This window comes from Streptomyces aureoversilis (genome assembly GCF_042657885.1).
In the GTDB taxonomy this organism is placed as follows: Bacteria; Actinomycetota; Actinomycetes; order Streptomycetales; family Streptomycetaceae; genus Streptomyces; species Streptomyces aureoversilis.
Genome location: NZ_JBHSKJ010000018.1, coordinates 56,494 through 114,164 on the forward strand (window position 1 = coordinate 56,494; position 57,671 = coordinate 114,164).

The 57,671-nt window shown below is 73.4% G+C and carries 37 protein-coding genes, 1 tRNA gene and 2 pseudogenes (2 of these 40 only partly in view); 29 read left to right on the plus strand and 11 right to left on the minus strand.

Going from position 1 to position 57,671, the window contains the following annotated elements; genetic code table 11:
• The 10 genes from ACFPP6_RS27370 to ACFPP6_RS27415 all read left to right on the plus strand — a co-directional run.
• Positions 1-238, plus strand: partial view of a sedoheptulose 7-phosphate cyclase gene (locus ACFPP6_RS27370; protein WP_382047664.1) — the final stretch only. 935 nt of this gene lie to the left of the window's left edge; 238 of the gene's 1,173 nt are visible here — the last part of the coding sequence; the start codon falls outside the window, past its left edge; the stop codon is at positions 236-238.
• Between the two features lie 42 nt (positions 239-280).
• Positions 281-1,471 carry a DegT/DnrJ/EryC1/StrS family aminotransferase gene (locus ACFPP6_RS27375; protein ID WP_382047667.1) on the plus strand — a complete coding sequence of 397 codons (1,191 nt, stop codon included), beginning with the start codon at positions 281-283 and terminating at the stop codon, positions 1,469-1,471.
• Between the two features lie 47 nt (positions 1,472-1,518).
• The gene (locus tag ACFPP6_RS27380) at positions 1,519-2,445 is read left to right on the plus strand and encodes a VOC family protein (protein ID WP_382047670.1); all 927 of its coding nucleotides are present in this window, start codon (positions 1,519-1,521) and stop codon (positions 2,443-2,445) included.
• Between the two features lie 84 nt (positions 2,446-2,529).
• On the plus strand, positions 2,530-3,750 hold the full coding sequence (locus tag ACFPP6_RS27385) for an acyltransferase family protein (RefSeq protein WP_382047673.1): 1,221 nt from the start codon (positions 2,530-2,532) through the stop codon (positions 3,748-3,750).
• A 55-nt stretch (positions 3,751-3,805) separates the two neighbouring features.
• Complete coding sequence (locus ACFPP6_RS27390) at positions 3,806-4,648, plus strand: methyltransferase domain-containing protein (protein WP_382047675.1); 843 nt, start codon at positions 3,806-3,808, stop codon at positions 4,646-4,648.
• Between the two features lie 49 nt (positions 4,649-4,697).
• Positions 4,698-5,390 (plus strand): FadR/GntR family transcriptional regulator, encoded by a 693-nt coding sequence (locus tag ACFPP6_RS27395; RefSeq protein ID WP_382047678.1) that lies wholly within the window; start codon positions 4,698-4,700, stop codon positions 5,388-5,390.
• Positions 5,387-6,676, plus strand: a complete 1,290-nt coding sequence (locus ACFPP6_RS27400) for an MFS transporter (RefSeq protein ID WP_382047680.1) — start codon at positions 5,387-5,389, stop codon at positions 6,674-6,676. The genes ACFPP6_RS27395 and ACFPP6_RS27400 overlap by 4 nt, the downstream gene beginning before the upstream one ends.
• On the plus strand, positions 6,673-7,806 hold the full coding sequence (locus ACFPP6_RS27405) for a GDSL-type esterase/lipase family protein (protein WP_382047683.1): 1,134 nt from the start codon (positions 6,673-6,675) through the stop codon (positions 7,804-7,806). The genes ACFPP6_RS27400 and ACFPP6_RS27405 overlap by 4 nt, the downstream gene beginning before the upstream one ends.
• Before the next feature lie 200 nt (positions 7,807-8,006).
• The gene (locus ACFPP6_RS27410) at positions 8,007-8,732 is read left to right on the plus strand and encodes a hypothetical protein (protein WP_382047685.1); all 726 of its coding nucleotides are present in this window, start codon (positions 8,007-8,009) and stop codon (positions 8,730-8,732) included.
• On the plus strand, positions 8,729-10,024 hold the full coding sequence (locus tag ACFPP6_RS27415) for a nucleotidyl transferase AbiEii/AbiGii toxin family protein (RefSeq protein WP_382047687.1): 1,296 nt from the start codon (positions 8,729-8,731) through the stop codon (positions 10,022-10,024). Before ACFPP6_RS27410 ends, ACFPP6_RS27415 begins: the two co-directional genes overlap by 4 nt.
• Before the next feature lie 433 nt (positions 10,025-10,457).
• Here the strand turns inward: ACFPP6_RS27415 and ACFPP6_RS27420 are convergent, their stop codons facing one another.
• Positions 10,458-11,696 carry a hypothetical protein gene (locus tag ACFPP6_RS27420; protein ID WP_382047690.1) on the minus strand — a complete coding sequence of 413 codons (1,239 nt, stop codon included), beginning with the start codon at positions 11,694-11,696 and terminating at the stop codon, positions 10,458-10,460.
• Positions 11,697-11,956: 260 nt separating this feature from the next.
• Between ACFPP6_RS27420 and ACFPP6_RS27425 the strand changes: the two genes are divergently transcribed.
• Positions 11,957-13,117, plus strand: coding sequence for a NucA/NucB deoxyribonuclease domain-containing protein (locus ACFPP6_RS27425; RefSeq protein ID WP_382047693.1), 1,161 nt, complete (start codon positions 11,957-11,959; stop codon positions 13,115-13,117).
• Positions 13,118-13,184: 67 nt separating this feature from the next.
• Here the strand turns inward: ACFPP6_RS27425 and ACFPP6_RS27430 are convergent.
• Positions 13,185-13,724: pseudogene (locus tag ACFPP6_RS27430) on the minus strand (IS5 family transposase); the annotation flags it as partial.
• 423 nt (positions 13,725-14,147) lie between these two features.
• Between ACFPP6_RS27430 and ACFPP6_RS27435 the strand changes: the two are divergent.
• Both ACFPP6_RS27435 and ACFPP6_RS27440 read left to right on the plus strand, forming a co-directional pair.
• The gene (locus ACFPP6_RS27435; protein ID WP_382047836.1) at positions 14,148-15,461 is read left to right on the plus strand and encodes a glycosyltransferase; all 1,314 of its coding nucleotides are present in this window, start codon (positions 14,148-14,150) and stop codon (positions 15,459-15,461) included.
• Positions 15,462-16,025: 564 nt separating this feature from the next.
• Positions 16,026-16,099, plus strand: a tRNA-Met gene (locus ACFPP6_RS27440).
• A 73-nt stretch (positions 16,100-16,172) separates the two neighbouring features.
• On the opposite strand, the gene ACFPP6_RS27445 is transcribed toward ACFPP6_RS27440, so the two are convergent.
• The 3 genes from ACFPP6_RS27445 to ACFPP6_RS27455 form a co-directional block, all read right to left on the minus strand.
• Positions 16,173-16,460 (minus strand): hypothetical protein, encoded by a 288-nt coding sequence (locus ACFPP6_RS27445; protein ID WP_382047696.1) that lies wholly within the window; start codon positions 16,458-16,460, stop codon positions 16,173-16,175.
• Positions 16,461-16,607: 147 nt separating this feature from the next.
• Entirely contained in the window at positions 16,608-16,955 is a 348-nt protein-coding gene (locus ACFPP6_RS27450) for a hypothetical protein (protein WP_382047699.1), read from the minus strand.
• Positions 16,956-17,153: 198 nt separating this feature from the next.
• Positions 17,154-18,182: a 3-oxoacyl-ACP synthase III family protein gene (locus ACFPP6_RS27455; protein WP_382047702.1), complete on the minus strand. Its 1,029-nt coding sequence runs from the start codon at positions 18,180-18,182 to the stop codon at positions 17,154-17,156.
• A 154-nt stretch (positions 18,183-18,336) separates the two neighbouring features.
• On the opposite strand from ACFPP6_RS27455, the gene ACFPP6_RS27460 reads away from it, so the two are divergent.
• Positions 18,337-25,686, plus strand: coding sequence for an SDR family NAD(P)-dependent oxidoreductase (locus ACFPP6_RS27460; protein WP_382047705.1), 7,350 nt, complete (start codon positions 18,337-18,339; stop codon positions 25,684-25,686).
• 240 nt (positions 25,687-25,926) lie between these two features.
• On the opposite strand, the pseudogene ACFPP6_RS27465 reads toward ACFPP6_RS27460, so the two are convergent.
• Positions 25,927-26,397 (minus strand): annotated as a pseudogene (locus ACFPP6_RS27465) (AfsR/SARP family transcriptional regulator); the annotation flags it as partial.
• Here ACFPP6_RS27465 and ACFPP6_RS27470 point away from each other — a divergent pair.
• The 3 genes from ACFPP6_RS27470 to dhaK all read left to right on the plus strand — a co-directional run bounded on the left by ACFPP6_RS27470 (position 26,396) and on the right by dhaK (position 28,657).
• A complete protein-coding gene (locus ACFPP6_RS27470; RefSeq protein ID WP_382047707.1) occupies positions 26,396-26,524 on the plus strand; it encodes a hypothetical protein in 129 nt (42 codons plus the stop codon). The pseudogene ACFPP6_RS27465 and the gene ACFPP6_RS27470 sit on opposite strands and share 2 nt — an antisense overlap.
• Before the next feature lie 511 nt (positions 26,525-27,035).
• Positions 27,036-27,179, plus strand: coding sequence for a hypothetical protein (locus ACFPP6_RS27475; protein WP_382047709.1), 144 nt, complete (start codon positions 27,036-27,038; stop codon positions 27,177-27,179).
• 485 nt (positions 27,180-27,664) lie between these two features.
• The gene (dhaK, locus tag ACFPP6_RS27480) at positions 27,665-28,657 is read left to right on the plus strand and encodes a dihydroxyacetone kinase subunit DhaK (RefSeq protein WP_336004755.1); all 993 of its coding nucleotides are present in this window, start codon (positions 27,665-27,667) and stop codon (positions 28,655-28,657) included.
• Positions 28,658-28,691: 34 nt separating this feature from the next.
• Here dhaK and ACFPP6_RS27485 read toward each other — a convergent pair whose 3' ends face one another.
• The 4 genes from ACFPP6_RS27485 to ACFPP6_RS27500 form a co-directional block, all read right to left on the minus strand.
• Positions 28,692-30,815, minus strand: a complete 2,124-nt coding sequence (locus ACFPP6_RS27485) for a nuclease-related domain-containing DEAD/DEAH box helicase (RefSeq protein WP_382047712.1) — start codon at positions 30,813-30,815, stop codon at positions 28,692-28,694.
• A gap of 100 nt (positions 30,816-30,915) precedes the next feature.
• Positions 30,916-31,998 carry a M4 family metallopeptidase gene (locus ACFPP6_RS27490; protein ID WP_382047714.1) on the minus strand — a complete coding sequence of 361 codons (1,083 nt, stop codon included), beginning with the start codon at positions 31,996-31,998 and terminating at the stop codon, positions 30,916-30,918.
• Positions 31,999-32,116: 118 nt separating this feature from the next.
• Entirely contained in the window at positions 32,117-32,809 is a 693-nt protein-coding gene (locus ACFPP6_RS27495) for a response regulator (protein WP_382047717.1), read from the minus strand.
• Positions 32,802-34,658: a sensor histidine kinase gene (locus ACFPP6_RS27500; RefSeq protein ID WP_382047720.1), complete on the minus strand. Its 1,857-nt coding sequence runs from the start codon at positions 34,656-34,658 to the stop codon at positions 32,802-32,804. Before ACFPP6_RS27500 ends, ACFPP6_RS27495 begins: the two co-directional genes overlap by 8 nt.
• Positions 34,659-35,264: 606 nt before the next feature.
• Between ACFPP6_RS27500 and ACFPP6_RS27505 the strand changes: the two genes are divergently transcribed.
• The 10 genes from ACFPP6_RS27505 (at position 35,265) to ACFPP6_RS27550 (ending at position 48,060) form a co-directional block, all read left to right on the plus strand.
• On the plus strand, positions 35,265-36,302 hold the full coding sequence (locus tag ACFPP6_RS27505; protein ID WP_382047723.1) for a radical SAM protein: 1,038 nt from the start codon (positions 35,265-35,267) through the stop codon (positions 36,300-36,302).
• Positions 36,303-36,439: 137 nt separating this feature from the next.
• Entirely contained in the window at positions 36,440-39,130 is a 2,691-nt protein-coding gene (gene lanKC, locus ACFPP6_RS27510; protein ID WP_382047725.1) for a class III lanthionine synthetase LanKC, read from the plus strand.
• Positions 39,131-39,572: 442 nt separating this feature from the next.
• The gene (gene lanKC, locus ACFPP6_RS27515) at positions 39,573-42,284 is read left to right on the plus strand and encodes a class III lanthionine synthetase LanKC (RefSeq protein ID WP_382047728.1); all 2,712 of its coding nucleotides are present in this window, start codon (positions 39,573-39,575) and stop codon (positions 42,282-42,284) included.
• Positions 42,281-43,564: an MFS transporter gene (locus tag ACFPP6_RS27520; protein ID WP_382047731.1), complete on the plus strand. Its 1,284-nt coding sequence runs from the start codon at positions 42,281-42,283 to the stop codon at positions 43,562-43,564. Before lanKC (ACFPP6_RS27515) ends, ACFPP6_RS27520 begins: the two co-directional genes overlap by 4 nt.
• Positions 43,551-43,745: a Fe-S cluster assembly protein IscX gene (gene iscX / locus ACFPP6_RS27525; protein WP_382047734.1), complete on the plus strand. Its 195-nt coding sequence runs from the start codon at positions 43,551-43,553 to the stop codon at positions 43,743-43,745. The genes ACFPP6_RS27520 and iscX overlap by 14 nt, the downstream gene beginning before the upstream one ends.
• Positions 43,746-44,066: 321 nt before the next feature.
• Positions 44,067-45,680 (plus strand): M4 family metallopeptidase, encoded by a 1,614-nt coding sequence (locus ACFPP6_RS27530; RefSeq protein ID WP_382047737.1) that lies wholly within the window; start codon positions 44,067-44,069, stop codon positions 45,678-45,680.
• Between the two features lie 215 nt (positions 45,681-45,895).
• The gene (locus tag ACFPP6_RS27535; protein WP_168092065.1) at positions 45,896-46,279 is read left to right on the plus strand and encodes a hypothetical protein; all 384 of its coding nucleotides are present in this window, start codon (positions 45,896-45,898) and stop codon (positions 46,277-46,279) included.
• A complete protein-coding gene (locus tag ACFPP6_RS27540) occupies positions 46,276-47,136 on the plus strand; it encodes a transcriptional regulator (RefSeq protein WP_382047740.1) in 861 nt (286 codons plus the stop codon). Before ACFPP6_RS27535 ends, ACFPP6_RS27540 begins: the two co-directional genes overlap by 4 nt.
• A gap of 76 nt (positions 47,137-47,212) precedes the next feature.
• On the plus strand, positions 47,213-47,689 hold the full coding sequence (locus tag ACFPP6_RS27545) for a roadblock/LC7 domain-containing protein (protein ID WP_382047743.1): 477 nt from the start codon (positions 47,213-47,215) through the stop codon (positions 47,687-47,689).
• Entirely contained in the window at positions 47,686-48,060 is a 375-nt protein-coding gene (locus ACFPP6_RS27550; RefSeq protein ID WP_382047746.1) for a hypothetical protein, read from the plus strand. The genes ACFPP6_RS27545 and ACFPP6_RS27550 overlap by 4 nt, the downstream gene beginning before the upstream one ends.
• 8 nt (positions 48,061-48,068) lie before the next feature.
• On the opposite strand, the gene ACFPP6_RS27555 is transcribed toward ACFPP6_RS27550, so the two are convergent.
• Positions 48,069-48,464: a rodlin gene (locus ACFPP6_RS27555; RefSeq protein WP_382047749.1), complete on the minus strand. Its 396-nt coding sequence runs from the start codon at positions 48,462-48,464 to the stop codon at positions 48,069-48,071.
• A gap of 206 nt (positions 48,465-48,670) precedes the next feature.
• Between ACFPP6_RS27555 and ACFPP6_RS27560 the strand changes: the two genes are divergently transcribed.
• A complete protein-coding gene (locus tag ACFPP6_RS27560; RefSeq protein ID WP_382047752.1) occupies positions 48,671-56,263 on the plus strand; it encodes an SDR family NAD(P)-dependent oxidoreductase in 7,593 nt (2,530 codons plus the stop codon).
• Positions 56,257-57,671 carry the 5' portion of an MMPL family transporter gene (locus ACFPP6_RS27565; RefSeq protein WP_382047755.1) on the plus strand. 910 nt of this gene lie beyond the right edge of the window, so the window shows 1,415 of its 2,325 coding nt (coding positions 1-1,415); it begins with the start codon at positions 56,257-56,259; its stop codon lies beyond the right edge, outside the window. Before ACFPP6_RS27560 ends, ACFPP6_RS27565 begins: the two co-directional genes overlap by 7 nt.

Genomic DNA, 57,671 nt, shown 5'->3' on the forward strand with positions numbered 1-57,671 from the left:
CGTCGGACTCCCCCTCGACCACCCGCTGTTCTACGACATCGACATGCTCGAGCGCGCCATGGAGGAAGCGCGTCTGCACCGCGACGGCAGCCTCAACCTGCCCGTCGTCCAGGAGATCGGCTCCTGCACCTTCACCCAGGAAGTGACCCGGGACGAGCTGCACCAGGTCACCGCCCTGCTCAAGGCCGTGGCGCAGTCCGCCGGCGAGGACCTGCCCGCCCTCGCCCTGCAGCACTGAGCACCGCACCCCCCTACGCACCACCACACCAGGAGGAGACCCGTGCCGGGTCCAGGATTTGAATTCCTCGGCGACGAGGAGCGACGCAACATCGACCAGGTGCTCGAGAACTGGAGCCTCACTCGGTACCTGTTCGACGATCCGGAGAAGCACTCCTTCGTCCGCCGGCTGGAGCGCGACGTGGAGACCCTCTTCCGCGGCGGCCCCTCGATCGCGGTCAACAGCGGGACCTCGGCCCTCGCCACGGTCCTCGCGGGGCTGGGGATCGGCCCCGGCGACGAGGTCATCGTCCCCGGCTACACCTACGTCGCCTCCATCGGCTCGATCGGCCACTTCGGCGCGACGCCGGTCCTCGCCGAGGTCGACCGGTCCCTGACCCTCGACCCCGAGGACGTCGAACGCAGGATCACGCCCAGGACGCGTGCCGTCATGGCCGTGCACATGCTGGGCGCGCCGTGCGACATGGAACGGCTGCGGGAGATCACCGACCGTCACGGCATCCTGCTCATCGAGGACGCCGCACAGGCCTGCGGCGGAAGCTACCGGGGCTCCCGGCTGGGGACGATCGGCGACGCGGGAGCCTATTCGTTCAACCCCTTCAAGGTGATCACCTGTGGCGAGGGCGGCATGGCCGTCTTCCGCGACCGCACGGCCTACGCCCGCGGATTCGCCTACCAGGACCAGGGCTGGCCGCCCCTGCGCGACAACAACGGGGCCGGCTCGGGCGAGGCCACGTTCGGCCTGAACCTGCGCATGCCCGAACTGAGCGCGGCCGTGGCCTGCGCCCAGCTGCAGCGGGTCGACACCGTGCTCGCCGCGACCCGCGGCATCAGGAACCGGCTGGTCGAGCTCATCGAGCCGCACGAGGGCATGCGGCAGCGCGACCTCAACGACGCCGAGGGCGACTGCGCCAACGTCGTCGTCCACACCTTCGACAGCGCGGACCGCGCCCGCGAGGTGGCCGCGAAGCTGTCCACCAAGCCGCTCGTCGACTCCGGCCGCCACTACTACGGCAACATGCCCCAGCTGAGCGGGAACACGTCGATCCGCTACGCGCAGGGCGACCTCCCCCGCACCGACGACCTGCTGTCCCGTTCCGTCGCCATCTCCGTCGGCGTCTCGGACGCGCACCTCGGTTCCGGCTTCGGCGTGGGCGTGCGCAGCACCGAGGAGGAGATCGCCCGCGCCGCCGAGGCGTTCAACTCCGCCGTCCGGTCCGCGGTGCTCGCGTGACCGCCCCCACCCCTCTTCCTCTCACGCCACATGGATCGGAGCATTCGGTGAAGAACAGCCTGGACGGTTTCTCCATGGCGGTTCCGGACGTGGAGGCCGCTGCGCACCTGTTCCGGACCGTCTTCGGCGCCGAGGTGCTGCCGGCCGCGCCCGGACAGCAGACGGTGGACGGCCCGGGAGCGGTCGCCGTGGACGACCACGGTGCGCCCGCCCGCAGCGCCCTGCTGCAGCTCGACCCGCAGACCCGGCTCCGCCTCTTCTCGTACGAGGCGACCGCCGGGACGGCGTTCGACGCCTCGGTCGTGGACATCGGCACCGCGCACTTCTGCTTCCGCACCGGGAACATCGAGCAGGCCGCGCAATTCCTCGCGCAGTGCCCGGGGATCAGGATCCTCGGCGACGTCATGGAGATCCCCGAGGGGCCGCTGCGCCACCACAAGTGGGTGTACTTCCGCTTCCCCTGGGGTGCGTACGGCGAGCTCCAGGAGTGGCCCGAGTCCCCGTCGGCGGAGGCCTCGGAGCTGTTCCACGGCCAGGTGCCGCAGGAGGCGTCCCCGGTCCCCACCCTGATGGGGATCGACCACGTGGGCTACAGCGTCCGGAACCTGGAGGCCGCGGTCGACCTGCTGACGAGCTGCTTCGACGGGCGGCGCGTCCTGGGGTCCGTCATCTCCTCCGACCGGGACCTGATGGGCCGCCAGTTCGAGACCCCCGTCGCAGCGCTGTCGAAGATGGCCATGGTGCGCATCGGGGAGCACACCAACATCGAGCTGTTCGAGCACGTGGTGGACGAGGGCCGGCGGACGGTCGACCGGCTCGCCGTCGGAGCGTCCCGCATGACCTTCGGCTCGGACGACCCGGCCGGATCGGCCGCGGAGCTGACCCGCCGCTTCGGCTTCTCCGCGACCGGGACGGCCGGGGCCGGGGCCCTGCTCACCGCGGGCTCGGGCCTGGACGTCGAGTTCACCGCCTGACGGACACGGATACGGGTGCCGCGCCCGGCCCGGCCGGGCGCGGCACCGTCTGCACGACCAGAAGCAAGAATTCATGGGGGAAACATGAGAAATGAACGGACACTCGCCGATTCACGGCTCCCGTCCCTGACCGGCCTGAGGTTCGTGGCGGCCCTGCTGGTCTTCTTCTTCCACCTGAGCGTGGAAAAGCTGTACGACGACAGCACGAACCCGGTGTTGTCGAAGATCTTCAATCCGGCCGGCGGCGTCGGCGTCTCGTTCTTCTTCATCCTCAGCGGATTCGTCCTCGCCTGGTCGGCGAAACCGAACCGGCCCGCCCGTGAATTCCTGCGCCGCCGCCTCGCGAAGATCTACCCGAACCACCTCCTGCTCTGGGTGCTCACCCTGCCCCTCCTGCTCCTGTTCGGGGAGCAGGTCGCCGCGGGATCCGCCACGGCGAACCTTGCCCTGGTGCAGACGTGGGTCCCGCGCCTCGACTTCTTCTTCAGCGTGAACCGGCCGAGCTGGTCGCTGTGCTGCGAGCTGTTCTTCTACCTCATGTTCCCGCTGCTGGCGCGGTTCGTCGGACGGCTCGGCCGCACCGGCACCTGGGCGCTCGTCGCGGCGACCGTCGCGGGCGTCTGGCTGCTGCCCGTGGCCGCCGGCCTCCTGCACGGCGGGCCCGGCATGCCGCTCGACGTCTCGCACCCCGAGCTGGACAGCGGTGTGTCCGTGCGCCAGTACTGGCTCGTCTACGCCTTCCCGGTGTCGCGCTGCCTGGAATTCCTCCTGGGCATCGCCGTGGCGAAGCTGGTCAAGGACGGCGCCTGGCCCCGGATTCCCGTGGCGGTGGCCACGGGCCTGCTGGCGATCGGCTACGCCGCCGCGGTCCAGGCGCCCGTCCTCTACGGTCTCTCCGCCATCACCGTGATCCCCCTGACGCTCTTCATCCCGGCCGTCACGATGGCCGACCTGGAGGGCCGCAAGTCCCCCTTGAGGAGCCGGTCCATGGTGTGGCTGGGCGAGGTGTCCTTCGCCTTCTACCTCGTGCACCAGACCGTCCTGCGGATCGGGCACGACCTGCTCGGCCACGACAGGTCCTGGAATGCCTGGGCGGCGTCCGCGCTCGCCGCGGCCTTCGCGGCGGTCACCCTTCTGATCGCCTGGGCCGTCTACCGGTGGTGGGAGATGCCCGCCATGCGCCTGCTGACGACGCGGCGTTCCCGTCCGAAGAGCGTTCCCGTGGCGGCCGGCGGCCCGCTCGTACGACCCGGGACGGAGCTCGCGGCGCGGCACCCCGCCGAGGCGGCCGCGGACAAGAGCTGAAGCCGGCCGCACGCCTCGCCCTCACCCGACCAGCACACCCTTAAGGAACATCGACATGCTGACCCTGGACCGCGTCACCGAGCCGGAACACACCGCTCCCACCCTGGTCCACGCCCGCCCCGCCACGTGCCTCCAGTCGTACCAGTCCGCGCTGGAGCAGGTGGGGATCGGCTCCGGATGGCACGTACTCGACGCGGGCTGCGGCAGTGGCGACTTCCTGCCCTGGCTCGCCGAGCTGGTCGGCCCCGAAGGGCGCGTGTCGGCGGTGGACCGGATCGCGCGGAACACGGCGATCGCCGAAGAGCGCATGCGTCAGTACGATCCCGGGCGCGCCGTGGACGTGCGCCGGGCGAGCGTGCTCGACCTCCCTCACGCCGACGGCTCCTTCGACGCCGTGTGGTGCGCCGACGTCCTGCAGCACCTGGACGACGGCATGCTCGGCCGGGCCCTGCGGGAGCTGCGCCGGGTCGTGCGGCCGGGCGGGCTGGTGGCCGTTCAGGTGCCGGACGTCACGGCGCTCGCGGTGCGGCCCGGCGATCCGTTCCTCCTCACCGACTTCTTCCGCGCGGCGGCCCCGTCCTGCCCGTACGCCCGGCAGTTGCTGCGCAGCCGTGAACTCCACCGGTGGCTGCGCGAGGCCGGCCTGGCCTCGGTGCGCCAGCACACGACGGTGATCGAGCACATCGCTCCGCTGGAGCCCGAGACCCTGCGGTTCTGGACCCGCATCTGCGCCCTCGTCGCCCGGCAGGCGCGCGGCATGGGCAGCGGCTGGGACCACCGGATGGTGCCGTTCGCCGATGCCGGCGCGGAGGACCATCCGCTGCGTTCCCGGCACGGGTACGTCAGCGAGGGCACCACCGTCGCCGTCGGCACGGTGCCTGCTCCCACCATGGGTTAGGGTGACCTAACTAAGGGATGATGATATGTTCTATGAGGAGGTGAGCGGAGTGCGCGCAGTACCGCGTTCGGCACTGATCGAAGGCACCATCGACCGGCTGAAGTCCGAGATCGTCAGCGGCAGGTGGCCGATGGGCAGCAAGATCCCCATCGAGGACGAGCTCGTGGAAGAACTCCAGGTCAGCCGCAGCACGCTGCGCCAGGCCGTGCAGGCCCTGGTGTACGTGGGCCTGCTGGAGACCGCGCAGGGCCGGGGGACGTTCGTGCGCGGCACCCACGAGGTCGACGCCGTCCTGACCCGCTACCTGGCCGACGCCGAGCTCCGCTACGTCCTCGAGACCCGGCGCGGCCTGGAGGTGGAGGCGGCCGGACTCGCCGCCGAACGCCGCAGCCGGGCCGACCTGGACCGTCTCGCGGCGGTGCACGAGCGCCAGACGGCCGCCCACCGGGACGGCAGGGCCGGCGAGTTCAACCGGGCGGCGGTCGAGTTCCACACGGCCGTCGTCGAGGCCGCGGGCAACCCCGTGCTGACCCGTCTGTACGGCAGCATGCTCGGCTCCGTCCGGGACTCGGTCCGGGTCGGCGGCGTGCGCCGCCCCGACGAGCACTACGGGGACCCGGGGCACGCCCGCATCCTGGAGGCGATCGACGGTGGCGACCCGCAGGCCGCCCGCGAGGCGGCGGCCGAGCACGTGGCCGCCTTCCTGACCGCGCTCGCGCCGGCCGGCGAGGAGGCGCAGTGACGGCCCGGGGCGGCTCGCCCTCTCCCCAGGGCGAGCAGGAGCCGCTGTTCACCCGCACCGCCGTGGTGGCGTCCTGCTTAGGCATGGTCATCATCGGCGCGCTGATCGCCCTGTACGGACCGGTGGTCCCCGCCCTGCGCGACCGGTTCGGCCTGTCGGAGCCGACGGCCGGGATGGCCCTGGCCGCCCAGTCCCTCGGCGCGGTGGTGGGCGTCCTCGGCTTCAACGCCGTCCACCACCGCATCGGCAACCGGGCCCTGCTCACCTCGTCCTACCTGACCATGCTGGCGGGCACCGTCACCTTCGGTCTCTCCGGGACCTGGCCCCTGATGCTGGCGGCCGCGGTCGTCACGGGACTCGGCCTCGGCGGCGTCGACTTCGCCATCAGCCGGCTGTTCCTCATCGGGCTCGGCTCCCGCGGACCGGCCCTGCTCAACGTGGCCCACGGCTGCTTCGGTCTCGGCACGGTCCTGGCGCCGGCCGTCATCGCCGTCACCGGCCCCGACCGCTACGGCGCCACGTTCATCGCGATCGGCTTCCTGACCCTGATCCCCCTGGCGTGCGTCCGCGGGATCCGTGCCCGCCCGACGCCGTCCGAACTCGCCGGGGCCTCCCCCGCCCCCGCCCGCCGCTCCGGCGGACGCGGTACGGCCGTCGTGCTCGCCGGGTTCGTGGCCGTGTACATGCTGCACTTCGCGGTGCAGAGCGGCATCGGCAACTGGGAGCCCACCCACCTGCACGCGCTCGGCCAGAGCATGACCGGTGCGACGGTCGCGACGTCGGCGTACTGGCTGGCCATGACCGTCGGCCGCTTCCTGGTCGCCCCGCTCGCCCGCCGCTGGTCGCCCGCCGCGATCGTGACCGGCGCCTGCGCCCTGATGACGCTCAGCGTCCTGCTGGTACCGGTGCCGGGCCTCGCCCCCTGGGCGTACGCGGCCGCCGGGCTGTGCATCGGCCCCATCTTCCCCAACGGCCTGAACTGGCTGAACCGCTCCGCGCCCGCCGCGGGCAACGCCATGGCCTACGTCATCGCCGCGGCCATGCTCGGTTCCGTCGCCTTCCCGCCCACGCTGGGCGCGGTCATCGAGGAGTACGACGTCGGCGCCCTGCCCCTCGTGCTGTCCGTCCTCTGCCTGGTCACGCTGGCCATCAGCGCGGCCCTCGCGCGGCGGCTGCGCGGCACCCGGACGGAGACGGTGGCGGCCCGGGCCGTGCTCCCCCGCGAGACGACACTCACCAAATCGACCGTACGAACGACAGGCACCCGAGAGAAAGGCGCGTCATGACCCAGGAGTGGGTGGCGGGATTCCGCAGCGCGGTGATCAGCCCGTACGAGAAGATCCGGCTCACCGAGCCCCGCGGCTTCGACGACCAGACGGTCCGTCAGGTCCTGTACATGGCCGGCGGCGGCGAGCGGATACGCGTGCGGCTCTCCAACCGCTACGGCCGCGCCCCGCTGACCGTCGCCGACGCCCGGGTGGCCGAGCGCAAGACGGCCGACGAGATCGTCGCCGAGACCGACACCGGCGTGCGGTTCGACGGCTCGGCGCAGGTGACGGTCCCGGCGGGCGGCGAGGTGGTCAGCGACCCGGTCGACCTGTCCGTCCGGGCGGGCGCCGACCTCGTGCTCAGCCTCTACCTGCCGGCGCAGACCGGCCCGGCCACCTACTCGCACATGCCCGTCGAGACGGCCTACGTCACCGGCGGGAACCGGGCCGGGGCCGCGGCCCTCCCCGGAGCCGAACAGGTGCAGGCCAGGTTCTACGTGACCGGGATCGACGTGCTCGCGGCCGAAGGCACGGCGGTCGCCGTCGCGTTCGGCGACTCCTGGTTCGAGGGCGTCGGCACCACCCTCGGCGCCAACCGGCGCTCCGTCGACGCGCTCAACCGGCGGCTGGAGCGCGGCTGGACCGTCAACCAGGGCATCGCCGGGAACCGGCTGCTGACCGACGAGATCGGCGAGCACGCCCTGGCACGCTTCGAGCAGGACGTGCTGTCCGTGCCCGGCGCCGCCCACGTCCTGGTGAACTTCGGCATCAACGACCTGGGCCTGCCCGGAATGGTCGGCCTGCCCCCCGCCACGGCCGGCGAGCTGACGGCCGGGTTCACCGAGCTGGCCCGCCGTGCGCACGACGCCGGGCTGACGATCCACGCGGCGACCATCGGCCCGTTCGCCGGCGCGGTCTACCCGGGCCACAACACCCCCGAGGGCCTCGCCGCACGGCGCGAGGTCAACGAGTGGATCCGCACCGGCGGCGCCTTCGACTCGGTCTTCGACGTCGCCCGCGCCGTGGAGGACCCCGCCCGGCCGGACCACATCCGGCCCGAGTTCGACAGCGGGGACGGCATGCACCTCAACGACGCCGGAGCCCTGGCCATGGCCGCCGCGGTCGACCTCGGCGCCCTCGCCCTCTGACGCCACCGGCGTCCCCCGAGCCCACCCCGCACGGCGCACTCCTCGTGCACCCCCGGCCGTGCGGGGTGCCCCCGCTCCACCGCCCGCTCCCCGGGCAGGCCGCTCGCCGCACCACCTGCCACACCACCTGCCGGATCGCCGCTCACGGGCGGCGGTGAAATTCCGGGAGCCCGGCCCCGCCCACCTGCGATCATGTGCCGGTGATACCGAGCACCACCGCACCCGCGCCCGCCCCGATACCGGCATTCGCCGGTGACTTCGAGGCCCATCTGACCGTCCGTCCCACCGCGACCGCCGGGGACGACCAGGCCCTCCAGCGGTACGCGGCGGCCCACGGGATGAAGTTCACCGACATCCTGCTGGACCGCGGCCGTACCCCCAGCCAGCCGATGCTCACCCTGCGCCGGTCCGGCGCGCTGCCGGAAGTGCGCGGGGCGGTGGAGCGCGCGGCGCGGGGGCTGGACGGGGCCGGGTTCGCGGTCGTACGGACGAAGATCGAGGCGGCCCCGTGGGCCGACGGGGTGCCGGAGACCGACGCGGAGGCCGCGGCCCTGGGGTCGCGCTACTACTTCGAGCACCACCTCAAGCTGCTGCTCACCCCCGGCACGGACCTCGTGGCGCTGGCCGGCCTCGCCGCCGCCCACCGCGCGCACCTGTCGCGCAACGCCCGCCGGGTGCGCGCCGACGGCCGCGCCGAGCGGTTCGTCACCCAGCGCTGCCGCACGGTCGGGCGCCGGACGGCCGGGGCCCGGCTGGACGCCCTGGTGGCGGCCGTGCGGGCCGGCGGGTACACCGTCGTCTCCGAGGAGCGGGAGTTCGTCGTCCACGACAGCGACGAGTCGCTCGATGCGGGCTGGATCGACGAGGCGGACGGCACCGGCTGCATCGGTGGCACCGGCAAGGGCGGAGAGGGGACGGGCGCATGACGACGACACCGTGGGAGCGGTTCCGGTACGGGCCGTGGGACGCCGAAGTGGTCGTCCCCCAGCTGCCGCCGGACGAGGAGACCCGGGCGGAGCGGGACCTTCCTCGCACACTGCTCCCTGTGCCGGGCGAAGGGGTGGTCCAGCACCCGGTGTACGACCCGGCGGCCAACCACCACGCGCTGGGCATGCGGCTGAGCGAGCCCGAGTTCGCCGACCCGGGAACGGGCGGCGCCTGGTACGCCGCCCGGCGCCGCGCCCTCGACCTCGCCCTCGCGGCGGTCGCGGGCTCCCCGTGGGCGGAGCACCTGGTGCTGCGCGGGAGCGTGCTGCTCAAGGCCTGGTTCGGGGACGCCGCCCGGGAGCCGGGCGACCTGGACTTCGTCGTCGTGCCCGACACCTGGCAGCTCGGCGACGCCCGCACCGACACGATGCTGGAGGAGATCGCCCGGGCCGCCGGGGAACGCTCACGGGAGGCCGGCAGCCCGGTGCGGTTCGACGCGGCGGGCGCGGTGAGCGACGAGATCTGGACGTACGACCGGGTGCCGGGCCGACGCCTCGTCCTGCCCTGGACGGCCGTGGCGGACGGTGTGCCGCCCGGCACGGTCCAGCTCGACTTCGTCTTCAACGAGACCCTGCCCGCCCCGCCCGTACGGACCGAGGTGCTCCCCGGGGTGCCGATGCCGGCGGCGAGTCCGGAGCTCTCGCTCGTGTGGAAGCTCCTGTGGCTGGTGACGGACATGCACCCCGAGGCCAAGGACCTCTACGACGCCGTGCTGCTCGCGGAGCACGTCCGTGTCCCGTACCCGCTCCTGGAGCGGGTGCTGGCGGAGGCGGACGAGCCCGCGAGCCTCAGCTACATCCTCTACCACGCGACCGAGGCCGACTGGGACGAGTTCGCCAAGGACCACGCGGCCCTCGCCGAGGACGGGGAGGGGTGGCTGACGCGCCTGATCGTCGCCCTCGCCCCGGGGTTCCACCCGGAGGAGGACGGCACCTACGCGCAACTGGCCGCGGCCTTCGGCCACACCACGGGCCTCCTGCGGGGCGAGCACGAGGCGGGCGGCATGGCGGCCGTGGAGGAGTGGCTCGCCGCGCGCTCGCTGCACTGCATCGAGGCGCTCGTAGCCGTCCGTGAACTCCTCGGCCGCGAGGAGCACACCCTCGAAGAGGCCGCGGAGGTGCTGGCGTCCTTCCGCGAGACGCGCCACGACGGTCCGCGTCACCCCTACCGGAACGGCTGGCGCGGCGACGCCTTCCGGACCGCCGCCCGCCTGGGGGCCGCTTGCGCCTGATGAACGCCATGCGACCGGGCCGAGGGGCGGCAGCGTCACAATGACGTGCCGTCAGTAAGTCAGCACGACACCATCGCTGAAGGAGCCTCCCGTGAAAATGTTGATCAACGTCTTGAAACTCAGCATTCCCGCAGGTCAGAGGGCTAATTAGAGTCAGCAGGTCAGAAAAGGGCCGGCAAGGCCCCCTGCGGCAGCCACGAACCGGTCCCACGACGCCGAGTTCGCCGGGGGCCGACCGTAACTCACCGTTACCGCCGACCGGTGGCCGCTGGAGCGCGAACCACCTTGGCATGGGTTCGCCGCATGCAACAGGGGACGTTCGGCTACGGGCACCGGTCCCCAAGGCCGGGCTCGGGGTAGAGACGCGGAGGGCCCCGCACGGAACCGGGAGGCCGGGGGTTCACGTGCCGGGCCGCTCACGGGGTGGGGGCCGTCAGACTGCGGTCAGGGTGTACGTACCCGTTCCGTCCTGCCTGCCGCTGGAATACTGGCGGATGAGCTCCCCGTCCGCGTATCGGTCGTGGCCCAGCATGGAGCCGGTGTACTTGTTCTGCAGACCGATCTTCGTGCTGCCGGGTACGTCGCGGTAGATGTAGAACCGCTGGAGGTCGTCCTCCACGCAGTTGGCCGTTGTCAGGTAGGCCTGCTCCCGGTTGGCGATGTCCGCCGGGATGGTCGCGCATCCGCCGTTGCCCCAGTTCCACAGGGACGCCTCGATGATGCCGTTGCGCTCCGTCACGTTGCACAGCCGCCAGTTGTCCAGGTGGGCACTGGTCCAATTGGATTGGCGCAGGCGGATGCCGTCGTTGGCCAGGAGCGGTGCGCTCCAGTTCAGGGGCTTGCCGGGGACGTCGATCTTGTAGACGGCGGATTGGCAGGTCAGGGCGGCCTGCGTGGCGGGAGCCGGGCCCCCGGTGGCCTTCACGCTCTTCTCAGCCTTGGCGGCCTTCTCGGCTTCGTGCCCGGCCTTGGCGGCCTCGGCCTTCGCCGAGGGGACCGGCCCGGCCGGGTGCTTCGCGGTGGCGGTGGCGGAGCCGCAGTCGAGGAGGTTCTGCGCCTTGCGCATGATGCTGTTGGCGGGGACCGTGTCCTCGCAGCGCACCGCGCCTTCTTCGAGGGTGGTGTAGGTGGTGTAGCTGCCGGTGTCGGCCCCTTCGATCCACTTCAGCGCCCAACTGCCGTCGTTCTGTTGGACGCGGTTGCAGTTGAGGCTGCCGTACGTACCGGTGACCTTCTTCGTGCCCTTGTAGAGGCCGTAGTAGCCGGGATTGCGGAAGTTCCACGTGACGGACGTCGACGTGCTGCTGGTGGAGGTGTAGTTCACCTGCACGTTCAGGCCCAGGCTCGCGCCGACTTTGCCGAGGGTCTCGACGGCGAAGCTGCCTTCGACGTTGCCGTTGAGGCCGACGGACACCGAGATGGTCGTCTGGACGCTGGTGGTGACGGACTGGGTACCGGTCGAGCCGGCGGTGACGTACCAGCCTTTGAAGTGGGTGATCGTCGGGGTCACTTCGGAGGTCTTGATGAACGGGTGCCGCGTGCCGAGGTCGGCCGCCGTGCAGGCGCCGCCGGGTTCGGCCTGCGTGGTGGTCGTGGTGGCGGTGGGTGCGGCGGCGGCCGGTGAGACGGCAAGTCCCACGGTGGCTACAGCGGCCGAGGCGGCACAGGCCATGAGTGTTCTGCTTATGCGACTGACGGGTCTTGTGGGGCGCATCGTTGCCCTTTCCCCTGGTTGTTTGTGTTCAGCCAACGGGTGAACGTAGCGGCCACGGGAGTGGCGGTGTGAGCCCGCAACGGGTCAAAAACGATCGCGGAGGGGCTTATTCCGCCCCTGTGCGCGCGGGCGCCGGACCGGTTCGATCCCTGTGGCCCCGTACACCACCGATCGAGGGGAACCACCCTGTGAAACGCCTCAGACACCTGCTCGCCACCGTGGCCGCACTCGCCCTCACCGCGACCCTCCTCGCCCTGGGCACCTCACCGGCCGCCGCCGCACCCACCAAGGTCGCCCCCAAGGGCTACGGCGCCTGCAAGGCCACCGCCGCGGGCTGGACTTGTACCAAGGCGGTGCCCATGGCCGCGCCTGCCGCTATGACCGCGCCCAGCGTGTGGGAGGCCTCGGATGGTCCGTGCAAGAACGGCCGGGACTCCGACCGGCACAACTACTGCTGGGGCGAGAAGATCACGACCTGGGGCTTCGACAGCAAAGGCGAGAAGACAGGCCGCGCCGTCATCCAGGCCTTGAGTTTCGCCCGCCTGAGCTCTTCCAAAGCGGAGTGGACGGAGAACATCGCCGTCAAGGCCACCGAGATGGAGGGTGAGGCGAAGACCGTGACGATGGATCTGTCCGCCACCTGCAGCGGCCTGTGCACCGTGACCTCACCGGCCTGGGGCGGCGCGCCCGTCGAGCTGAAGCTGGGCGATGAGGAGATCGGGCACCTGTCCTTCACCTCCGCTGTCGCCAAGGACACTCATACGCTCATCACCCCCACCTACACATCGTTCGGGGAGATCCTTGAGCTACCCGGCGTCGCGAACCCGGTGACCTGGCACAACAACCGCGAGCTGCGCTGTGATGCGGAGGTCGGCGGCTATCCCGGCTGCATCGTGATGGGACACCTGGCCAACGTGACCATCCGCGAATCCGCCTATGGGGCTGCCGCCATCGCCTACGCGTGGGCGCAGAGCAACCTCAGCGGCAACAACTTCGGTACCCCGACGAGGCCGTTGCAACGCAATGCCGGCGGGGACAAGGAGGCGAACAAGAAGCGCCGGCAGTCGTGCACGGCGGCCCCGCTACCGTTCAAGAAGGACCCCAGTGTCACGGACGACTCCTGTGACGAGTTTCCCTTCGCCAGAGCTGTGCAGGGCGGCACGAACGGCTCCGAGTGCACGGAGATCATTCCCAGGAAGACCGACGGGGTGTGGCGCGTGGAGGTCGTACGGGAAAGCCCCCATGGTAAGAACGCGCCGTGTATCCGGGCCCATGTGCCCCTGAAAGACAACACGGGAGCGGGCGGTGAACTCGGCCGGGCCGTCGTTTCGGACCGCATACTCGAGTTCGAGTGGTACGAGGTGATCATCGCACCCTAAGGCGGCGGGGCCCCTCCCCGGGCACCCGGGGGGCAGGCCCGGGTCCGGCTAGATTCCGTCTGACGGGTCAGGCACGAAGCCACAGGCGTATGGCCGCAACGGTCACGGTGCCGTAGAAGACATAGGCCCGCTTGTCGAACCTCGTGGCAACCGCCCGGTTGATCTTCAACTTCCCGATCAGCCGCTCCACTTCGTTCCTGCGAACGTAGCGGGCCTTCTCGAAGCTGGTGGGCCGGCCGCCTCGGCTCCCACGGCGCAAGCGATCGGCCTGCTGATTCCTCGGCTCAGGGATGGCGTGCTTGATCTGTCGGCGCCGCAGGTAGCGGCGGTTGCGCCGAGAGCTGTAGGCACGATCGCCGCTGAGGTGGTCCGGGCGGGTGCGCGGGTGCCCGCCCTTCGGCCGCGGGACGCGGATCCGCTCCAGGACCGGAATCATCTGAGGCGCGTCGCCCCATTGTCCGGGTGTGATCAGTAGGGCCAGGGGCCGCAGGCCGCCCTCACCCACCACGTGGATCTTTGTGGTCAGGCCGCCGCGGGAGCGGCCAAGACCTTCATCGTCCCGGTGGTGGGCCGGCCGGGCTCGTCCGCCCGGTACCGTCGGGGCCCTCGTCTCGGTTCGTCACCGACCCGTCAGACAGGCCTAGTCATTGGCCGGTGCTTGGTCAAGCCCGTCATGGGGCGGATATGTGCGCGGTTGTGCACTCCGTGCTGATGAATCACGGTGCGGGACAGGATGCCGGCCGGGGGTTCGGCTCATGATGCGAGTGATCTAGTTCCGCTTCTGCGAGGAGGCGCCGGCTGGTGAAACCAAGCCCTTGTCCCTGTGACGGTCACCGTTGGCCAGAGGGCGGTTGCCGGTACCGAAATCCAGCTCCCGGCTGTTGCAGCCGTGGCCATCGCTTCGCCCGGGCGCGGGCCCTGGCCGTCGTGGCCCACAGGGTCAGGGCCGGGTGAGCTGGTGGCCGGGCCGACGCAGGTACTCATGGTGTTCATCGGCGTCATGCACCCCATCGCACTGCTGTTGAGCATTGTGTTCATCACCTATGTCGCGTTGATCTCGGTGCCCTACGTCCGGCACGTGTCGCGGCCGCCGGGTGACGCGAGGGACTTCGCCTGGCACCTGTTCGTGCCCTGCCGTGACGAGGAAGCGGTCATCGGCGCCACGACCGCTCATCTTCGGGCCGGCTTTCCCCAAGCCCATGTCTGGGTCATCGACGACGCCAGTGTGGACGGCACGGCACGGAAGGTCCGCTCGGTGGCGGAGTCCGACAGCCGGGTGCATCTGGTGTCCCGGCGGCTGCCCGAGGCGCGGACCGGCAAGGGAGAGGCACTCAACGCCGCCTACCGGGCGCTGGACCGGTGGCTGCCGGCGGACACCGACCGGTCCCGGGTGATCGTCGGGGTCATCGACGCCGACGGCCAACCAGCCGCGAACTGCCTGGACATGTGCGCCGCCGACCACCTCTTCGGCGACCCGGAGGTGAGCTCGGTCCAGGTCATCGTGCGCATGGTCAACCGGGACAACCCCCGCCCGTTCCCGCGCCGTGGCCGGCTGGTCAACGCTCTCGGCCAGGCGCTGGTGCGTATGCAGGACCTCGAATTCCGGGTGCCGATCTCCGCGATCCAGCTGACCCGCCGGCACACCAGGACAGTGGCCCTGGGCGGCAACGGGCAGTTCACCCGGCTCCACGCCCTGGACACCGTGCGGCGGCAGTACGGGCGGCCGTGGGGCGGCTCCCTGCTGGAGGACTACGAACTGAGCGTCCACCTCCTCCTCACCGGACACCGCACCGCGTACACGCCCGACACCTACGTCGATCAGGAAGGGCTGCCCAGCCTGCGGCGGCTGATCACCCAGCGCACCCGGTGGGGACAGGGCACCATGCAGTGCTGCCGCTACCTCCCCCGGCTGTGGAGCTGCCGCCACCTGCCCAGAACCGGGAAGCTCGAAGTCGGTTACTTCCTGCTGGCGCCTTGGACCCAGCTCTTCGGAACCTTCGCGTTTCTGGCTCCCTTGGGAATCCTCGCCTGCGACGCCGCCATCCCCGGCGCCTCCCCGGCGGCTGTTTCCGCCTGGCCGACCGGCGGAGGCCTGGTGCTGTACCTGCTGCTCGGGATAACACCGCCGGCGACCTGGGGGCCGCTCTACGTCTGGCGCTGCGAGCCGGCCACCGGCCTGTGTGGAGCGATCGGATACGGCTTGGCCTACGCCGTCTACATCGTTCTGCTCTTCTACGTCACCTCATGGCGGGCGTTCTTCCGCATCCTCCTGGGCCGCAGCACATGGTCAAAGACCCGCCGCAACGCAGAGGCGCACCAGGGCACGGCCGCCGTGGAAACGTAGGGTCTGACTGAGAACCGGCACATGTGCGGCCCCTGCGCAGAGACCCCCTCCGCAGTACCGGCGCCGCACCCGGTGCCGGCACACCGGACCAGCCCGACTGCCCCTGACTGCCGGTCAGGCCCGATTCGACTGCCCCGCCGACCGTGTCGGAGGGGCAGTCGCCGTTGCCCCCGATGCCTGGCGGCACCCGCTCGTCGGCTGAGGCGGCGCCGGGTTCCTCCTTCAGGAGGGCCAGGGCACGGGCCGGGCCACACCTATCCAGCACAGCGTCCGAGGCCACGCCACCCTCACCACCACCGTCACGAAAGACCCCGCCAGGACCACGATCAGCGTGGAAGGACGTCGCCTCCGGCTCCACCCGCGCCACCAAACCCTTCGGGAAAGGCTGGCAGGTACGAGATCAATCGTGCCTGCCAGAGGGGGAACCCTGCATGACCCAGCCGTTCGCACTCGTCGGCACCGTCTGTGACGCCGTGTGGGGCTCCGCCCGAGTCGGGCGGTGCGAGGGTGCCGGTGGGCTGATTCGCCCTCACCTGCTTGATGCCGTACTGTTCACCGTACCGACGCGGGGTGGAGCAGCTCGGTAGCTCGCTGGGCTCATAACCCAGAGGTCGCAGGTTCAAATCCTGTCCCCGCTACTCACTGGCGAAGGCCCGGCATTCTGCCGGGCCTTTGCTGTTTCCCACCTCGTTGAGGGGCACCGAAGCGCCCTTAAATACGGACGCTGTGTCCCGAGCTGGCCGCGAAGGTCCCGTCGGGCGGGACGGACTGGCCGGGGCCGGTGCAGTCCGGGGAGGTGTGGACGAATGCGACGGCGCCGGTGCGGTTCTGGACGGACAGTGGCGCGTTCAGGTTGCGGTGGCAACCGGAAGGATTGGTGAAGACGCGACCGTTGAGGACGAGCCTGCCGGACGCGGCGGAGGCCGATCCGGGAACGACGAGGGAGAGCGTCAGCGCGGCGGCCGGCGCACTGAGGGATTTCGGGATGCGGTGCCGCATAGAACACCCTTCCGTCTCAGCTGGGCGATAACGCCGCATGATTTCCCTGGTGCGGGCGACGCCATGCACCGACCGCTCGCATGGATGACGCCGTATGGGCGTGACGGCCGACCACCTCTCTGCGGCACTGGGCTGACTCGGCTCACATCACGGCGAGTTCTTCGTCACCCGCCCCCTACGGCCAGGCCGCGAGGATGTCGAGCACCGCGTCCGCCGCCGAGCCGCCGCCGAGCCGCCGCCGCTGCCGCCTTCCGACCGCTTGCCGCCCGTGCCGAGACCCACTGCCAACGCGTAGCCGAGGGCCGCCTCGGCGGGCAGGACCTGGGAGGAGCTGCGCCATGCGGCCGGGGTGACGTGCCCGCCTCCGGGCGAGACACGCAGTTCGCCGAGGAGGACCTTGTCCCGCATGAGGCAGCTGCGCGTCTCGTCGTGGGGGACGGGACGGTACGTCCGGCTGTCGTCGGGGAACCGCACCATGTACGTGCGACGGTTCACGTAACCCCCGCTCAGGGCCGGTGGCTCAGCCTCGCCGTCAAGGGTGAGGGTCAGCGCGTCGGGGTCGCTGGTGCCTATGGGAGGCCATGACGTGGGGGCTGTGCCGGGACCGCGGCGCAGTGTCGTCCGGGGCGGCCACCCACCACGGACCTCGACGGAGCCTTCTGCACGCGCCGGGAGCCGCAGCGCCCGTCCATGTCACAGCCGCACCTGGACGACGCCGAAGCAGGCCCCGCTGGCCAGGCCGATCAGTCCCACCAGGTCCCCGGGCTCCACTCGGTCGGACTCCTGGGCCGCGACCAGTTGCAGGGGCAGGGAGGCGGCGCCGCAATTGCCGTGCTCGGCCACGGTGGCCAGACATCGGTCGGCGGGCAGGCAGAGTTTGGCCGACGTGTCGAGGAACTGGGGCATCGATATCTGGTGGAAGGCGATGAACGTGCTCGCGCGGACCGCCTCCATCTCGCGGTGCGCGAAGACCTCCAGCGCGAGGGGCAGGACGTCGAGCGCGTCGTGCAGCAGGCTGCCGTTGAGCCGGAGGGTGGTGTGCTCGTCGTCGGTGGAGCGGCCGTGCAGCGAGCCGCCCCCGGCCACGGTGCAGGCTTCCCAGGCCGTGGGGTCGCCCCCGAAGACCAGGGAGAGCACGCCGGGGTCGTGCTCCCCCGCGGGGCCGGCGGTCAGGACGAGGGCGGCGCCGGCGTCGGAGACGGTGTAGCCGGGCATGGCGCGCAGGAGTGCCTCGTGGTCGGGCAGGCGCCAGCGGGTGGTTTCCGTGAGCGTCTCGCCACAGGCGATCAGCACGGTGCGGTACCGGCCCACGGCGATGAAGGCGCATGCCGTCTCCACCGCGTTGAGCACGCTGTTGCAGGCGTTCTTGATGTCGAACACCGGGCAGACGAGGCCGAGTTTCGCGGCCACGATGTGCGCGGTCGCCGGTTCGAGGAGGTCGTGGCTGGTGGCGGCGAACAGCAGCAGGTCGACCTCGCCGATGCCGGCACCCGCCGCTTCCAGCGCCTTGGTGGCGGCCGCCACCGCGAGGTCGGACGCCTGGACGCCCTCGTCGCGCACGTGGACCCCGCGCACTCCGGTGAGGTCTTCCAGGAGTCCGGCCGGGGGGACGTAGGCCCCGCCCGAGGCCGCGATCCGCTCCCGGATGGCGCCCATGGTGCGGTAGCGGGACGGCAGGTGGACCGCTGTCGCCGCCAGACGGGCACGCCGGGTGTCAGGCACGGCATCACCATAGCCACGTCAAAGGTCAATTCAAGTACCTCAAAGGCTAGTTCACCATATAGAGCTATAATGCGCTTGATCCACATAGATCTTGGGCATTTCTCCCGTGCCACATCAGAGCAGTTCGGTTCCTGCGGGGGAAATGGTGCATGGCATGGGACAGCGCGACCGTGCAGTGGCCGTGGTGGGGGCGGGCCTGCGGCTGCCCGGCGGGATCACGGACCTGGCCGGGCTGTGGACAGCCCTGGCCGAGGGCCGTGACCTGGTGGGCGAGATCCCCGCGGACCGCTTCGACAAGACCCGCTTCGTGGACCCCGGGGCCGTGCGCGCCGGGAGGAGCTGCACCGCCGCCGGCGGGTTCCTCGACGACGTGGCCGGCTTCGACGCGGGCTACTTCGGCATCGCCCCCAAAGAGGCCCCGTTCGTCGACCCGCAGCAGCGGCTGCTGCTGGAGATGGCGGCCGAGGCCCTGGACGACGCCGGGATCCCCGCCGAGTCGCTCGCCGGCTCGGACGCCTGCGTCTACATCGGCGTCTCCGACCCGGCCTACGGCCAGTTCGTCATGACCCAGGAGAACCACACCAGCCCCTACGCCATGAGCGGCAGCACCCTGTCGATCGCCGCGAACCGCCTGTCGTACTGCTTCGACCTGCGCGGGCCGAGCATGGCGGTCGACACCGCCTGTTCCTCGGCCCTGGTGGCCCTCGACCGGGCCTGCCGGACGCTGCTGGACGGCACCAGCCGCACCGCCCTGGCCGGCGGGATCAACGTGCTGATCGGCCCCTACGCCTTCGCCGGCTTCTCGCATGCGGGCATGCTGTCGCGGCGCGGCCGGTGCGCGGCCTTCTCCGCCGATGCCGACGGCTTCGTTCGCTCCGAGGGCGGGGGTGTCGTCGTCCTCAAGCGGCTGGCGGACGCACTGTCCGACGGCGACCGGATCCACGCGGTGATCGCCGGTACGGGCACGAACTGCGACGGCCGCACCCAGGGCATGGCCCTGCCCAGTTCCCACGCCCAGGAGGCGCTGCTGCGCGCGGTGTACGAGCGGGCGGGGGTGGAGCCGGACGACCTGGTGTACTTCGAGGCGCACGGCACCGGCACCCCGGCCGGTGACCCGGCGGAGGCGGCCGCCATCGGCCGGGCCCTGGGGCGGCGCCGAACGCGGGGGCCGCTGCCGATCGGCTCGGTCAAGTCCAACGTGGGCCACCTGGAACCGGCTGCCGGGATGCCGAGCCTGCTCAAGGCGCTGCTGGTGCTGCGGCACGGCACGGCCCCGGCGACCCTGCACGCCCACCCGCTCAACCCTGCCATCGACTTCGCGGGCCTGGGCCTGGCCCCCACCGTCGAGCCCGTCGGGCTGGGCCTGGGCGAGCGGGCCGCGGTGGGCGTCAACTCCTTCGGCTTCGGCGGGGCCAACGCCCATGCGGTGCTCACTCCGCCTCCCGCCCCGCCGGACCGCCCGTCGCACGCCGGGGGCGTCCCCTTGCCCGTGGTGGTCTCGGCCCGTTCGGCCGCGGCGCTGCGGGAGCTGGCCGGGCGGGTCTCGGCCCGGCTGCGCGAGGCCGCCCCCGAGGAGTTCTACGACCTGGCCCGCACCACCACACTGCGCCGCAGCGCGCACCCGCACCGCGCAGCCGTCCTCGCCGACGGGCCGGAGCGTGCGGCGGAGGAGCTCGACCGGCTCCTCGCCGGGACGCCCGCCACCGGGGCGCTGGCCCGTACGGCCGACCGGCGCACGGTGGCGTACGCCTTCTCCGGCAACGCCTCGCAGTGGCCGGGCATGGCCGCGGACCTGCTGGCCGCCGACGCCGCCTTCCGGGCGGCCGTCGAGGAGGCGGACGCAGCCCTGGTCCCGCACCTGGGCTGGTCGGTGGCGCGGGAGCTGGCCGGGCCCGATGCGGCGGCCTGGCGGCGTACCGAGATCGCCCAGCCCGTCCTGTTCGCCGTGCAGATCGGCTTGGCCGCGCTGCTCGCCGCGCGGGGCGTGCGTCCCTCGGCAGTGACCGGGCACAGCGTCGGTGAGGTGGCCGCCGCCCACGTGGCCGGAGCGCTGCCCCTGGACGAGGCGGCCCGGGTGATCGCCGGACGCAGCCGCGCCCAGGGGGTGACGGCGGGTTCCGGCCGGATGGCGGCCGTCGGGCTGTCCGAGGCGGATGCTCTCGGTGCACTGACCCGCTACGAGGGTGCACTGGAGCTGGCCGGGATCAACAGCGACCGGGACGTCACGGTCGCGGGCGATCCGCAGGCCCTGGCGGACCTGGGCGCCGAACTGGGCGCCCGGGACGTCTTCTTCCGCGAGCTGGACCTCGACTACGCCTTCCACAGCCGGGCCATGGACCCGATCGCGGACCCTCTGCGGGCCGCGCTGGCCGGGCTGGCCCCGGCCGCGACCCAGGTGCCGTTCGTCTCCGCGGTCACCGGCACCCCCCTGCCGGGGGAAGCGCTGACCGCCGACTACTGGTGGCGCAACGTACGCGAACCGGTCCGCTTCGCCGCGGCCGTCGCCCATGTCGTCGCGGACCACGCGGGCATCCTCGTGGAGATCGGCCCGCACCCGGTGCTCCGGCCCTATCTGCGTCGCACCGACGCCGCCTACGTCCCCACCCTGCGCCGTGACGGCGACGGGCCGCGCGAAGCGGCCGCGGCCGTCGCCGAGCTGATCGCCACGGGTGCGGCCGTGGACTGGCCGACGCACTTCCCCGTCCCCGGCCGGGTGGCCGACCTGCCGGCCTACCCGTGGCAGCGCGAGCGGTACTGGCACGGAGCCCCGCAGGACGTGGTCGTGCGCACCAGCGGCACCGGCCTGCTCGACCATCCGCTGCTGGGCGAGCGGCTCCCGGCGCCCCACGCGCTGTGGGAGGGCACCGTCGAGCCGCAGCTGGCGCCCTGGCTGGGGGATCACCGGATCGCGCGGACGGTGCTGATGCCGGCCGCCGGGTACCTGGAGATGGCCCTGTCGGCCGGGCAGCTGGCTCTGGGCCGGCCGGCAGAGGTGCGGCACCTGCAGATCTTCCGGCCGCTGGCCCTGGGCTGGCCCGACCCGGAGGGCGTGCGCCTCCAGACGGCCGTGACCCCGGCCGACGGCGCGCTGACCATCAGCAGCAGCCAGGGCCGCGGCGGCCCGTGCGAGCCGGTTGTGCGTGCCGAGGTCCGCACCCTGCTCGGGGCGGCCCCCGCCCCGCTGGACCCGGCGGCGCTGCGCGCGCGGTGCCCCCGTACGGTCGCCGCCGCGGACTTCTACCGCACCTGCCACCGCGTCGGCCTCGGTGTCGGGCCGGCCTTCCAGCTGCTGGGCGAGGTGCACGTGGGCGAGGGCGAGCTGCTGGCCTCCTACCGGCACGAGGAGCCCGGCGCCCCGTACACGGTCCACCCCGTGGTGCTGGACGGCCCGCTCCAGGCCACCGTCGCCCTGGTCGAGGAGTGGATGGACAGCGGCCGGGCCTACCTGCCCTCGGTGTTCGGCGCGGTACGGGTCTGGCGCACCCCCGCGCCCACGGGGTTCGTGCACCTGCGCCAACGCGCCCGCACCGAGAACGAGTTCTGCTGGGACATCGCCTACGCCGACGAGGACGGCACCGTCACGGCACAGATCGAGGGGTGCCGCACCCGCCGGATGGACAACACCGACCACACGCCGGTGACCGTCCAGCGCACCGTCCTGCGCGCCGCACCGCTCCCCCTGTCCCCCGCCGCCCCCTCCCCGCTGCCGCCGCCCGCCGATCTGCTGGCGGCCGTCGAGGACCGCGTTTCCGCAGCGCGTGCGGCGCTGCGCGAGAGCGGCCACGACCGCTGCGCCGCAGCTTCGGAGGAGGCCGGAGCACACTGCTGGGCAGCCACCCTCGCCGGGCTGCTCACCGACTCGGCCGCCGTCTTCACTCCGGGCGACCTCGTGGCCGGGGGCCTGCGGCCCCAGCACCGCCGCCTGGTCCGGCTGATGCTCCCGCTCGTGGCACGCCACGGACTGGCCGAGCCCATGGACGACGGCCGGTGGCGGCTCACCCGCACCGTGCCGCGTCCGGGCGAGCTGCTGCGGAAGCTGGTGGAGGAGCATCCCGCCTGCGCCGCCGAAACCGTCCTGATCAACCGGCAGTTGCGCCACCTGCCCGACGTCCTGCGCGGCACCGCCGAGGCGACTGCGCTCCTGCCGCCCGGCGACTCCATGCTGGAGCAGCTCCACGCGACCGCGCCCGCCCGCCGCTTCGCCCACCGCGTCGTCATGGCACTCGTCGCCGAGGCCGTCCGGCGGTGGCCCGGGGACCGCCCGCTGCGCGTGCTGGAGGCCGGCGCCGGCACCCATGCGCTCACCGCAGCGCTGCTGCCCCTGCTCCCGGCCGACCGTACCCGTTTCACCTGCACCGACGCCACGGCGACCGGCTTCGCCCGGGCCGAACACCGCTTCGCCGACCACGACTTCGTGGAGTACCGCCTCCTCGCCCTGGACCGTGACCCGCTCTCCCAGGGCTTCCCCGACGGCGGCTTCGACCTGGTCGTCGCCGGAGACGCGCTGCACAACGCCACCGACCTGACGGCCGCGCTGGGACACGTCCGCACCCTCCTCTCCCCCGGCGGCCTGCTGCTCGCCACGGAGCCGCACGACACCTGGCGTGCGGCCTTCCTTCTCGGGGCGACCGAGGCGTTCTGGCAGCGTGGCGACCACGCGCTGCGCCCGGAGACCCGGCTGTTCGCCCGGGAGGAGTGGCTGTCGCTGCTGGCCGCGTGCGGCTTCACGGGTGCTGTCCGCACGGGCATCGAGGACCGCTCCGTCCTGCTGGCGTCCGCCGACCGCCTGCCCGTGGACGCGCCCGCACCGCCCACGCCGGAGCCGGGCGCCGCCTGGCTCGTCGCGACCGAGGCCCCCGACGAGATGCCCCTCGCCCGAGCACTGTCCGGGCTGCTCGGCCGGGCCCCCGTCGTCGCCGCCCCCGAGGACCCGGCCGCCTGGGACGCCGCCCTCCCCTCCGGGGATGCCGCGCCCGGCGTCGTCCTGCTGCTCTCCTCGGAAGCCTCCGCGGAGGTGGTCGCCCTGACGACCCGGCGCGCCGCCGGCCTGCGCGCGCTGAGTGCCGCCCGCTCCGGGGCGATCGGCGGGGTGTGGCTCGTCACCCGCCCCAGCGGGCTGTTCCCCGCGCCCGAGCGCCCCGCCCACCCGGCCGACGCCGCGGTGTGGGCAGCCGCCCGCGTCCTGGCCAACGAGCACCCCGGCCTGCCCCTGCGCCGGATCTCCCTGGACCGCTCCGACGCCCCGGCCGCGGACGCCCGCCGACTGGCCCACGAGCTGCTCGCGCCCGGCGACGAGGACGAGATCGTCCTCACCCGGGGCGGGCGCTTCGTCCCCCGCCAGCTCCAGCGTCCGGCCGACCGCCCCGACGCCGTCCCCGGTCACACCCCGTACGTCCTGGAGGTCCGCGACCCCGGGCTCTCCCGCCGGCTCGTCTGGCGCCGGACCGAAACGCCGCGTCCGGGCCCCGGCGAGATCCTCGTCGAGGTCCGGGCCGTCGGTCTCAACTACCGCGACCCGATGCGGGCCAACGGGCTGCTGCCCCCCGAGGCCGTCGAAGGCAGCCCCCTCAGCCGCGGGCTCGGCACCGACTGCGCGGGCATCGTCCGCGCCACGGGCCCCGGGGTCACCGCGTTCACACCGGGCGACCGGGTGTTCGGGCCGATGCCCGCGTCGCTGGCCTCGCACACCGTCACGCCGGCCGCCACGTCACTGCGCGTCCCGGACGGAATGAGCTTCGCCGAGGCCGCAACCTTCCCGGTGGCGTTCCTGACCGTCCACCACACCCTCGCCGAGCAGGCCCGGCCCTTCCCCGGCGAGACGGTCCTGGTGCACGGCAGCGCCGGTGCGGTCGGCCTGGCCGTCCTCCAGAGCGCCCGGCACCTGGGTCTCGGCGTCATCGCCACCGCGGGCACCGAGGCCAAACGCGATCTGCTGCACACCCTCGGCGCGGCCCACGTCCTGGACTCGCGCAGCCTGGACTTCGTCCCGCGGGTACGGGAACTGACCGGTGGCCGGGGGGTCGACATCGTCGTCAACTCCCTCAGCGGAGAGGCCATCGCCCACGGACTCGGCCTGCTGCGCCCCAACGGCCGCTTCATCGAACTCGGCAAACGCGACATCTTCCTCAACAACCCACTCCTGCTACGCCCCTTCCACCACAGCCTCACCTTCCTCGGCTTCAACCTCGACAGCGTCATGTTCGACCCGCAGCGGTGCCTGCCCCTGCTGCGGGAAGTCGCGGAACGGATCGTCCGCGGCGCCTACCGTCCCCTCCTCCACACCGTCCACCCCGCTGCCCGCGTGGACGAGGCGTTCCGGCTGCTCCAGCACTCCCAGCACACCGGCAAGGTGGTCGTCGCCTTCGACCCACTGGACGAACCCGTCCCCGCCGAGCCCGTCCCCGCCGTCCCCCTGCTGGACCCGGACGGCACCTACCTCGTCACCGGCGGACTCGGCGGCTTCGGCGCCGCCACGGCCACATGGCTCGCCGACCGGGGCGCCCAGCACTTCGCGCTGGTCTCCCGGCGCGGCGCGGACGCACCGGAGGCGGCCGAGACCCTCGCCCGGCTGTCCGAGCGCGGTGCCGATGCCACCGCCTACGCCGCCGACGTCACCGACGAGACGGCCATGCGACGCGTCATCGCGGCCGTCGACGCCACCGGGCACCGCCTGCGCGGCATCGTCCACTGCGCCATGCACCTCGACGACGCCTTGCTGGCCGACCTCACCGACGAGCGGTTCGCCGCCGTCCTCGCCCCCAAGATCGCCGGAGCCTGCGTCCTGGAACGCCTCACCGCCGACCGCGATCCGGACGTCGACCTGTTCCTGCTGTACTCCTCGGTCGCCGCGAGCATCGGAAACCCCGGGCAGGCCCCCTACGCTGCCGCGAACGCCTACTTGGAAGCCCTGGCCCGCGCCCGCCGCCACGCCGGCCGCGCCGGCACCGCGATCGCCTGGGGCCCGATCTCCGAAGCGGGCTACGTCGCCCGCAACGACCTGGGCGCCGGCATGGCCCACCTCGGCTTCGAACCCGCAGCTCCCGACGAGGCGTTCGCGGCCGCGGACCATCTCATCGCCACGGGCACCGACGTCTCCGGCGTCGGCCGCTACCGCTGGGGCCGCGCCCGCCGTGCCCTCCCGGCTCTGGCGGCGCCGCGCTACGCCGCCCTCGTCCCGGCCGGTGCCGCGGAATCGGACGACACCCGCGAAGAGTTCCTGCGCCACCTGGCCACGCTGTCCGCCGAGGAAGCCGTGCACGCCGTCACCGAGGCCCTGACCCGCCTCCTCGCCACCGTCCTGCGCGCCGACCCGGCCGAACTGGACGCGGACCGCCGACTGGAGGAGTTCGGCCTGGACTCCCTGATGAGCACCGAATTCCTCCTGCGCACCCGCGAACACTTCGGCGTCCAGCTCTCCCCCACGGAACTCATCGGCGGCCCCCGCACGCTGACGCAATTCGCACGGCTGGTCCACGAACGACTGGGGACCCATGCGACGGGCTGAGCCAGGGCCGCATGGATGCCCACGCCGGGGATCGGTGTCATCACCGCTGGTGCCGGCGAAGTGGCCCTGCGGGGCTTGAGCGGGGTGGACGGGCGGGAAGGCTGCCGCTGATCGTGACCGGCCTCGGTCTGACTCCGTTACGGTCGTTCGTTTCGGCCGTGGAGTCCGCTCGGAACAGTGCGGCCGCGGTCCCGGGGCGGGGACCTCCAGGAGCACGGGATCCCCGGCGAGCACCGCCGCGTGGAGCTCCTTGAGCTCCGACCCCGTGTCGATGCCCAGTTCCCCGGCGAAGACCGTTCGGGCCCGGTCGTACGCGGCGAGGGCCTCGGCGCTGCGGCCGGACCGGTACAGGGCCAGCATCAGTGTGATGTACAGCCGTTCCCGGTAGGGGTGGATCTCCAGGGCGGCGAGGACGCCGGGGATCGCGGCCATGTGCCGCCCGCACTGGAGCATGAGTTCCAGATGGCATTCGGTGGCCGTCGCCCGCTGTTCCTCCAGGGCGCGTCGCTGGGCGTCGGCGTAGGGGCCCGGCACGCCGGCGAGCGTCGAGCCCTGCCACAGGCCCAGCGCCTCCTCCAGCATGGTCACGGCCGTCTCAGGCGCTCCTCCCGCGATGGCCGGCCGGGCCTGCTCCACCAGTTCGCAGAACCTCAGGGCGTCGACGGCCTCGCTCGGAATGCGTAACCGGTAGCCGCCGGCGACCGATTCGATGACCGACGCCGCACGGGCTTCCTCCGGCCGGACGGCCCGGGCCGCTCCGGGCCTGCCGGTGGCCGCGCTGCCGGAGGCGGCGGACGGCTCGGCGGTGTCGATCCGCGACCGCAGGCGGTGGACGTAGTTGACGATCACGCGGCGTGCGGTGACGGGCGGTTCGTCGTCGTAGAGGTCGTCGACCAGCTGGTCGGCGGAGACGAGGTGCCCGGCCCGCAGCGCCAGGGCGGCGAACACGGCCTGCGGCCCGGGCGCTCCCGGGGAGACGGCCGAGCCCCCGGCAGGGACCCATCGCACCGGACCGAGCACCTGCACACGGGCCCCACGCGCAACTGCCACCACAGGACACCCCTCAATAGCCCATCACGCATAAGCCGTTGAACGGCTCCTTTTCCCCATATGACCACGCTGAATCTGTAGAGGCCATGCTTCTCGGCGTCATGATCCGGAGATGCGACTGCTTTCGGCCACCGCGGCGGGGGCACCCCCGCACCACCACTCCCGGCACGGCCCCGGCTCAGGACAACGGCCCGCACCCGAGCACCGCCCGGAGCGGCCTCGTGACTCAGAGGGAGGCCGGGGCGGGCAGGACCCGCAGGCGGGTGATGCCCTGGTCCAGGGCGGCTTCCAGGTGTTCGATGCTTCCTGTCGTGAAGGCCGACGCCGACACCCTCGGCAAGAGCGCCACCAACGACGGCGACGCCTGCTGCGGAACTGGCGAGCAGGCAAGCAGCCCCGGAGAGCCGTCCACGACCGCTGCCGGATGCTCCTGCGGCAGCTGATCAACATCCCACAACAACAGCGAGCCCGTCGGCAACCGTCGCAGACAGCTCGCTGTTGCCACGGGATGTCCGATGAGCCAGCCCGGCCGAAGCGACCCCGGCCACTGGCCGACGCGGGAGGGAAACACGCCATCGAACCCCACGGGCAAGGAGTCCGACAACCCGCACGGCCAACACGCTCTTCCTCTCCTCCCCCGTCGTGTCGCCCGCCTGCCGCACCACAGCAGTCGACGCAGACTCCACCCGATGAGGCTCGACCCTCAAGGCACCGAAGTCCCTCGGGACGTCAGCCTCAGTACCCTAAGGTCATCACCCTGAGTAGTCCACGATTCAGCTGACGAGCCGTCAGCAGAGTCACCATTGGGTCAGCATCAGCACCGCCATCGACCACCAGGGTCCGCCAAGATCAACTAATAGCACTACTGCCGCTGACCTGTGAAAACACAGGTCAGCGATCTAACCGTCCGTCACCGAAGGAGCCCCCTGTGAAAATGTTGATCAACGTTCCCGAGTCCGTCGTCCCCGACGCCCTGCGGGGTATGGCCGCCGCGCATCCCGAGCTCAGTGTCGACGTCGAGCGGCGCATCGTCGTGCGGCGGGACGCTCCTGTGGCCGGGAAGGTGGCGCTCGTGTCCGGGGGCGGGTCCGGGCACGAGCCGTTGCACGGGGGGTTCGTGGGGGCCGGGATGCTGGATGCCGCGTGTCCCGGGGAGGTGTTCACTTCGCCCGTGCCCGATCAGATGGTGCGGGCCGCCGCTGCAGTGGACAGCGGCAAGGGCGTGTTGTTCATCGTGAAGAACTACACAGGTGACGTCCTCAACTTCAACATGGCCGCGGAGCTGGCCGAGGACGAGGGCATCCAGGTGGCGAGCGTGCTCGTCAATGACGACGTCGCCGTCACCGACAGCCTGTACACCGCCGGGCGGCGCGGCACCGGTGCCACGCTCTTCGTGGAGAAGATCGCCGGCGCGGCCGCCGAGGAGGGGGCGCCGCTGGAGCGGGTGGAGGCGATCGCGCGGCGGGTGAACGAGGCGTCGCGCAGCTTCGGGGTGGCCCTGGCCTCGTGCACCACCCCGGCCAAGGGCAGTCCCACCTTCGACCTGCCGGCCGGGGAGCTGGAGCTCGGCGTGGGCATCCACGGCGAGCCGGGGCGGGAGCGGCGGGCGATGATGACGTCGGGCGAGATCGCGGACTTCGCCGTGGACGCCGTGCTGGCCGACCTGCAGCCGACCGGCCCGGTGCTGGCGCTGGTGAACGGGGCCGGGGGGACGCCGCTGCTGGAGCTGTACGGCTTCACCGCCGAGGTGCACCGCGTGCTGCGCGAGCGCGACGTGCCGGTGGCGCGGACGCTCGTCGGCAACTACGTCACCTCGCTCGACATGGCCGGCGCGTCGGTGACGCTCTGCCAGGTGGACGAGGAGCTGCTGCGGCTGTGGGACGCGCCCGTGCAGACGCCCGGGCTGCGCTGGGGGCGCTGACCCGCCGACCGCTGCCGCCGCCACCGCCGCCGGCTCAGCCCCGCGTCACCGATCCCAGCCACAGCGTGTCCCGCGCCCTCGTCATCGCGACGAAGAGCTGGCTGCGGTGGAGCTCGCGGCGCTCGCGGACGACGCCCTCGTCGGTGCCGTCGCCCGCCCCGGCCGCGGCCGGGGCGTCGTGGTCGGGCAGGTGCACGTGTTTGAACTCCAGCCCCTTGGCCCGGTGGTAGCTGCCCAGCTTCACACCGGGCACCGGGCGGCCGTCGTACTGCTCCAGGGTGATCGCGGGTATGCCGGCCCGGGTGAGCAGCCGGCGGTAGCGTTCCCGCTCGGCTCCGGTGCGGCAGAGCACCGCCGAGTCGGGCCAGGCCTCGGGGCCGAGGGCGTGCAGGGCGGTGAGGAGTGCCTCGTCGTGCTCGGCCCGGGTCGCCGCGGTGCACCGGGTGACCCGGCCGTCGCCGTAGGTGAGGTCGATGTCGCGGCGCCCGGCCGTCGGGGTGCCGTCGATGTCGTCGAAGGAGTCGTCGGCGACGACGGCGAGGGCGGCGTCGAGGATCTCCTTGGCGTTGCGGTAGTTCTTGCGCAGCACCTGTCCGCGGCCGCGGACGTCGATGCCCGCGTCGGAGAGGCGGAACCCCCCGGGGTAGACGGCCTGCTGGCCGTCGCCGACGAGCAGCAGGCCGTTGTGCGCGTCGCCGACGAGCGCGTGGAGCAGGCGTACGCCGACGAAGGTGAGGTCCTGGACCTCGTCGACGACGACCGAGGTGTACGGGGTGGCGCCGGGGTGGGCGAGGGCCTCGGCGAGGGCGAGGGCGAGGATGTCGTTGAAGTCGTGCACGCCCTTGCCGGTGCGGTTGCGCTCGTACTCCTCGTACAGCGCCCACACGGCCTCGCGGTGGGGCCGGCGCAGGTTGGTGCGGCGGCGCCAGCGCCGCAGGGGCGGGGCGTACTCCTCGAAGGCCGTGAGCCCCCGGCCCTTGATGACGTAGTCGATCTCCTCCTTCCAGTATCCGGGAGCCGGGTCGAGGGTCTCCAGGACCGTGCCGCGGCCGTGGCTCCGCCAGGCCCGGCCGAAGGCGCCCTCGGCCTTGTCACGGTCGAGCCTGCTCGCGACGCCGCGTTCGCGGAGGAACTCGCCCGCCCAGGAGTGCAGGCTCCTGAAGTCGACCCGGTCGGCGACGGCCGGGGCCATCGTCCGCAGGAACGTGCTCTGTACGCGGGGCAGGTTGTTGGCGAAGGTCACGTAGAGGATCCGGCCGGGGGTGCGCGCGGCGAGGTACGCGGCGCGGTGCAGGGCGACGACGGTCTTGCCGGTGCCGGCGGGGCCGCTGACGCGCGCGGGGCCGGACCAGTTGCGGCGCACGAGGGCGAGCTGGTCGGGGTGGAGGAACGTCATCCACTGTTCGATCGGGGCGCTGCGGGCGGCTTCCAGGGCCGCGTTCCGTATCCCTTCCACGTCGAAGAGCGCGTCGTCGAAGGGTGCGTCCTTGAAGGGTGCGTCCTCGGGCCCGGCCGCGGAGGGCGCCGCCGGTGCCGCCGGTGCCGGCGCCGCGGGCCCGGTGCGGGCCGAGGTGTCCTCGTAGTCGCGGAACACCCGCTCCAGGTGGTCGGCGACGGCCTTCACCTCGGAGGGGCGCAGCCGCAGCCGTTCGGCGACGAGCGCCGGTGTCACGTCCCGCTCCCCCAGCAGCCGTACGGTGCCGAGCCGGGCGTTCACGGACCGGCCCGCGAAGACCATCAGCGGCTGGACGGCCACGGGTGACAGGTTCCGCGCGGAGACGGCGTTCTCCGCGAGCCGGGTCACCTTGAGCAGCTTTTCGACCTCACGGTCGTACGTGCGCCCGCCGGCCGTCAGGTGTCCGCCGGCCGCCTCGGGGGCGTGCCGCCAGTTCTTGACGTCGATGACGAAGACGCCCCCGGGGCCGACGAGCAGCATGTCGACGTTGGCCGAGCGGCTGCCGGGCCAGCGCCGGTCGAGCAGCAGGCGCCATCCGCGCCGGGTGAGCACCTGCAGCTTCGCGGCGACCTTGCGTTCGCCCTCGCTCGCGGCTTCCCAGTTGCGGACCTCCCACTGGGCGGCCCTGAGTTGTTCGCGCAGCTCGCGTTCGTACCGCCGGGCCTCCTGCGCCCGCTTCCACGCCGATCCCCCCGCGCCCATGAATGCCCGCCCCTCCCCGACCGCCCCCGGACGTAAAGTGATGATCATATAACGCACCGGAGTGGTCGCGGGAGGTCTCGGACGTGATGCGGCGGCCTCCTTACTTGACGTTGACCGCCGCCCACGCGGCGGCGACCCCCGCGTACTCACCGCTGCTCGCGCCGTGGAGATCGGCCGCCGCGCGCAGCGTCGCTCCACGGGCCGCCGCGTAGGTGGTGTTCGCGGTCATGTGGGCGGTGAGCGCGCGGTACCAGATCCGCTCGGCGGCGGACCGGCCGATGCCCTGCACGGGCTTGCCGTCGTAGGTGGGGCTGTCGTAGGGGACGCCGTTGATGGTCTTGGGGCCGCTGCCCTCGGCGAGCAGGTAGAAGAAGTGGTTGGCGGGGCCGCTGGAGTAGTGGACGTCGATGCCGCCGATGCCCGGGTACCAGTAGTCCTTGGACCGGCCGTCCTTGGAAGGGTGATCCATGCGGCCGCTCACGGTGTTCCCGGTGATGTCGGTGCGCTCGCCGATGAGGTAGTCGCCCGGGTCCGCCGGGTTGTTCGCGAAGAACTCGGCCGCCGCGGCGAATATGGTGCTGGTCGCCTCGTTGAGACCGCCGGACTCGCCGCTGTAGGTCAGGCCGGCGGTCGCCTCCGTGACGCCGTGGGTCATCTCGTGCGCGGCGGCCTCGATGGTGATCAGCCGTCTGTTCGGTCCGCCGTCACCGTAGGTCATGCAGCCGCTCGTGCCGTCCCAGAAGGCGTTGGCGTAGTGGTTGCCGTAGTGGACGCGGCTGCACGTGCCGCGGCCGTTGCCGTGGACGCCCTTGCGGCCGTGGGTGCCGAGGTAGTAGTCCCAGACGACGGAGTGCACGTAGTGGGCGTCGACGCCATCGGCCTGCGGGCCGTCCTCGCACCAGACGTTGTCGGCGTCGGTGAACAGGGCGCCGTTGCCGGTGGTCGCGCCCTTCATGTCGTACGTCCTGTGGTTGCCGCGCTCGGGGTCGTTGAGCTCGTACAGGCCCGTGGTGGTGTTGCGGGTGGTGTCGAGCGCGACCCTTCCGTAACTGCTGCAGCCGGTGCCGGTGGCCGGCTCGCCGGCCGGGCGGGCACCCGCGGGACCGGCCTGCAGTCCGGTCATGAGGAGGGCGGCTGCGACCGGCAGGGCGAGGGTCAGCGCGCGTGGCTTGCTGCGGGGCATGGCGGCACCTTCTTCGGCTTCTTCTTCTGCGGCGGTGAGGGACTCCATGGGCGATCCGTGGGGCAGGAAAGAGCGTGCCACCGCACACCGCCTCTTGTCAGGATCCCGACAACGAATGTCAGTTGTCCGCTGCCCGAGGCCGCGGCGCGTGCCGGAGGTAGGCCAGGACGGCGCTGACGCGCCGGTGCAGTTGCGGTATTTCGGCGAGGCCCAGCTTGGCGAAGGTGGAGTTGACGTGCTTCTCGATCGTCGACTCCGACAGCCGCAGGGACTCGGCGATCGCCCGGTTGGTCTTGCCCTCCGCCATGTGCCGCAGGACGTCGAGTTCCCTGCGGGTGAGCCGCGACAGCGGCGCGTCGGCGGCGCGGGCGTGGCTGCCCATCAGCACCTCCACGATGCGCGGGTCGACCACGGAACGCCCGGCGACCACCTCGCGCAGGGCGCGCAGCAGTTCGTCGACCTCGCCGATGCGCTCCTTGAGAAGGTAGGCGAGGCCGTCGGTGCCGCAGCGGAAGAGGTCGAAGGCGTAGTTCTCGTTGGCGTGCTGGGAGAGCACGACGACGCCGATGCCGGGGTGGCCGGCGCGGATGGCGTGCGCGGCGGTGATGCCCTCGGTGTGGTGGCCGGGCGGCATGCGGATGTCGGCGATGACGACGTCGGGGCGGAAGCGCTCGACGGCGTCGAGGAGCTCGACGGCCGTGCCGACCGCGGCGACGACGTCGGCCTGTCCGGTGTCCTCCAGCAGCCGCCGGGTGCCTTCGCGCACCAGGTAGTGGTCCTCGGCGATGACGACGCGCAGGGGGTCAGGCACGGGTCTCCTCCCTCACTCGCTCGACGAGCCGCGCACGGATGGTGGTGCCCGTACCGGTGCCGCTGGTGATCGTGAGCTCGCCGCCCACGGCCTCGATGCGGTCGCGCATGCCGGTGAGCCCGGATCCGCGGGTGGTCTCGGTGAGGAATCCGGCGCCGTCGTCGCGGACCTCCACCAGGAGCCTGCCGCCGCTGCGGGCGATGCGGATGGTGACGTGGGTGGCTCCGGCGTGCTTGAGCACGTTGGTGAGCGCCTCGGAGACCAGGTAGAAGGCGGACTCCTCGATGTCGAGGGCGAAGCGCACCCCGCCCAGCGACTCCTCGCTGTGGACGGTGACGGGGAGCGGCATCCGGCGGGCGCAGGAGGTCACGGCGGCCACGAGGCCCTGGTCGGTGAGGATCGGCGGGTGGATGCCATGGGCGAGTTCGCGCAGCCCGTCGATGACGCGGTAGGCGTCGTCCTGCACCTCGGTCAGGGCCGCGTCGATGTCGCCGCCGCGGTGCAGGCGGTTGCGGGCGAGGGCCAGTTTGGCGACGAGGGCGACGAGTTCCTGCTGGATGCCGTCGTGGAGCCGGCGTTCGATGCGGCGGCGCTCGGTGTCCTGGGCGTGGACGATGCGGGCGCGGGAGGCGTCGAGCTCGGCGGCCTGGCGCTGCACCTCCTCGACGCGGGCGCACAGCTCGGCGGCGAGGCGCATGTTGTGCACGGCCAGGGCGGCGGAGCGGGCCAGGGTCTCGCCGATGTCGTGGTCCTCGGGGGTGCAGCGGCCTTCGGCCTTGGGGCCGTATTCGATGAGGCCCAGGACGTCCTCGCCGTACAGGAGGGGGAACTCCCCGAGGGGCGCGGCACCGGCGGGGCGCTCGCCTGACCCGGCGGCGGACACGGGCAGTCCGTCGCCGCCGAGCCGGACGGCGACCCACTGCAGGTTCAGGCCCTCGCGCAGGCCGTTGGCGAGCTGCGGCGCGAGCCGGTCGAGGTCGTAGGCGTGCTCCAGGGTGGTGCCGAACTGGACGAGGAGCTCGAAGCGGCTGAGGCGCTTGCCGAAGACGCGGCGCTCGGCGAGGGCGTTGAGGCGGGCGCGCAGCGGCTGGAAGAGGGCCGTGGCGACGACGGCGACGAGCAGGGAGAGGCCGACGGGGAAGTACTGGCCCGCGGTGAGTCCGAGGGTCAGGGCCATGCCGAGGTACCAGCTGTTGATGATGAGCCACAGGGATCCGTAGACGGCCGAGCGGCGCAGCACGAGGTCGACGCCGAGGAGGCGGTGGCGGAAGGCCGCGTAGACGATGACGAGGGACACGGACACGTACGGCAGCGCGCCGAGGACGGCGCCGACGAAGTAGAGCACGCCCTGCTCGCCCTGCCAGGAGCGGAAGAGCCGGGAGGCGCCCCGGACCAGCAGGAGCGCCGCGCCGGGTGCGGCGAAGGGCAGCAGGGCGGCGACGTCCGGGCGGCCGGCCGCGGGGGCTCGCAGGCAGCGTACGACGAGGAGGGCGGCGCCGAGGCCCGGCATCCAGGCCTCGGGGTAGTAGAAGACGACGTAGTGGACGGCGAGCTGCGACATCCCGGTCAGGGGCAGCAGGAGGGGCAGCGCCAGCAGGCCCCACAGGGCGCGCAGGATGCGGCGCTCGTAGGGGAAGAGGACGGCGCCGTCGGGGAGCAGGGCGAGCAGCCGGACGAGGAGGATGCTGACGATCAGGTCGCAGGTCTGGCTCAGCACCTGGAGGCCGTAGTCCGCGGGCAGGAGGAGGGCGTAGGGCCGCGGGCGGAGGTTCCAGCCGAAGGCCCGGATCAGAAGTGTGGTGCTGTAACGAATCGCAATGGTCGCCGAAAGCCAGGTGCCGATCAGCAAGAGGCGCCTTGCGACCGGACTTGACGGTGCGTGCCACCAAATGAACAAGCCGGCGAAATAGCACGGGAGAACGGAACCCAGGATCCACGGCAGCGTATACCTGTTCTGCAGCTGGGTCGTCCCGACGAGCGTTGCCCAGAGCATGCACAGTCCGCCGCAGACGGCGATGACGCGCATACCCCCGCTTCTGGCTGCTGCCACGAAGGACATTATCGTGGGCCGTCTCGACGGCAGTCCAGAGAAGAAATCCCCCGACATGCATGGCGGTTAACCTCCATGCGCATTGGAGGGCCCCCGGGTGCCGCGGAAAGGCGGCGTCCAGCAGACTCGGGGCATCGCATCAGGGAAGCGGTACGGGGGAGACCGGACCCGGGACGGCGCGCCCTCCGGGGCGCCCGGGCCCGGTCTGCCGGCCCGCCGCCGGCCTTTCGGTTTCTTCGGGTTCCTCGAGTTCTTCGAGAACGGGTGGCTGCCATGAGTCGTTCCTCCGGTCCTGAGTCCCGTCCTGAGTCCGGTCCTGAGTCCGGTCCTGAACCTTGTTCCGGGCCTTGCTCCGAGCCTCGTGCCGGGTCCGGTCCCGACGGCGGCCCCGGATCCGGCCCCGAAGTGATCGTCTGGGACACCACCTACGCCTGCCCCCTGCGCTGCTCGCACTGCTACTCGGAGTCGGGCCGCCGCCCGTCCCGGCAGCTGAGCCCGCCGGACATGCTGCGGGTCGCCGACGCCCTCGTCCCGCTCGGGCCGCGGGTCGTCGCCCTGTCCGGTGGCGAACCGCTCATCGTCCGGGGCATCTTCGAGGTGGCGGCGCGGCTGCGCGACGCGGGCGTGAGGATGTCCGTCAACACCAGCGGCTGGGTGATGACCCGGGCGCTCGCCGGACGCCTCGCCGACCACTTCGACGAGGTGATCGTCAGCCTCGACGGGGCGACGCCGGAGGTCCACGACCGCATCCGGGGCCGGGCCGGCTCCTTCGCCCGGGTCATGGCCGCGCTGGCCCTGCTGGACGAGGTGGCGGAGGAGCGCCTGGCGACGGGGCGGAAGCGGCTGGTCTTCGGCATCGACTGCGTGGTGATCCGCAGCAATTTCGGTCAGCTGGAGGACTTCGCCGCCGACATCGCCCACCGCTTCCCCCGGCTGCGCACCCTGGCCTTCAATTCGGCCGTCCCCGAAGGGCTCGCCAGCCGCCGGGAATTCTGCCGCCGCGAACTCCTCGACGACGCCCAGGTGGCCCGGCTGACCAGCGCGGAACAGCTGGCCCGGCTGCGCGGGCTCGCCCCCGCCTCGGTGTCGGTCTTCACCACGGACAACTTCAATCTCGCCATGACCCCCGAGCGGGTGGCGCGCCGCGTCGACACCCCGGTGATGCAGGTGGAGCCGGACGGCAGGGTGCGCGGCATCCCGGTCTACGAGGGAACGGTCGGCAGCCTCCTCGAAGAGCCCGCGGCGCTGCTGTGGGAGCGCACGCTGGACCGGCTGAAGGATCCGTTCGTCGTCGAGACCCTCTCCTCGGTGCACTCGATGCAGACCTGGGCGGAGGCCGTCCGGCGGATGGACCTCCGCTTCGGTTCCCCGGAGGACCTGGCGAGGATCGGCCGGCGCTCGGTCCGTACGAATCCCCCGGAATTCGCCGCCGTTGCGCAATGACCGGTGTTGTCGTGTGACAGCTGACCGCACGAACCACCCCGTACGAAATACCCCGGACGGACTTCGCCCCGGCGTATCCCCGATTCCGCCGCCGCACCCGATGGAATTCCTCGCCGCTACCGAACGGAGGGGCCGCCATGATGAAACTCAAGGACTACGACCGCTTCTACCGGGCGGACCCGGACTTCTTCGAATTCCCCGAGCGGCTCGGCGATTCGGCGGAAAGGCTGCCCGCCGCACACCGCACACCGCCGAAGGGCTGGGAGCGCACGGAGGCGGGCTGGTGGGTGGCCCTGCGGCCGCGGGCGGTCGAACCGCCCGCGCAGGGATGGCGGATCCACGTGTCCGTGACGCTCCCCCACCTCCCGCGGGCGGCGGAGATCGTCCGGGGCTTCTGCCTGCGCCACGGCATGCCCTTCGACGTCGTCCGCAGCGTGCCCGCCGCCCGGGCGCTGGGCGACGAGCACGCGGACCGCCTCACCGGCGCCGACCTGCTGACGCTCCACCCCGCAGACGAGGCCGCGCTCGCCGGTGCGCTCACGGAGCTCACCACCTTGCTGGAGACGCTCCCGGGCCCGTACGTCCTGGGCGGTCTGCGCCACCGCTCCGGCCCCCTGTACGTCCGCTACGGGTCCTCCGGGGCCCGGCGATGTCCCGAGGCCGCAGGCGACGGCGGGAGCTACGGGCCCGGCGACGAGCCCCTCCTGGTTCCCGCGCTGCGGCGCCCCGACGGCAGCCTCGTCCCCGAGAACCGCCGCCCGGTCTTCCGCTGCCCGGACTGGGTCCCCCTGCCCGGGATCCTCGGCCCGGACCTGGCGGCACTGCACACCGCCCCCGACGGTCCGTTCCCCTACCGGGTGCGGAAGGCCCTGAACATCACCAACGGCGGCGGCACGTACCTCGCGACCGACAGCGTCACCGGCGCCACGGTCGTCCTGCGCGAGGCGCGGCCGCACGCCGGCCTGGACCTGCGCGGCGACGACGCCGTCACCCGCCTGACCCACGAGCGCGCCGTCCTCGCGCGGCTGGCCGGCCTGGACTGCGTGCCCCGCGCCCTCGGCCACCACGTGCACGCCGGGCACCACTTCCTCGCCGTCGAGCACGTCGAGGGCCGCACGCTGGCCGAAGCCGCGGCCGCCGGATTCCCGCTGACCTCGGACGAGCGGGCCGCCGAGGAGGCACCCGGGTACGCCGCCTGGGCCCTGGAGACCGTGGACAAGACCGGCGGGGCCCTGCGCGCCCTCCACGCCCGGGGCCTGCGCCTCGGGGAGCTCAACCCGAAGAACATCCTGCTCCGCGCCGACGGGCGCGTCGTCCTCACCGACTTCGAGACCGCCACGGACCTGGCCGACGACAGGGCGCCGGCGCTGGGCGAGGAAGGGTTCACGGCGCCGCCCGGCCTGCGGGGCGCGGACGCCACGGCCTTCCTCCTCGACGCCCTGCGGCTGTGGCTCCTGCTGCCCGTCCCGTACCGCAGCCCGGCGACGCTGCGCGTCCTCACCGCGGCCGTGGACGAGTTGTACCCGGTGCCCGCCCGTTTCGGGGACGGACTGCTGACCGGGCTGCGGCCCGGCCTGCCCGGCCCACCGCCTCGCAGCACCGGACCGGTACGCGGGGACGAAGCCGCCTCCGAGGACCACGCCGGGATGCTCGCCGCGGAGCGCCCCGACTGGCCGGCCGTCCGGGACTCCCTGGTCGCCGGAATCCACGCCATGGCCACGCCCGAGCGCGAGGACCGGCTCTTCCCGTGCACGCCGACCGGCCCGGACTCCCTGGGCGGCTACGCGTTCGACCACGGCGCGGCCGGGGTCCTCTACGCCCTGCACCGGGCGGGGGCGCAGGTTCCGGCGGAGTACGTCGCGTGGCTCGTGGCCGCCGCCGAGCGCGACGCCGCCCCTCGGCCGGGCCTGTTCGACGGGCTGCACGGCGTCGCCCTGACCCTCGACCTGCTCGGCCACCGCGAGCGGGCCCTCGAAGTCCTCGCCCGCTGCCGCCCGCTCGACGCGCGGGCGGTCCGCCCCGACCTGGCGGGCGGCAAGGCGGGCATCGCTCTGAACCTGCTGCGGTTCGCGCGGGTCACCGGCGACGCGGCGCTGCACGAGAGCGCCCTGCGTACCGCGGAGGAGGCCGCGGGGCTCGTCACGGCCGGTCCGCTCGCCGCCCGGCGCGGCGTCCCCCCGCCCTGCGGCCTCCTGCACGGCGCGGCGGGAATCGCCCTGCTCTTCCTGCACCTGTACGAGGAGACCGGGGAAACGCGGTACCTCGACCTCGCCGACCGCGCGGTGGGCCTCGATGCCGACCGGTGCACCGTCCAGGCCGACGGCGCCCTCACCCTCTTCGACGGCACCCATCACCTGCCGTACCTGCACGGTGGGAGCAGCGGGCTCGCGTTCCCCCTGCAGGGCCTGCTCAGGCATCGCCCCGGGGGTGAGAGGGCCGCGACGCTCGCCGCCGTCCGGCACACCTGCCGGGCCCTCTACGTGCGCAACTCCGGGCTGCTGCGGGGACGGGCGGGCGCGATCGCCACGCTCGCGGCGCTGGACGGCCCTCTCCCCGGGAGCGGGGAGAGGGACGGAAGCGGAGGGAGGGGCGGGGCCGGGGAGGAGCCCTCGGTCCTCACCCAGATCCGCCGCCTGGCCTGGTACGCGCACTCCTACCGCGGGCACCTCGCGTTCCCGGGCTTCCGGATGCTGCGGCTTTCGGCGGACCTCGCCACCGGTTCGGCAGGCGTACTGCTCGCTCTGGGATCCGCGTTCGAGGGCAACGGCCCCGCCCTGCCGTACCTCGACCCGCGGCCGCCGGCCCCACGAGCCGAAGAGCGGAGGTGATTCGGATGTCGGAGATCCTGGACCTGCAGGAGCTGGAGGAGGAGACCCCCTCCCAGTGGCCCTGCGCCAACAGCTCCCACAGCACCCTCGGCATGGGCTGACGGCCCGTGCACGGGCATGCCGGACCCGCACGGTGCACCGCTCCGAGAAGACCCGAGAGGAGGTGAAGCACATGTTGGAGGTCCTGGAACTGCAGGAGCTGGAGGAGGAGACCCCTTCCGCGTGGCCCTGCGCCAACAGCTACGAGAGCGCTCGCGGCGTCGCCTGACGCGTCGTTCTCCGTGAGGACTGCCGGCCGTGGGCTGCCCGCGGCCGGCAGGTCGTCAGCGATCGGAAGGCCCGCAGGGGTCCCGCCCGCCCGCAGAAGTCCGCAGAGGTCCGCAGAGATCCGCAGCCCCAGAGGTCCGCAGAAGTCCGCAGAAGTCCGCAAGGGAAGATCACCATGCTCGCTCAGGGTCATCTCGTCGCGGACCCCTTCTTCGTCGAGACGCTCGACCGCATCGAGGACGCCGCCGACCGTTTCGCCCGCGCGGCCGGTCCGCCGCCCCCGGGCTGGCAGCGGGCCGAGCGCGGCGGCTGGGTGAACATCCACCGCCCGGAGGCCCGGCTGCCCCGGCAGGGCTGGAAGGTCCACGCTTCCGCCACGGCCGCCCGGGCGGAGCACGTGGTCGACACGGTCTGGGACTACTGCACCCAGCGCGGCATCTGCTTCAAGTTCCTCCGGAGCGCCACCGTCCTCAAGCAGGTCAACAGCAAGCAGGCGCCGCGCTCGGCCGGGGGCAAGCTCGTCACCGTCTACCCCGCCGGCGAGGAGGAGCTGGAGCGCACGCTCACGGACCTCTCGGCACTGCTGCGCGGCGTCGAGGGCCCGTACGTCCTGAGCGACCTGCGCTGGGACGAGGGCCCGCTCTACGTGCGCTACGGGGGTTTCAGCCTCGCCTACTGCTTCTCGCCCGAGGGCGAGTACGTGCCGGCGATGGAGGGGCCGGGCGGCGTGCTCGTGCCCGACGTGCGGGGCACCTCGTTCCGGGTGCCGCCGTGGGTGGAGGCGCCCGCCTTCCTGGGCGCCCGCATCCGGGCCGCCAAGGCGGGCACGCCCGGGGGCTTTCCGTACCGGGTGGAGAAGGCGCTGCACTTCTCGAACGGCGGGGGTGTGTACCGCGCCGTGGAGCGGGGCTCCGGCAGGCGGGTCGTCCTGCGGGAAGCGCGGCCTCACGCCGGTCTCGACGACAGCGGCACGGACGCCGTGGCGCGCCTGGAGCGCGAGCACGCGGTGCTGCAGCGGCTGGCCGGCCTCGACTGCGTGCCCCGGGTGTACGCGCGGACGCGCCACTGGGAGCACCACTTCCTCGTGGAGGAGCTGATCGAGGGCGAGACCCTGCAGGAGGCGGTCGGCAGGCGCCACCCGCTGCTCCGGCACGGCTCCGGCGAGGAGGACGTGGCCTCGTACACGCGGTGGGCCTGCGACGTCCTCGGGCGGATCGAGAAGGCCGTGGCCGAACTGCATGCGCGCGGCATCGTCTTCGGGGACCTCCAGCCCGGCAACATCATCGTGCGCCCTGACGGCAGCGTCTGCCTGGTCGACTTCGAGACGGCCTTCGAGACGGCCGAGGGGGCTTCCGAGGGGGCCTCCGCTCAGGACGACGCCGGTCTCCGGCCCGTCCTGGGCACGCCCGGGTTCACCGCCGCGTGGGCCCGGTCGGGTCGCGCCGTCGACACGTACGCGCTCGCCGCCCTGGCTCTCGCCCTGTTCTGCCCGCTGACGCCGCTGCTGCGCTTCGACCGGGCGAAGTACGCGCAGCTGGCGGGCTGGGTGGAGGGGCGGTTCCCGGTGCCGCCCGGCTTCGGCGACCGGCTGCGCAGGGAGCTCGCGCCGCCGGCCTCCTCCGTACCGATCACAAACGAACCGATCACAAACGAACCGATCACAAACGAACGGATCGCGGACGAACCGTTCGCGCACACCGCGCCGGACGACTCGCCCTGGCCGCAGGAGCGTACGGCCGACGGGCGGGCCGCACTGGATTCCCTCCGCGAGGGCATCCTGCTCAGCGCGACGCCGGAGCGCGAGGACCGGCTCTTCCCCGGGGACGTGCGGCAGTTCGACGACCAGGGCGCGTCGCTGGCGTTCGGCGCGGCCGGGGTCCTGCACGCCCTGTACGTCACGGGGCGGGCGGAGCACCCCGCGTTCGGCGACCACGTCGACTGGCTGGTGCGGGCCTGCGAGCGCACCCGCTGGCCGCGGCCGGGGCTGTACGACGGGCTGGCCGGCATCGCCTACGTCCTGGACGAGCTGGGGCGGCCCGGCGAGGCCCGTGAGGTGCTCGCACGGCTGGACGGGATCGGCCTCCAGGGATGCGGCGCGGGCCTGTTCGGCGGGCTCGCCGGGATCGGGCTGACCCGCCTGCACTTCGGTGACGCGGACGGGGCGGCTCAGCTCGCCGACCGGCTCGCCCGCGCGCTCGCGGGCCGTGAGCAGGTGGCGGGCAGGCCGGACGCCGTGGGCCTGACGCACGGCTGGTCGGGACCGGCGCTGCTGTTCACCGGGCTGTACGCGAGGACAGGCGAACAGGAGTGGCTGCGGCACGCGGAGACCGCGCTGGCCAGGGACCTCGGCCACTGCGGTGTGCCGCGCGAGGGCCAGGTCCACGTCCGGGAGGGGCAGCGGTGGCTGCCGGCCCTGGACCGCGGCAGCGCGGGCATCGCCCTCGCCCTGGACGCGTACCTGCAGCACCGCCCCGACGACCCGCACTTCGCGCTCCTCCGCGACCGCATGCGCGACGGCCTGGGCACCGAACTGCTCCTCTCCCCCGGCCTCCTGGACGGCCAGGCGGGGCTGCTGTACGGCCTCGCCCACCTTGCCGGCCCCGACTCCGCACTGGTCCCGCACCTGCGGAGTCTGGGCCTCCACTGCGTACGGTTCCAGGGCCGGCGGGCCTTCGCGCTCGACGGGCTGCTGCGGCTTTCCATGGACCTCGCGACCGGCGCCGCGGGCGTCCTGCTGGCGGTGCACACCGCGCTGGCCGGCGGCCCGGCGCGGATGGCGCACCCGCCCCTGCCGCTGCTCCCACCGCCATTGCTCCCACCGCCCCTGTCACCACCGCCCCTGTCACCACCTGCGCCGAGCGGGCGTCCGCCGGGGTCGGGGCCGTGAAGCCCACGGCGACCCGGCGCGCCGTGTTGCCCTCGGACAGCCTGCGCCGCAACCGGGACTTCCAGTTGCTGTGCGCCGGGCAGGGCCTGTCGATGCTGGGCTCGGGCGCCTCTGCCATCGCGCTTCCGCTGCTGGTCCTGCAGGCCACGCACTCGCCGTTGCACGTGGGGCTGGTGGAGGCGGTGTGGACCGGCGCGCTCGCGCTGGCCTGTCTGCCGGCGGGCCCGGTCGCCGACCGCTTCGACCGCCGTACGGTCCTGCTGGTCTGCGAGACGGGCCGTGCCGCGGCGAGTGCGGCCCTGGCGGCCGCGGTCCTCACCGGCTTCTCGCCGCTCCCGGTGCTGCTGGCCGCGGGGGTGGTGCTGGGGTTCCTGACCGCGCCGTTCAACGCGGCGGTCCTGCCGGCGGTCCGGCAGGTCGTGCCGGAGAGCAGACTGGCCACCGCCCTGGCGGTCAACCAGGTGCGGGGGCAGTTCGCGTTCCTGCTGGGGCCGGTGGTCGGCGGTGCGCTGTTCGAGGCGGGGGCGAGCTGGCCGTTCTGGCTGGACAGCGTCTCCTACGCGGTCTCCGCCGGATGCGTCGGCGCGCTGCGCACGCGGACGCGTCCGCCCCCGCCGGACGCCGGGCGCGAGGGCCTGTGGCGGTCGTTCACCGTGGGCATCGGGTTCCTGTGGAACGAGCGCCTGCTGCGCCGCCTGACCCTCGTCGCGTCGGCGCAGAACTTCGTCTTCGACGGGGTGTACCTGGCCATCGTCGTGATCAGCGCGCGGCAGGGAGCGTCGGGGCTGTCCGTCGGCATGCTCACGGCGACGTCGGCGGTGGGGGCGATGGCCGGGGTCGTCCTCGCTCCGCGCGTGGGCCGGCTCCTCCCCCCTTCCCGGGTCATGCTCACCACCGGCGTGCTGTGCGCGCTGCTCGTCGGTGCGATGGCCTTCACGGCGAGCGCGCCGGTCCTCGCCGTGCTGCTGGCGGGGTGCACCCTGGCGGTCGCCGTCTCGGGTTCGGTGCTGACGGTGGCCCGCCTCCTGCGGACCCCGGCGCATCTGCAGGGCCGGGCGAACAGTGCCATCGGGCTGCTGTTCATGGCCACTCCCCCGCTCGGCTCGTCCTTGACCGGTCTGTTCCTGGACGAACTGCCCGGCCACGTCCTCTTCCTGGTCTTCGGCGCGCTCCTGGCCGCCCTCGCCGCGGCGTCCCCGCGCGGCAGCATGCCCGGCGCGGCGGACTCCCTGGACCGTTCGAACGGTGTAGGTCACACTCGGGCGCATGCGATGGACTGACATCCAGCAGATCGCGGCGCAACTCGCCGCGAAGCACCCGGACCACAAGCCGCTCGCCGTCGAATTCCCCGAGGTCCGCGACCTGGTGGTCGGGCTGGACGGCTTCGGCGACGACCCGGCCCGCTACAACGTCCGCATCCTGGAATCCATACAACTCGCGTGGAGCGACAGAAAGGGCTGATCCTCGCTTGCCGATCCTCGCTGTCCCGTCCGCCCCTCCGTGAACAGCGGGGCGGCGGACGGGGCGCGCGCCGGGGCGGCGTTGCGGGGCAGCGCGGTCCGGGGCGGCCCGGGCCGCCGATACCACCTCTCCGGCGGCGGCGACGGCGCCGAACCGGACATCGTAGGAAAACTCCGCGCCACACTCTTGTCGCGCACCTGTCAATTTTGAGCGCGAGCTGGCACCATCCTCTCGATTCACTCCTGCATCAACGGGCAGTCCGCCCTGGGATGTCCGATCCCTCGCCGGGCCGCGGCCCGGCGCCCCTGCTAGGAGACAGAGTTGAGACGCTTCACCACCCCCCGCAGCCACACCGTCCGCACCACCGCCCTCCTCGCCTCCGCCGCCCTGTGCGCAGTAGCCGTGCAGACCGGCGTGGCCGGTGCCCAGGCCGAGCGCGGCCCGAGCGCCATGGCGGTCCCGATGAGCCCCGACCAGCGGGCGTCCGAGATACGCGGCGCGCAGGACAACGCCGCCGCCACCGCCGGGAAGATCGGCCTCGGCGCCAAGGAGAAGCTGGTCGCCCGGGACGTCGTCAAGGACGCGGACGGCACCGTGCACACCCGCTACGAGCGCACCTACGCCGGACTCCCCGTCCTCGGCGGCGACCTCGTCGTGCACCAGGAGCCGAGCGGCCGCACCTCCGTCACCAAGTCCACCGAAGCAGCCGTCTCCCTCACCTCCACCGATGCGGCGCAGCCCGCGTCCGCAGCGGCGAGGGCCGCCCTGTCGGCCGCCTCCGCGGCGCACACCGCGAAGCCCTCGGCGGGCACGCCGCGCAAGGTCGTCTGGGCCGCCTCCGGCACGCCGGTCCTCGCCTACGAGACGGTCGTCGAGGGCGTGCAGCACGACGGCACGCCGAGCGAACTGCACGTCGTCACCGACGCCGCGACCGGAGCGGAGCTCTTCCGCCACGAGGCGATCGAGACGGGCACCGGCACCAGCCAGTACAGCGGGACCGTGCCGCTGACCACGACCAAGAGCGGCAACAGCTACCAGCTCAACGACGGCGCGCGCGGCGGCCACAAGACCTACGACCTCAACCAGGGCACGTCCGGCACCGGCACGCTCTACTCCAACGCGACCGACACCTGGGCCGGCGGCCGGCTCACCGCGGGCGTCGACGCCCACTACGGCGCCGCCGTGACCTGGGACTTCTACAAGAACGCCTTCGGCCGCAACGGCATCCGCAACGACGGCAAGGCCGCCTACTCCCGCGCCCACTACGGCAACGGCTACGTCAACGCGTTCTGGAGCGACGCCTGCTTCTGCATGACCTACGGCGACGGGACGGGCAACAAGAAGCCGCTCACCGCCATCGACGTCGCGGGCCACGAGATGACCCACGGCGTCACCGCCGCCACCGCGAAGCTGATCTACAGCGCCGAGTCGGGCGGGCTCAACGAGGCGACGTCGGACATCTTCGGCACCGCGGTGGAGTTCTCCGCCAACAACTCCTCGGACACCGGCGACTACCTCATCGGCGAGAAGATCGACATCTTCGGCAACGGGAAGCCGCTGCGCTACATGGACAAGCCGTCCAAGGACGGCAACTCCGTCGACAGCTGGTACAGCGGCGTGGGCGGCAAGGACGTCCACTACTCCTCGGGCGTCGCCAACCACTTCTTCTACCTGCTGTCCGAGGGCAGCGGCGCGAAGACGATCAACGGCGTCCAGTACGACAGCCCGACCTCCGACGGCTCCAAGGTCACCGGAATCGGCCGGGACAAGGCCGCCAAGATCTGGTACAAGGCCCTGACCTCGTACATGACGTCCAACACCAACTACAAGGCCGCGCGCACCGCGACGCTGTCGGCCGCCGGTGCGCTGTACGGCACCACGAGCACCGAGTACAAGACCGTCGGGGCGTCCTGGAGCGCGGTCAACGTCAAGTAGACCCGCGTCCCGCCCCGTTCGTCCGGGGCCCGCCCACCTCCACGGGGCGGGCCCCGCACCCCTGCCCGCGCACCGTCCGGATCCCGCCATACACCCGTTCCACATGTGCCGAGAGAAAATGCCAAAACTCTCCCCTCACACCACTCACATCGATTACCTTCCGTCGCAGCGAAGACGCCACTGGTAATCGGGCACGGGGGGCTGGAGAGGATCGTGTGACCGGTATCGACGGGTGCCTGGCCGAGGCCATGACCATCCCGGGCGCACGGGGCGCGAGCCTCGTGGACTGGACGAGCGGGCTCGCGCTGGGAGAGGCGGGCGAGGGCCCCGGGCGCGACCACGAGAGCGCGGCCGCCGACGCCGCCGAGCTGGCCCGGCTCGCCTTCGAGAACAGCGCGTTCACCGCGGCGACCGCGCGGACCGGGCCCGTGGAGGACCTGATCGTCACGGCGCGCGGCAGCTACCACCTCCTCCGCTTCGTGGAGACGGAGTTCGACAGCAGCGTCTGCCTCTACCTGTGGCTGGATCGCGGCGAGGCGAATCTCGCCGTCGCCCTGTTCCGGCTCAAGGGCCTCGCCGAGCGGCTGGTCCTGGCGTGAGCGGCATACCTGCGCCGACACCCGCGCCGGAGCTCCCCGTACCGGAGTTACCCGTAAGGGAGTCACCCGCCTCCGCACCGGACCGGCCCGCACCGGCCCCGGACCGGCCCGTCCCCACGCTGGACCGGCTCGCCGCCGAGGGGGCGACCGGCGCCCTGCACGGCCGCGTCGGCGCGCTCTACCTCACCGACGGCGCCGTGGTGCACGCCGAGAGCCCGGTCGTGCCCGACATGGGGTGGCGGCTGACCGCCCGCGGGCGGCTGTCCCCGCAGGCCTGGGAGGAAGCGGTCGCGGAGGGCGGGCCCGGCTACCGGGCGGGCAGCCTGCTGGTGGAGCGCGGCCGGCTCAGCCGCGGCGAGCTGGAACTGTGCCACCTGAGCGCGCTGTTCGACGCGGCCTACTTCGTCCTGTCCCCGCTCGACCGGTCCCAGCGCGCGCCCGACCGCTTCCTCGGCGAGGCCCGGCACTGGCTCGGCCCCATCCGCCCCGTCCCCGTGCCCGTCCTCCAGCGGGAGGTCGGCCGCAGGCGGAAGCTGCTGGAGCGGGCCTGGCCGTGCCCGGAGGTGGACGCGGCGCCGGTGGTGCCCGTCGGCGACGGCGGCCGCGGCGGCCCGGGCCCGGCGGGCGGGCGGCAGGCGGTGCTCGCCGCGGCCGACGGCGTCCGTACGCCGCTGCAGATCGCGCGGGCCCTGGGGCGTCCGGCCTTCGCCACCCTCCTCGACGTGCGGCGGCTGGCGGCCGCCGGCCTGGTCCGCACGCCCCGCGCGGACGCCCCGGCCCTGCCGGGACCGCCGCCTCCCACCGCTCCGGAGATCTCCCTGCTGTACCGGATCCGCGACGCCCTGGAGGCCCTGTGACTCCCTGTCCGACCTGCACGGCCTGCACGGTCTGCACGACCGTGCCGTACGCCTGCCCGCACCTGCCGATCCCATGATGAGGCGCGCCTTCAGACAGCTCGCCGGAAGGAGACAGCCGATGACCGCCGCACCCGAGGTGCTCACCGAGCTCCAGGGGTTACGCGCCCGGGTCCCGCACCTGACCGGGGCGATGGTGGCCAGCACCGACGGGCTGGTGATCGCGCACCTGGTCACCGACATGGAGCCGGACGGCGTGGCCGCACTGACGGCGGCGGCGCTCGGGGTGGGCGCGCGGCTGACGGACGCCGTCGGTCACGGCGGCTTCCGCGAACTGCTCGTCAGCGGCGAGCGCGGCTACGTGGCGACGTACGCAGCCGGGTCCTCCTGCGTGCTGACCCTCCTGGCCTCGGCCGACGCGAACGTCGGCCGGCTGAACCTGGAGGCACGCAGGGCCGGCGCCCGCATCGCCCCCTTGATCGACGGAGCCCTGGAGCGCCCGCGCCAGGCTCCCGCCCCGTCCCGTACCGACAACCAGAGCGGAATCACCTCATGACGAACACCGAAACGGCCCTCAAGGACGCGATGAGCTCGATCGAGGGCGCCCTCGGCGTGGCCCTCGTCGACTACGGCAGCGGCATGGCGCTGGGCACCCTCGGCGGGTCGCAGACCCTCGACCTCAACGTCGCCGCGGCGGGCAACACGGACGTGGTCCGGGCCAAGCTGCGGACGATGGAGATGCTCAACATCCAGGACGCCATCGAGGACATCCTCATCACGCTCGGCTCGCAGTACCACCTGATCCGGCTGCTGGCCGGCCGCGGCGGCAACGGACTGTTCCTGTACCTGGTGCTGGACGCCCGGCGCGCCAATCTGGCGATGGCGCGCCACCAGCTCAAGCGGATCGAGGGGGAACTGGAGGTATAGCGCGGGCTCTAGTGGCGGTTGCCGGTCCCGTTGTGGTCCACCAGCGAGATGCGCTCCGCGATGTGCGACAGCGGGTTGTTGCCGTTGTCGATCACGGAGCCCTTGGTGCACTGCTGCTGTTGCTGCGACGTGAGCACCGGGATGTCCTGCAGCCCGACGTTGATGAGCAGCAGCAGGGACTGCACGCCGAGCTTGCCGACGCCGATGCACAGGTCGTTGAGCGTGTCCTGGACCGCGGTCGTCTGCGGGCTCATGTAGCCGCCGGTGAGCGTTTCGCCGGAGCCGGTTCGCGCGCCGTTGGCGTTGGCCACGTCCCGGCCGTCGCCGACGGCCACCGCGGGTCCGGCGATCAAGCCGACCGCCGAGGCCGTCAGGGCCGTTGCGGCCATCACCTTCTTGAGCACCTCTGCACCTCTCGCTCGGTCCGCGTTCCCGGGGCAACGCGCACTGGGTAACTCCCTGATGCCGTAAATGTTCCGGCTTGTCACCCATTCGACCTCCGCCCGACCCGGGCCGCTTGCCTTCACGTTGCGTAGTCGACAAGATGCGGTGCGTCATCAACCGTGCGGGCTCGTCGGTGGAGCCCGGTCCGCCAGGAAAGGTCGTACGCGTGCATCCGGAGGGCTCAGAGGGTTCGGCGGAGAACGACCGGGCCGTGGCCGTCGTCGGGGCGGCCTGCCGCCTTCCCGGGGGCATCGGCGACCTCGCGGGGTTGTGGGAGGCCCTGGAGCAGGGGCGGGACCTGGTCACCCGGGTGCCCGCGGACCGCTTCGAGACGGCCCGCTTCGTGGACGAGTCGGCGCGGCGCCCGGGCAAGAGCTACACGGCGGCCGGCGGCTTCCTGGACGACATCGCGGGCTTCGACGCCGGCTACTTCGGCATCTCGCCCCGGGAAGCCGCGCAGATGGACCCCCAGCAGCGGATGCTCCTGGAGATGACGGCCGAGGCCCTCGACGACGCCGCGATCGACCCGGTCACGCTGGCCGGCTCGGACACCGCCGTGTACGTGGGGGTCTCCGACACCTCCTACGGCGCACAGCAGATGCTGCGGATCGAGGGGGTCGACGCCTACACCATGGCGGGCGGCGCGGCGTCGATCGCGGCGAACCGGATCTCGTACGCCTTCGACCTGCGCGGCCCGAGCATGGCCGTCGACACCGCGTGCTCCTCGGCGCTCGTGGCGCTGGACCGCGCGTGCCGGACGCTGCGCGAGGGCACCAGCCGCACGGCCGTGTCCGCCGGCGTGAACGTGCTGCTCAGCCCCTACCCGTACGTCGGGTTCTCGCAGGCGTCGATGCTCTCGCCGCACGGCAGGTGCGCGTCGTTCTCCGCCGCGGCCGACGGCTACGTGCGGGCGGAGGGCGGCGGGGTCGTCGTCCTGAAGCTGCTGCGCGACGCACTGGCCGACGGGGACCGCATCCACGGGGTGATCCTGGCGTCGGCGGCCAACAGCGACGGCAGGACGGCGGGGCTGGCGCTGCCGAACCCGCGGGCGCAGGAAGCCCTGTTGACGTCGGTGTACGAGCAGGCCGGCGTGGACCCCGACGACGTCGTCTACCTGGAGGCGCACGGCACGGGGACGCCCGCCGGGGATCCGGTGGAGTGCGAGGCCATCGGCCGGGCGCTGGGGACGCGCCGCAGCACGGGCGCGCTGCCGATCGGCTCGGTCAAGTCCAACCTGGGCCACCTCGAACCGGCTTCGGGGATGGCGGGGCTGTTCAAGGCGCTCCTGGTGCTCCGGCACGGCGTGATCCCCGCCTCCCTGCACGCCCTGCCCCTCAACCCGGGCATCGACTTCGAGGGCCTGGGGCTCGCCCCCGCCACCGAGGCCCGTCCGGTCGGCGAGGTGCGGGGGCGGCCGGTCGCGGGCGTCAACTCGTTCGGTTTCGGGGGCGCCAACGCCCACGCCGTCGTGGCGGCCGCACCGGCTCCCGCGCGGCGCGCCCGGCACGCGGCCGGCGGGCCGCGCACGCTGCCGTTCGTGGTCTCCGCCCGGACGCCCGAGGCCCTCGCGCAGGCTGCGGCGCGGACCGCGGAGCGGCTCGGGCAGGCGGGGCCGGAGGAGTTCTACGACCTGGCGCACACCAGCTGCGCCCGGCGCGGCAAGCACCCGTACCGGGCGGCCGTTGTGGCGGACGGGCCGCAGGAGGCGGCGCAGGCTCTGGGGCGGCTGGCCCGCCGCTCCGCGCTGCCCCCGCAGCCGGCCCCTGCGGGCCCGGCCGTCGAGGCCGTCACCGGCGAGGCGGTGCGGCAGGGCAGGATCGCGTTCGCGTTCTCCGGCAACGGCTCGCAGTGGGCGGGCATGGGGGCCGACCTGCTCGCCGCGGAACCCGCCTTCCGGGCGGCCGTGGAAGCCGTGGACGAGGTGCTGGCCCCGCGGCTGGGCTGGTCGGTCGCGCGCGAGCTGGCGGAGCCCTCGCCAGGCCGTCTGGCGGCCACGGAGGTGGCCCAGCCGCTGCTGTTCACGCTGCAGACCGGCGTGGTGGCGGTGCTGCGTGCCCACGGCATCACACCGTCGGCCGTCCTGGGCCACAGCGTCGGCGAGGTCGCGGCGGCCTACGCGGCCGGAGCCCTGACCCTCGACCAGGCGGCGTGGGTGATCGCCGAACGCAGCCGGGCCCAGGCGGCGGTGGCCGGCTGCGGGCGGATGGCGGCCGTCGGCATGTCCCGGGAGCAGGCCGCGGAACTGCTGACCGGATACCCCGGGCTGGAGATCGCGGGGGTCAACACCCGGCGGGACGTCACGGTGGCCGGGCCCCGCAAGCAGCTCTACCGGCTGCTGGGGCACCTGGCCGGGCAGAGCGTGGTCTGTGCCGAACTCGACCTGGACCACGCCTTCCACAGCGCCGCCATGGACCCGCTGCGCGCGCCCCTGCACAAGGCCCTCGCGGGCCTGAGCCCGTCCCCGGTGCGCGTGCCCCTGCTCTCCACGGTCACCGGCGACGTGCTGGAGGGGCCCGAGCTGGACGCGGAGTACTGGTGGCGCAACGTCCGCGAACCGGTGCTGTTCGCGGACGCCGTCGAGCAGGCGCTCGGCCGCGGCGCCGACGTCTTCCTGGAGATCGGCCCCCAGCCGGTGCTGCAGAGCTACCTGCGGCGCATCACCGCCGCCCACGACGCGCCCGGGCTGCGGGCGGTCACCCGTACCCTGCGCAAGGGAGACGACGGTGTGCGGGCGATGCGCACGGCGGTGGCCGCCCTGCTGGCGGCCGGCGCCGAGGCCGACTGGAGCGCGCGCTTCCCGCGCCCGGGGCGGGTGGCCTCGCTGCCCGCCTACCCCTGGCAGCGCGAACGGCACTGGAGCGGCGGCCCGGAGTCGTGGGTGCGCAGCAGCGGGGACGGCCGCACCGAGCACCCGCTGCTGGGCGAGCGCATGCCGGCGCCGCTGCCGGTGTGGCACGGCGCGGTCGAGCCGGCCCGGCTGGCGTGGGTGGCCGACCACCGGCTCGGCGGGTCCGTCGTCATGCCCGCGACCGCCTATGTGGAGATGGCCCTGGCCGCGGGCCGCCGGGTGCTGGACACCGCGGTGGAGGCCGACCATCTCGACTTCGTCCGGCCGCTGTTCGTGCCGTGGGGCGAGCCGGGCCGGGTGCACACGCAGGTGTCGTTCGACCCCGAGGACGGGGTGGTGCTGATCAGCAGCACGGACGACCAGGTCACGGGGCAGCGCAGGCACGCGCGCGGGCGGGTGCGCGCCCGGTGGGGGCGGCCTCCGGCGCCGGTGGACCTGGCCGCGGCCCGGGCCCGGTGCGGCCGCCGCGTCAGCGGTGAGGAGCACTACCGGCAGGTCGGCGAGGCCGGTCTCGGCTACGGCCCGTCGTTCCGGGTGCTCGGCGAACTGTGGGCGGGCGAGGGCGAGGTCGTCGCCTTCTACAGCGACCCCGGGCCGCTGGAGGGCCTGGAGGTCAGCCCGGCCCTGCTGGACGGGGCGGTGCAGACGGGGGCGCCCCTGCTGGACGCGGAGGTCCTCGCGGGGCACACGTATCTGCCTGCGGCGATGGACGCGGTCCGGGTGTGGCGCAGCCCGGCGCCCAAGGGGGCGGTGCACCTGCGCGAGCGGGGCCGGACGGCGACCGAGGTGTGCTGGGACATCACGGTCACCGACGAGGACGGCACGGTCACGGTGGAGCTGAGGGGGTGCCGCATGCGGCGCCTGACCGGGGCTCGGCGGACGCCGGTGACCCGTCAGGAGACGGTGCTGCGCGCCGCTCCGCGTCCCGGCGCCCCGCTGGAGCCGGGGCCCGTGGCGGTCCCGCAGGAGATCGCCGAGCGGGCCGCGGGCCGGGTCCTGGCCCTGCGCCGCGACTGGCGCTCGGCCGGCTATCCGCGCTTCGCCGCCCGGCTGCAGGAGGCGGCGGCCCACGCCTACGCCGCCGCGCTCGACGGCCTGCTGCCGGAGGGGGAGGGCTGGTTCACGGTGGGCGACCTGGTGGCGGGCGGGATGCTGCCCGGGCACCGGCAGGCGATGGAGCTGATGCTGACCGCGATGACGCAGTACGGGCTGGCGCGGCAGGACGCGGACGGCCGCTGGCTGCGGGAGGCCGCGCCCGGGTGCGCGATCGGCATGCTGCGCGAGGCGCTGCGGGAGCAGCCGGCGTTCTCCACGGAACTGACGCTGGTCGTGCGCCAGTTCCTCCACCTCGGCGACGTCCTGCGGGGCGCGCGCGACCCGCAGGACCTGCTGGGGGTCGAGGGCGCCACGTCGTCCCTCGAACAGCTCTACGACGTGGCGCCGGTGCTGCGCTTCCACAACCGTGTCGCGCAGACCCTGGTGCGGGAGATCGTGGCGAGCCTGCCGGCCGACCGGCCGCTGCGGGTGCTGGAGATCGGCGCGGGCACCGGCGGGGCCACCGCGGCCCTGCTGCCCCTGCTGCCGGCCGACCGGACCCGCTACCTCTTCACGGACGTGTCGTCGTCGTTCTTCGCGCGGGCCCGGCAGCGCTTCGCCGCGTACGACTTCGTGGACTACCGCACCTTCGACGTCGACGCCGACCCCACGGGCCAGGATCTGCCCCGCGGCGGGTTCGACCTGGTGGTGGCGGCCAACTCCCTGCACACGAGCGCCGATCTGGAGGCGGCGGTGCGCCGGGTGGCGTCGCTGACCGCCCCGGGCGGCCTGCTGCTGATGCTGGAGAGCCACGACCCGCTGTTCCTGCTGCCCTTCTTCGGCACGCTGGGGAGCTTCTGGAACCGCACGGACACCGGGCTGCGGCTCCGCTCGCCCCTGCTCGGCCGCGAGGAGTGGGCCGAGCTCCTCGCGCGGTGCGGATTCACCGGCACCGTACGGACCGGGGACGACGCCGAGCCGGCCTGCGAGGACTTCTCCGTCTTCCTGACCGCCCGCGCCGGCGGGCCGGTGCGGCCCGCGGCGCTTCCCGCCGCGGGCATCGGCACCGCCTGGGTCGTGGCGTCCGAGACCCCGGAGGAGGACGCGCTGGCGAGGACCACGGCGGGCCTCCTGCGGGCGGCCGACGCCGTCGAGGTGCACACCACCGTGGCCGGCGAGGACCCCGGCGCGTGGGCCCCGCTGCTGTCCCGGGAGACCGTGATCGTCCTGGTGCTGGCGCCCGCCGGCGCCGACGCCCCGGGCGACGTGGTGGAGCGGGCGACCCGGCGCAGCGCGGTGCTGCGTGCCCTCGCGGTGGCGTGCGGGCGGCTGACCGGCAGCGAGAGCGTCTCCCTGTGGCTGGTGACGCGGCCCTGCGGAGCCGTCCCGGAGCCCGGATCGCCCGGCCCCTCCCCCGCGGACGCCGCCGCGTGGGGCATGGCGCAGTCCTTCGCCAACGAGCAGGCGTCGCTGACGACGCGCCGGCTCTCCCTGGCGCGCAGCGGCGACACGGCTGCGGACGCGGAGCGCCTCGCCCGGGAGCTCCTCGCCCCGTCGGAGGAGACCGAGGTCGTCCTGACGCGCGGCGGCGGCCGGTTCGTCCCGCGCGATCGGGACTTCCCCCGGCCCCTCGTCCCCTCCCCCGCGGTCGACGCGTTCGCCCTGGAGGTCCGCGACCCCGGGCTGTCCTTCCGGCCTGTCTGGGTGGAGACGCAACGGCCGGTGCCGGGCCCCGGGCAGGTCCTGGTCGCCGTGCGGGCGGCCGCGCTGAACTACCGCGACGTGGTCCTGGCCACCGGCGCCCTGGCCGGCGAGGACACCGCCGACGGGCGCTTCGACGCGGTGTACGGGCTGGAGTGCGCCGGTACGGTCGCGGCCGTCGGCCCGGGCGTCACGGGCTTTTCCGTGGGCGATCGGGTGTTCGCCAGCGGCTCGGACTGCCTGGCCTCGCACATGGTCACCTCCGCGGACGCCGTGGCCCGGATCCCCGACGGGACGGGCTTCGCCGAGGCGGCCACCTTGCCCGCGGTCTTCCTGACCGTCCACTACGGCCTGGGTTGGCAGGCCGGGTTGGCGGCCGGGGAGACCGTGCTCGTGCACGGCGGGGCGGGGGGCGTGGGGCTCGCGGCCCTGCAGTACGCGCGGCTGCACGGCGCGCACGTCATCGCCACGGCCGGCAGCCCCGCCAAGCGCGACCTGCTGCGCGCCCTGGGCGTCGAGCACGTCCTGGACTCGCGCAGCCTGGCCTTCGCCGGGCGGGTGCGGGAGCTGACCGGCGGGCGCGGCGTCGACGTCGTCCTCAACTCCCTCGCGGGCGAGGCCGTCTCCCGCAGCCTGGAGCTGCTCCGGCCGGGCGGGCGCTTCGTCGAACTCGGCAAGCGCGACATCCTGGAGAACAACCGGCTGCTGCTGCGCCCCTTCGAGCGCGACCTGGCGTTCTTCGGCGTCAACCTCCTCGCCCTGCTGGCCGACCCCGGGCGGGCGGCCTCCCTGTTCGCCGAGGTCGCGGAGCGCGTCCGGGCAGGGGACTACCGGCCGCTGCCGCACACGGTCTTCCCCGCCGCCCGCGCCGAGGAGGCGTTCCGCCTCCTGCAGCACTCCCGGCACATCGGCAAGGTCGTCGTCTCCTTCGACCCGCTCGACGAACCCGCCCTGGTCGAACCCCGGTTCCGGGCCCCATGCCTCGACGCCGGCGCCACCTACCTCGTCACCGGAGGCCTCGGCGGCTACGGCGCGGCCACCGCGCACTGGCTCGCCGACCACGGCGCGCGCCACCTGGCCCTCGTCGGGCGCAAGGGGGAACGCACCCCGGGCTGCGAGAGCCTGCTCGCGGACCTGGAGCGGCGCGGGGTGCGCGCCGTGCCCCACGCGGCGGACGTCGCCGACCTGCCCGCCATGCGGCGCGTCGTGGAGGAGATCGACGCGGGCGGGCACCGGTTGCGCGGCGTCGTGCACTGCGCCATGCACCTGGACGACGCCCCGCTGGAGGAGCTCACCGACGAACGGTTCCGCGCCGTGCTGGCCCCCAAGGCCGGGGGCGCGGCCGTGCTCGACGCGCTCACGCGCGACCGGGCGGACCTGCAGCTGTTCCTGATGTTCTCCTCCGTCGCCGCACGCGTCGGCCAGATCACCCAGGCCCCCTACGCCGCGGGCAACCTCTTCCTCGAAGCGCTGGTCCGCAGGCGCCGGCGCGACGGCAGGCCGGGCCTGGCCGTGGGGTGGGGCGCCCTCGGCGGCACCGGCTACGTGGCCCGCAACGGCCTCGCCCGCGCCCTGGAGAGCAGCGGCGTGGAGGCGCTGACCCCGCGCGAGGTGTTCGACGCGGCCGGCGTGCTGCTGAGCGACGGCACGGAGGTCGCCGGGGTGGGCCGGTACAACTGGGCGAGGCTGCGCGCCTGCCTGCCCTCGCTCGGCGCGCCCCGGTACCGGCAGCTGGTTCCCGAGCCCGACGCGGAGACGGGCCGCACCCACGAGGAGATCGTGCAGTCCCTGTCGGCGATGAGCCCCGCGGACGCCCTGCACGCGCTGGCCGGGAACCTCGTACGGATCCTGGCCGACATTCTCCACCTCGACCCCGGCCGCATCGACCCGTCCCGGCGGCTCGAGGAGTACGGCGTGGACTCCCTCATGGCCGCCGAGCTCCTCGCCACGCTGCGGCGCCGCTTCGACGTCCAGGTGCCGCCCATGGAGCTGATGCGCAGCGGCGGCACGGTCCTCGACATGGCGCGCATCGTCCAGTTGCGGCTGGGCCTGGGCACGGACCCGGTCGCCCCGCAGCCCGCGCCGGGTGCCGGGCCCGCGCCCCGGCCCGGCGTGCCCACGCAGCCCGGCCCGGCCGCGGACCCGGCCGGCCAGGCGGGCCAGGCGCCGTGCTGACGATTCTGGCCCGCCGCTGCGCCCGCCACCGCCGGCCCGTCCTCGCCCTGGCCGCGCTCGCCGCCGTGGCCTGCGCCCTGCTCGGGCACGGGGTGGCGGCCCGGCTGGCGAGCGGCGGCTGGACGGTGCCGGGCTCCCCCTCGGCCCGCGCCGAGGCCCTGCTGACGGACCGTTTCCACGCGGGCGCGCCCGACGTCGTGCTGCTGGCGCGCGCCCCGGACTCGGTGGACGCGCCCGCGGCCCGCGCGGCGGGCCTGGCCCTGGTCGGCCGCCTGTGCCGCGAGCCGGGGGTGACCGGCGTCGACTCGTACTGGACCGGCCCGGTCACCCGCGGCTCGTGCCCTGCGGCGGGCGGCGGCAGGGCGCCGGGAGGCGGCGGCGAAGTCGACGATGCCGCGCTGCGCTCGTACGACGCCCGCACGGCGCTCGTGACCGTGCGCCTGGACGGGGGCGGGCGGGCCGGGCGGGCGACCGTCGAGCGCCTGCTGCCCGCCGCCACCGCGCCCCGGGGTCCCCTGCAGGTCCGGGCGAGCGGGCACGCCGTCCTCGACCGCGCCCTGGAGCGCTACAGCGAGCGCGACCTGCTGCGCACCGAACTGATCGCCCTCCCCGCCACGTTGCTGCTGCTCGTGTTCGTCTTCGGGAGCGTGGCCGCGGCCTGCCTGCCGCTCGCGGTGGGCGCGGTCGCGGTGGCCGGCACCCTGGCGGTGCTGCGCGGCCTGACCGCCGTGACCGAGGTGTCGACGTTCGCGCTGAACCTCACCGGCGCGGTCGGGCTCGCGCTATCCGTCGACTACAGCCTCTACCTGGTGGCGCGCTACCGCGAGGAGATCGCCTCCGGGAGCCCGCCGGAGGACGCCCTGGCGGGTGCGGTCCGGTCGGCCGGGCGGATCGTCGTCGTCTCGGCGGCGGCCGTCGCCCTGTGCCTGCTCGGCCTCCTGGCGTTCCCGCTGTACTTCCTGCGGTCGATGGCCTACGCCGGGGTCAGCGTGGTGCTGCTCGCGGCGCTCGCCGCCCTGGTGCTCGTCCCCGCGGCGCTGGCCTGCTTCCCCCGGGCGATCGGCCGGGGCGACCTGTTCGCGCGCCGGCGCAGGGCGCCGGGCCGCGCCGGACGCGGGTGGCGGCGGCTGGCCCTGCGCGTGATGCGCCGCCCGCTGCTCGTCACGGCGCTCGCCACCGGGGTGCTGCTCGTTCTCGCGCTCCCCTTCCGCCAGGTGGTCTTCGGCTTCAGCGACGACCGGGTCCTGCCCCGCGACGCCCCGGAGGTGCGGGCGACGCAGGCCCTGCGGGACGGCTTCCCCCAGCTGCGCAACCCCGTCGAGGTGGCCCTTCCCGGGTGGCGGCCCGACCGCCCCGGCCGCATCGCGGAGCTGGACGCGTACGCGAAGCGGCTGTCGGCCCTCCCGGG

Excerpts from the sequence above, each read along its gene's own strand:
- ACFPP6_RS27385 (WP_382047673.1), top strand. The coding sequence starts at position 2,530 with ATGAGAAATGAACGGACACTCGCCGATTCACGGCTCCCGTCCCTGACC.
- ACFPP6_RS27390 (WP_382047675.1), top strand. The coding sequence starts at position 3,806 with ATGCTGACCCTGGACCGCGTCACCGAGCCGGAACACACCGCTCCCACC.
- ACFPP6_RS27405 (WP_382047683.1), top strand. The coding sequence starts at position 6,673 with ATGACCCAGGAGTGGGTGGCGGGATTCCGCAGCGCGGTGATCAGCCCG.
- ACFPP6_RS27415 (WP_382047687.1), top strand. The coding sequence starts at position 8,729 with ATGACGACGACACCGTGGGAGCGGTTCCGGTACGGGCCGTGGGACGCC.
- ACFPP6_RS27420 (WP_382047690.1), bottom strand. The coding sequence starts at position 11,696 with ATGGCCTGTGCCGCCTCGGCCGCTGTAGCCACCGTGGGACTTGCCGTC.
- ACFPP6_RS27445 (WP_382047696.1), bottom strand. The coding sequence starts at position 16,460 with ATGCGGCACCGCATCCCGAAATCCCTCAGTGCGCCGGCCGCCGCGCTG.
- ACFPP6_RS27460 (WP_382047705.1), top strand. The coding sequence starts at position 18,337 with ATGGGACAGCGCGACCGTGCAGTGGCCGTGGTGGGGGCGGGCCTGCGG.
- ACFPP6_RS27470 (WP_382047707.1), top strand. The coding sequence starts at position 26,396 with ATGACCGACGCCGCACGGGCTTCCTCCGGCCGGACGGCCCGGGCCGCT.
- ACFPP6_RS27475 (WP_382047709.1), top strand. The coding sequence starts at position 27,036 with ATGCTTCCTGTCGTGAAGGCCGACGCCGACACCCTCGGCAAGAGCGCC.
- ACFPP6_RS27485 (WP_382047712.1), bottom strand. The coding sequence starts at position 30,815 with ATGGGCGCGGGGGGATCGGCGTGGAAGCGGGCGCAGGAGGCCCGGCGG.
- ACFPP6_RS27490 (WP_382047714.1), bottom strand. The coding sequence starts at position 31,998 with ATGCCCCGCAGCAAGCCACGCGCGCTGACCCTCGCCCTGCCGGTCGCA.
- lanKC (WP_382047725.1), top strand. The coding sequence starts at position 36,440 with ATGATGAAACTCAAGGACTACGACCGCTTCTACCGGGCGGACCCGGAC.
- lanKC (WP_382047728.1), top strand. The coding sequence starts at position 39,573 with ATGCTCGCTCAGGGTCATCTCGTCGCGGACCCCTTCTTCGTCGAGACG.
- iscX (WP_382047734.1), top strand. The coding sequence starts at position 43,551 with ATGCGATGGACTGACATCCAGCAGATCGCGGCGCAACTCGCCGCGAAG.
- ACFPP6_RS27545 (WP_382047743.1), top strand. The coding sequence starts at position 47,213 with ATGAGGCGCGCCTTCAGACAGCTCGCCGGAAGGAGACAGCCGATGACC.
- ACFPP6_RS27550 (WP_382047746.1), top strand. The coding sequence starts at position 47,686 with ATGACGAACACCGAAACGGCCCTCAAGGACGCGATGAGCTCGATCGAG.